This window comes from Roseixanthobacter psychrophilus (genome assembly GCF_043195195.1).
Lineage (GTDB): Bacteria > Pseudomonadota > Alphaproteobacteria > Rhizobiales > Xanthobacteraceae > NCEH01.
Window position 1 is genome coordinate 54561 of record NZ_JBAFWT010000011.1, and the last position, 56723, is coordinate 111283.

Annotated in this window: 51 protein-coding genes (2 of these 51 cut by a window edge); 18 read left to right on the forward strand and 33 right to left on the reverse strand. The window is 65.4% G+C overall.

Annotation, left to right across the window (positions count from 1 at the left end; all coding sequences use genetic code 11):
• On the reverse strand, nucleotides 1-270 hold the 5' end (the start) of the coding sequence (locus V5F77_RS12385; RefSeq protein WP_429005660.1) for a VOC family protein. 615 nt of this gene lie to the left of the window's left edge; 270 of the gene's 885 nt are visible here — the first part of the coding sequence; the start codon lies at nucleotides 268-270; its stop codon lies beyond the left edge, outside the window.
• A gap of 339 nt (nucleotides 271-609) precedes the next feature.
• Between V5F77_RS12385 and V5F77_RS12390 the strand changes: the two genes are divergently transcribed.
• Nucleotides 610-1227, forward strand: a complete 618-nt coding sequence (locus V5F77_RS12390; RefSeq protein ID WP_429005661.1) for a TRAP transporter small permease subunit — start codon at nucleotides 610-612, stop codon at nucleotides 1225-1227.
• Between the two features lie 137 nt (nucleotides 1228-1364).
• The gene (locus V5F77_RS12395) at nucleotides 1365-3173 is read left to right on the forward strand and encodes a TRAP transporter large permease (protein ID WP_429005728.1); all 1809 of its coding nucleotides are present in this window, start codon (nucleotides 1365-1367) and stop codon (nucleotides 3171-3173) included.
• A gap of 84 nt (nucleotides 3174-3257) precedes the next feature.
• Here V5F77_RS12395 and V5F77_RS12400 read toward each other — a convergent pair whose 3' ends face one another.
• Nucleotides 3258-5231 (reverse strand): methylmalonyl-CoA mutase family protein, encoded by a 1974-nt coding sequence (locus V5F77_RS12400; protein WP_429005729.1) that lies wholly within the window; start codon nucleotides 5229-5231, stop codon nucleotides 3258-3260.
• Between the two features lie 114 nt (nucleotides 5232-5345).
• Complete coding sequence (locus V5F77_RS12405; RefSeq protein ID WP_429005662.1) at nucleotides 5346-5585, reverse strand: GlsB/YeaQ/YmgE family stress response membrane protein; 240 nt, start codon at nucleotides 5583-5585, stop codon at nucleotides 5346-5348.
• Between the two features lie 348 nt (nucleotides 5586-5933).
• Here V5F77_RS12405 and ccrA point away from each other — a divergent pair, with 348 nt between their 5' ends.
• Nucleotides 5934-7220, forward strand: a complete 1287-nt coding sequence (gene ccrA / locus V5F77_RS12410; protein ID WP_429005663.1) for a crotonyl-CoA carboxylase/reductase — start codon at nucleotides 5934-5936, stop codon at nucleotides 7218-7220.
• A gap of 82 nt (nucleotides 7221-7302) precedes the next feature.
• Nucleotides 7303-8604 (forward strand): BaiN/RdsA family NAD(P)/FAD-dependent oxidoreductase, encoded by a 1302-nt coding sequence (locus V5F77_RS12415; protein WP_429005664.1) that lies wholly within the window; start codon nucleotides 7303-7305, stop codon nucleotides 8602-8604.
• On the opposite strand, the gene V5F77_RS12420 is transcribed toward V5F77_RS12415, so the two are convergent.
• From V5F77_RS12420 to V5F77_RS12450, 7 genes are all read right to left on the reverse strand, one after another.
• On the reverse strand, nucleotides 8574-9140 hold the full coding sequence (locus tag V5F77_RS12420) for a DUF924 family protein (protein ID WP_429005665.1): 567 nt from the start codon (nucleotides 9138-9140) through the stop codon (nucleotides 8574-8576). The genes V5F77_RS12415 and V5F77_RS12420 overlap by 31 nt on opposite strands.
• Nucleotides 9137-10303 (reverse strand): CobW family GTP-binding protein, encoded by a 1167-nt coding sequence (locus V5F77_RS12425; RefSeq protein WP_429005666.1) that lies wholly within the window; start codon nucleotides 10301-10303, stop codon nucleotides 9137-9139. The genes V5F77_RS12420 and V5F77_RS12425 overlap by 4 nt, the downstream gene beginning before the upstream one ends.
• Before the next feature lie 287 nt (nucleotides 10304-10590).
• A complete protein-coding gene (locus V5F77_RS12430; RefSeq protein WP_429005667.1) occupies nucleotides 10591-12054 on the reverse strand; it encodes a D-alanyl-D-alanine carboxypeptidase family protein in 1464 nt (487 codons plus the stop codon).
• 177 nt (nucleotides 12055-12231) lie between these two features.
• Entirely contained in the window at nucleotides 12232-14016 is a 1785-nt protein-coding gene (locus V5F77_RS12435; RefSeq protein WP_429005668.1) for a glucan ABC transporter ATP-binding protein/ permease, read from the reverse strand.
• Between the two features lie 283 nt (nucleotides 14017-14299).
• On the reverse strand, nucleotides 14300-15913 hold the full coding sequence (locus V5F77_RS12440) for a hydantoinase B/oxoprolinase family protein (protein ID WP_429005669.1): 1614 nt from the start codon (nucleotides 15911-15913) through the stop codon (nucleotides 14300-14302).
• Entirely contained in the window at nucleotides 15910-18000 is a 2091-nt protein-coding gene (locus V5F77_RS12445; RefSeq protein WP_429005670.1) for a hydantoinase/oxoprolinase family protein, read from the reverse strand. The genes V5F77_RS12440 and V5F77_RS12445 overlap by 4 nt, the downstream gene beginning before the upstream one ends.
• A 13-nt stretch (nucleotides 18001-18013) precedes the next feature.
• Nucleotides 18014-19336 (reverse strand): pyridoxal phosphate-dependent aminotransferase, encoded by a 1323-nt coding sequence (locus V5F77_RS12450; protein WP_429005671.1) that lies wholly within the window; start codon nucleotides 19334-19336, stop codon nucleotides 18014-18016.
• Between the two features lie 260 nt (nucleotides 19337-19596).
• On the opposite strand from V5F77_RS12450, the gene V5F77_RS12455 reads away from it, so the two are divergent.
• The gene (locus V5F77_RS12455; protein ID WP_429005672.1) at nucleotides 19597-20055 is read left to right on the forward strand and encodes a GFA family protein; all 459 of its coding nucleotides are present in this window, start codon (nucleotides 19597-19599) and stop codon (nucleotides 20053-20055) included.
• A gap of 51 nt (nucleotides 20056-20106) precedes the next feature.
• Here the strand turns inward: V5F77_RS12455 and V5F77_RS12460 are convergent, their stop codons facing one another.
• The 9 genes from V5F77_RS12460 to V5F77_RS12500 form a co-directional block, all read right to left on the reverse strand.
• The gene (locus V5F77_RS12460) at nucleotides 20107-21474 is read right to left on the reverse strand and encodes an aminotransferase-like domain-containing protein (protein ID WP_429005673.1); all 1368 of its coding nucleotides are present in this window, start codon (nucleotides 21472-21474) and stop codon (nucleotides 20107-20109) included.
• Nucleotides 21475-21588: 114 nt separating this feature from the next.
• The gene (locus V5F77_RS12465; RefSeq protein WP_429005674.1) at nucleotides 21589-22281 is read right to left on the reverse strand and encodes a maleate cis-trans isomerase family protein; all 693 of its coding nucleotides are present in this window, start codon (nucleotides 22279-22281) and stop codon (nucleotides 21589-21591) included.
• A gap of 67 nt (nucleotides 22282-22348) precedes the next feature.
• Nucleotides 22349-22816, reverse strand: coding sequence for a MaoC family dehydratase (locus tag V5F77_RS12470; protein WP_429005675.1), 468 nt, complete (start codon nucleotides 22814-22816; stop codon nucleotides 22349-22351).
• A 5-nt stretch (nucleotides 22817-22821) separates the two neighbouring features.
• Nucleotides 22822-23640 carry an enoyl-CoA hydratase-related protein gene (locus V5F77_RS12475; RefSeq protein ID WP_429005676.1) on the reverse strand — a complete coding sequence of 273 codons (819 nt, stop codon included), beginning with the start codon at nucleotides 23638-23640 and terminating at the stop codon, nucleotides 22822-22824.
• An 8-nt stretch (nucleotides 23641-23648) separates the two neighbouring features.
• Nucleotides 23649-24419, reverse strand: a complete 771-nt coding sequence (locus tag V5F77_RS12480; protein ID WP_429005677.1) for a CoA-transferase subunit beta — start codon at nucleotides 24417-24419, stop codon at nucleotides 23649-23651.
• Nucleotides 24412-25377 (reverse strand): CoA transferase subunit A, encoded by a 966-nt coding sequence (locus tag V5F77_RS12485; RefSeq protein WP_429005678.1) that lies wholly within the window; start codon nucleotides 25375-25377, stop codon nucleotides 24412-24414. The genes V5F77_RS12480 and V5F77_RS12485 overlap by 8 nt, the downstream gene beginning before the upstream one ends.
• Before the next feature lie 79 nt (nucleotides 25378-25456).
• Nucleotides 25457-26653 (reverse strand): amidohydrolase family protein, encoded by a 1197-nt coding sequence (locus tag V5F77_RS12490; RefSeq protein WP_429005679.1) that lies wholly within the window; start codon nucleotides 26651-26653, stop codon nucleotides 25457-25459.
• Complete coding sequence (locus V5F77_RS12495) at nucleotides 26650-27249, reverse strand: amino acid synthesis family protein (RefSeq protein ID WP_429005680.1); 600 nt, start codon at nucleotides 27247-27249, stop codon at nucleotides 26650-26652. The genes V5F77_RS12490 and V5F77_RS12495 overlap by 4 nt, the downstream gene beginning before the upstream one ends.
• A 141-nt stretch (nucleotides 27250-27390) precedes the next feature.
• Nucleotides 27391-27546 (reverse strand): hypothetical protein, encoded by a 156-nt coding sequence (locus V5F77_RS12500; protein WP_429005734.1) that lies wholly within the window; start codon nucleotides 27544-27546, stop codon nucleotides 27391-27393.
• Between V5F77_RS12500 and V5F77_RS12505 the strand changes: the two genes are divergently transcribed.
• From V5F77_RS12505 to V5F77_RS12540, 8 genes are all read left to right on the forward strand, one after another.
• A complete protein-coding gene (locus V5F77_RS12505) occupies nucleotides 27545-28606 on the forward strand; it encodes an ABC transporter substrate-binding protein (RefSeq protein WP_429005730.1) in 1062 nt (353 codons plus the stop codon). The two genes, V5F77_RS12500 and V5F77_RS12505, sit on opposite strands and share 2 nt — an antisense overlap.
• 48 nt (nucleotides 28607-28654) lie before the next feature.
• Entirely contained in the window at nucleotides 28655-29539 is an 885-nt protein-coding gene (locus V5F77_RS12510; RefSeq protein ID WP_429005681.1) for a branched-chain amino acid ABC transporter permease, read from the forward strand.
• 3 nt (nucleotides 29540-29542) lie between these two features.
• On the forward strand, nucleotides 29543-30535 hold the full coding sequence (locus tag V5F77_RS12515; protein WP_429005682.1) for a branched-chain amino acid ABC transporter permease: 993 nt from the start codon (nucleotides 29543-29545) through the stop codon (nucleotides 30533-30535).
• Nucleotides 30532-31296 (forward strand): ABC transporter ATP-binding protein, encoded by a 765-nt coding sequence (locus V5F77_RS12520; RefSeq protein WP_429005683.1) that lies wholly within the window; start codon nucleotides 30532-30534, stop codon nucleotides 31294-31296. The genes V5F77_RS12515 and V5F77_RS12520 overlap by 4 nt, the downstream gene beginning before the upstream one ends.
• Nucleotides 31283-31987 (forward strand): ATP-binding cassette domain-containing protein, encoded by a 705-nt coding sequence (locus V5F77_RS12525; protein WP_429005684.1) that lies wholly within the window; start codon nucleotides 31283-31285, stop codon nucleotides 31985-31987. Before V5F77_RS12520 ends, V5F77_RS12525 begins: the two co-directional genes overlap by 14 nt.
• 42 nt (nucleotides 31988-32029) lie before the next feature.
• Nucleotides 32030-32749, forward strand: a complete 720-nt coding sequence (locus V5F77_RS12530; RefSeq protein ID WP_429005685.1) for a GntR family transcriptional regulator — start codon at nucleotides 32030-32032, stop codon at nucleotides 32747-32749.
• Between the two features lie 66 nt (nucleotides 32750-32815).
• Nucleotides 32816-34120 (forward strand): adenylosuccinate synthase, encoded by a 1305-nt coding sequence (locus tag V5F77_RS12535; protein ID WP_429005686.1) that lies wholly within the window; start codon nucleotides 32816-32818, stop codon nucleotides 34118-34120.
• A gap of 176 nt (nucleotides 34121-34296) precedes the next feature.
• Nucleotides 34297-34827 carry a type II 3-dehydroquinate dehydratase gene (locus tag V5F77_RS12540; protein ID WP_429005687.1) on the forward strand — a complete coding sequence of 177 codons (531 nt, stop codon included), beginning with the start codon at nucleotides 34297-34299 and terminating at the stop codon, nucleotides 34825-34827.
• 100 nt (nucleotides 34828-34927) lie between these two features.
• Here the strand turns inward: V5F77_RS12540 and gyrB are convergent, their stop codons facing one another.
• The 9 genes from gyrB to V5F77_RS12585 all read right to left on the reverse strand — a co-directional run bounded on the left by gyrB (nucleotide 34928) and on the right by V5F77_RS12585 (nucleotide 45807).
• Complete coding sequence (gene gyrB / locus V5F77_RS12545) at nucleotides 34928-37351, reverse strand: DNA topoisomerase (ATP-hydrolyzing) subunit B (RefSeq protein ID WP_429005688.1); 2424 nt, start codon at nucleotides 37349-37351, stop codon at nucleotides 34928-34930.
• Nucleotides 37352-37714: 363 nt separating this feature from the next.
• A complete protein-coding gene (locus V5F77_RS12550) occupies nucleotides 37715-38368 on the reverse strand; it encodes a L,D-transpeptidase (RefSeq protein WP_429005689.1) in 654 nt (217 codons plus the stop codon).
• A 136-nt stretch (nucleotides 38369-38504) separates the two neighbouring features.
• On the reverse strand, nucleotides 38505-39695 hold the full coding sequence (recF, locus tag V5F77_RS12555; RefSeq protein ID WP_429005690.1) for a DNA replication/repair protein RecF: 1191 nt from the start codon (nucleotides 39693-39695) through the stop codon (nucleotides 38505-38507).
• Nucleotides 39696-39803: 108 nt separating this feature from the next.
• Nucleotides 39804-40925 (reverse strand): DNA polymerase III subunit beta, encoded by a 1122-nt coding sequence (gene dnaN / locus V5F77_RS12560; RefSeq protein WP_429005691.1) that lies wholly within the window; start codon nucleotides 40923-40925, stop codon nucleotides 39804-39806.
• A gap of 220 nt (nucleotides 40926-41145) precedes the next feature.
• On the reverse strand, nucleotides 41146-41958 hold the full coding sequence (locus V5F77_RS12565) for a fatty acid desaturase (protein ID WP_429005692.1): 813 nt from the start codon (nucleotides 41956-41958) through the stop codon (nucleotides 41146-41148).
• Complete coding sequence (locus V5F77_RS12570) at nucleotides 41955-42452, reverse strand: sterol desaturase family protein (RefSeq protein ID WP_429005693.1); 498 nt, start codon at nucleotides 42450-42452, stop codon at nucleotides 41955-41957. Before V5F77_RS12570 ends, V5F77_RS12565 begins: the two co-directional genes overlap by 4 nt.
• 204 nt (nucleotides 42453-42656) lie before the next feature.
• Nucleotides 42657-43862, reverse strand: a complete 1206-nt coding sequence (locus V5F77_RS12575) for an ABC transporter permease (protein ID WP_429005694.1) — start codon at nucleotides 43860-43862, stop codon at nucleotides 42657-42659.
• The gene (locus V5F77_RS12580) at nucleotides 43859-44842 is read right to left on the reverse strand and encodes an ABC transporter ATP-binding protein (RefSeq protein ID WP_429005695.1); all 984 of its coding nucleotides are present in this window, start codon (nucleotides 44840-44842) and stop codon (nucleotides 43859-43861) included. The genes V5F77_RS12575 and V5F77_RS12580 overlap by 4 nt, the downstream gene beginning before the upstream one ends.
• Nucleotides 44839-45807: a polyprenyl synthetase family protein gene (locus V5F77_RS12585; protein WP_429005696.1), complete on the reverse strand. Its 969-nt coding sequence runs from the start codon at nucleotides 45805-45807 to the stop codon at nucleotides 44839-44841. The genes V5F77_RS12580 and V5F77_RS12585 overlap by 4 nt, the downstream gene beginning before the upstream one ends.
• Nucleotides 45808-45945: 138 nt before the next feature.
• Between V5F77_RS12585 and fni the strand changes: the two genes are divergently transcribed.
• Nucleotides 45946-46980, forward strand: coding sequence for a type 2 isopentenyl-diphosphate Delta-isomerase (gene fni / locus V5F77_RS12590; RefSeq protein ID WP_429005697.1), 1035 nt, complete (start codon nucleotides 45946-45948; stop codon nucleotides 46978-46980).
• 25 nt (nucleotides 46981-47005) lie between these two features.
• Here fni and V5F77_RS12595 read toward each other — a convergent pair whose 3' ends face one another.
• On the reverse strand, nucleotides 47006-47800 hold the full coding sequence (locus tag V5F77_RS12595) for an SDR family NAD(P)-dependent oxidoreductase (RefSeq protein WP_429005698.1): 795 nt from the start codon (nucleotides 47798-47800) through the stop codon (nucleotides 47006-47008).
• A 419-nt stretch (nucleotides 47801-48219) separates the two neighbouring features.
• On the opposite strand from V5F77_RS12595, the gene V5F77_RS12600 reads away from it, so the two are divergent.
• A complete protein-coding gene (locus V5F77_RS12600) occupies nucleotides 48220-48570 on the forward strand; it encodes a cupin domain-containing protein (protein ID WP_429005699.1) in 351 nt (116 codons plus the stop codon).
• A 3-nt stretch (nucleotides 48571-48573) separates the two neighbouring features.
• On the opposite strand, the gene V5F77_RS12605 is transcribed toward V5F77_RS12600, so the two are convergent.
• The 3 genes from V5F77_RS12605 to V5F77_RS12615 all read right to left on the reverse strand — a co-directional run bounded on the left by V5F77_RS12605 (nucleotide 48574) and on the right by V5F77_RS12615 (nucleotide 49625).
• Nucleotides 48574-48888 (reverse strand): DUF167 family protein, encoded by a 315-nt coding sequence (locus V5F77_RS12605; protein ID WP_429005700.1) that lies wholly within the window; start codon nucleotides 48886-48888, stop codon nucleotides 48574-48576.
• A gap of 5 nt (nucleotides 48889-48893) precedes the next feature.
• On the reverse strand, nucleotides 48894-49184 hold the full coding sequence (locus V5F77_RS12610) for a YggT family protein (protein WP_429005701.1): 291 nt from the start codon (nucleotides 49182-49184) through the stop codon (nucleotides 48894-48896).
• Nucleotides 49185-49391: 207 nt separating this feature from the next.
• Complete coding sequence (locus V5F77_RS12615; protein WP_429005702.1) at nucleotides 49392-49625, reverse strand: hypothetical protein; 234 nt, start codon at nucleotides 49623-49625, stop codon at nucleotides 49392-49394.
• Between the two features lie 168 nt (nucleotides 49626-49793).
• On the opposite strand from V5F77_RS12615, the gene V5F77_RS12620 reads away from it, so the two are divergent.
• Nucleotides 49794-50744, forward strand: coding sequence for an acetyl-CoA carboxylase carboxyltransferase subunit alpha (locus tag V5F77_RS12620; protein ID WP_429005703.1), 951 nt, complete (start codon nucleotides 49794-49796; stop codon nucleotides 50742-50744).
• Between the two features lie 177 nt (nucleotides 50745-50921).
• Nucleotides 50922-52166, forward strand: coding sequence for a hypothetical protein (locus V5F77_RS12625; protein WP_429005704.1), 1245 nt, complete (start codon nucleotides 50922-50924; stop codon nucleotides 52164-52166).
• A 409-nt stretch (nucleotides 52167-52575) separates the two neighbouring features.
• On the opposite strand, the gene secA is transcribed toward V5F77_RS12625, so the two are convergent.
• Nucleotides 52576-55353, reverse strand: a complete 2778-nt coding sequence (gene secA, locus V5F77_RS12630; RefSeq protein ID WP_429005705.1) for a preprotein translocase subunit SecA — start codon at nucleotides 55351-55353, stop codon at nucleotides 52576-52578.
• A 466-nt stretch (nucleotides 55354-55819) separates the two neighbouring features.
• Between secA and V5F77_RS12635 the strand changes: the two genes are divergently transcribed.
• Nucleotides 55820-56723, forward strand: partial view of an efflux RND transporter periplasmic adaptor subunit gene (locus V5F77_RS12635; RefSeq protein ID WP_429005731.1) — the 5' portion only. It continues 383 nt past the right edge of the window; 904 of the gene's 1287 nt are visible here — the first part of the coding sequence; its start codon is at nucleotides 55820-55822; the stop codon falls past the right edge of the window.

Here is a 56723-nt window from a genome sequence, read left to right on the forward strand (position 1 = left end):
GATCGCGGTATGGAACAGGCCCGGCGCGCGCGCGGGCGGGGCGACGGCATCCGGGGCGCGTTCGAGCACGATGATCGCTTCGTCCCCGGCTCCAAGCGTGATGCGGTCCGCGTCTTCCGAGAGCCGTCTCAGACCGACCACCTGCTCGTAGAAGGTCGCGAGGGGATCGGGCGCGCGGGTACGCAAATGGACCGCACCGAGCCGGAGGGCGGCGGAAAGGCCGGCGCCCGTTTGCTGGGCTGGCGCGGGGGTGGAATAAGACGCGGTCATGGACAAACTCCTGCGCCGCTGCGGCGCGGATCTGCTGGAGCGGAGGCTGGCGGGTTACCGCGTGGCTTGGGTCAAGCCGAGACAGTTCCAGTGGATCGGTTGCGTTTGAATCTATGCGCTGACCATCGATCGCGCCATTGCAACGATGCAAACATCCGCGTGCAAATGGCGCCGCCGCATCTCAAATCTGCTTTTTCCTGGCGAAGCGCGGTGCTCCGGTGGTTGTGACGCTTAGACGATAGTTCAGGCTTGAATGCATTTAGGGCTCCCTTATGGTGCGCGCCCAATGGCGACACCAAAATCAGATCGCCTCATGTGCCAAAGCGGGGACCGTCCCAGATGAACATTCTGCTCGCGCTCAGCCGAGCGATCGATGCCGTGAACATACGCATCGGTAAGACCGTTGCGTGGTTGATCCTGGTGGCCGTGCTGGTCTCTGCCTTGAATGCCATTATCCGCAAGGTCTTCGATCTCAGCTCCAATTCCTGGTTGGAATTGCAATGGGTGCTGTTTGCGGCGGTGTTCCTGCTGTGCGCGTCCTGGACTTTCATCGACAACGAGCACATCCGCATCGACATCATCAGTTCTCGCCTGCCCAAGCGCACGCGCGACGGCATCGATATTTTCGGCCATTTGTTTTTCCTGATGCCGTTCGCGATCGTCCTGCTGGTGACTTCGATCCCGTTCGCGCTCAATTCTTTCAACATCAACGAGCAGTCCTTGAACGCCGGCGGCTTGCCGCAATGGCCGGCCAAGGCGCTGGTGCCCATCGGTTTCTTTTTCCTGCTGCTGCAGGCGATCTCGGAACTGATCAAGCGGGTGGCGATCATCACCGGGCGCATGGAGGACCCGAACGAGAATGTGGGCGGTCATCTCGCGCTCGCGGCCGAGGCGGAGCGCTTGCTCGCCTCCGCGCCGCGCATCGATGCGCCGATCGACCCGGCCCAAAAGTCCTGAGCGGGAGAAAAAGAATGTCCGTATCCCGCACCCTCAAGTTGACTCTTGCCCTGGTCTGCGGCCTGGCGCTACTCGGCCTCTCCAGCGATTTCGCGCTTGCCGCCGAACCCGGCCTGCGGGGCTGGGTGACCCATAATATGGCGCCGATCATGTTCGGCGCCCTCGTGCTGTTCCTGCTGCTCGGCTATCCCGTCGCATTCGCGCTTGCCGCGAATGGGCTGATCTTCGGTCTGCTCGGCATCGAGCTTGGCCTGTTCCGGCCGGACTTCCTGCAAGCGCTGCCGGAGCGCGTCTATGGCACCATGAACAACGAGGTGCTGCTTGCGGTGCCGTTCTTCACCTTCATGGGGCTGGTGCTGGAACGCTCCGGCATGGCCGAGGATCTGCTCGATACCATCGGCCAGGTGTTCGGTTCGATCCGCGGCGGCCTCGCCTATGCGGTGATCTTCGTCGGCGCGCTGCTGGCGGCCACCACCGGCGTCGTCGCCGCCTCGGTGATCTCCATGGGCCTGATCTCGCTGCCGATCATGCTGCGCTACGGCTATGACCGGCGGGTTGCCTCCGGCGTCATCGCCGCGTCTGGCACTTTGGCGCAGATCATCCCGCCGTCGCTGGTGCTGATCGTGATGGCGGACCAGCTCAACCGCTCGGTCGGCGACATGTATACCGGCGCCTTCCTGCCGGGACTGATCCTCTCCTGCCTCTATGCCGGCTATATCTTCCTGGTTTCCACGCTGTTCCCGACCGCGACGCCCGGCCTGCCCCTGGAAGCGCAGAACCTGCGCGATCCCCAGCAGAAGATTGGCCCGTCCCGCATTCTCGGCGTGATTGCGGCGGCGGGCTTCGCGGTGCTGATCGCCACCGGCTCGCTGCCGGGCTTGACGGCTGGCTTTTTGCCCGGCGTAGCCGGTCAAGCGGTGTGGGGCATCGTCTGCTTCGTGCTGCTTTACTTTGTGATGACCGGCACCGCCCGGCTGCTGACGCCCTCGCTGTTCATCGCCCTGGCGATCTCGATTGCGGTCGCGATCTACATCATGCAGCAGGGCAGCGTGAAGTTCGGCGCCGATTATGTGGTGCTGACCATGTCCATGACGGTGGGCCTCGCCTTCGTCGTGGCGGTGATCAACCGCGTGCTGAAGCTCGGCCTTTTGTCCAAGCTTGCCGAGCAGGTCGTGTTCGTGATGGTGCCGCCGCTGGCGCTGATCTTCCTGGTGCTCGGCACCATCTTCATCGGCGTCGCAACCCCGACCGAAGGCGGCGCCATGGGCTCGGTGGGTGCGATCCTGCTGGCCACCGCGCGCGGGCGGTTGAAGTTCGACCTGCTGCGGCAGGCGACCTATTCCACCGCCAAGCTCTCCGCCTTCGTGCTGTTCATCCTGCTCGGTGCGCGCGTGTTCTCGCTCACCTTCTATGGCGTGGACGGGCATCGGTGGGTGGAGGAACTGCTCACCTCGTTGCCCGGCGGCCAGACCGGCTTCCTGATCGTCGTGAACTTGCTGGTGTTCGTGCTGGCCTTCTTCCTCGATTATTTCGAGTTGGCCTTCATCATCATCCCGCTGCTCGGACCCGTGGCGGACAAGCTTGGGATCGACCTGATCTGGTTCGGCGTCATCCTGGCGGTGAACATGCAGACCTCGTTCATGCATCCGCCCTTCGGCTTCGCCCTGTTCTTCCTGCGTTCGGTCGCGCCGAAAGTGCCTTATCTCGACCGCGTCACTGGCAAGCGCATGGAGCCGGTGACCACGGGGCAGATCTATTGGGGCGCGGTGCCGTTTGTGATCATCCAGCTCATCATGGTGTCTCTGGTGATCCTGTTCCCGCAGATGGTGACGCACTACAAATCGGGCGGAGTATCGCTAGATCAGAACCAGATCCAGCAGCAGTTCGACAGCATCTCGCCCAATATCGGCGATCCCCCGCCGCCGGTGCTCGATTTCGGCAAATAGCCGAAGGCGGTTTGCCAAAAGAAAAGAGCGCCAACTTTGGTTGGCGCTCTTTTTTTGTTTGTGGTCGGCTGGAGCCGGTTCGGCTCAGGCCGCCTTCTGCGCCTCGCGATCCACGATGGCGACGATGTCGGCCATGATGCGGTTCAGCTCGAAATTCTTCGGCGTATAGACCGCCGCCACGCCGAATGCCTTCAGCTGGATTTCGTCTTCCAGCGGAATGATGCCGCCGACCACCACGGGAACGTCGGTCAGCCCCTCCGCCCGCAGGCGGTCCATCACGTCGCGCACCAGCGGCACATGGGAGCCGGAGAGGATGGAGAGGCCGATGACATGGACACTCTCCTCCAGCGCCGCGTTCACGATCTCGGCCGGAGTCAGGCGAATGCCCTCATAGACCACTTCCATGCCGGCATCGCGGGCGCGCACCGCGATCTGTTCGGCGCCGTTGGAATGCCCATCGAGGCCGGGCTTGCCCACCAGGAACTTGATGCGGCGCCCGAGCTTGGCGGAAACCGCCTCGACGCTCTGGCGCACCTCGTCCAGGCCCTGGGTATCCACACGGGCGGCGCGGCCGACGCCGGTGGGCGCGCGATATTCGCCGAACACCTCGCGCAGGCAGGTGCCCCACTCGCCGGTGGTGATGCCGGCCTTGGCGCAGACGATGGACGGCTCCATGATGTTGCGGCCTTCCTGGGCGGCGCTGCGCAGGCCGGCGAGGGCCGCTTCCACCGCTGCGGGGTCGCGCGCCGCGCGCCAAGCCACGAGGCGCGCGATCTGCTCGGGCTCCACATGCTCCAGCACCGTGAGGATCGAGCCTTCGCCGGTGGTGAGGGGCGAAGGCTCGGTCTCGGTCCAGCGATTGACGCCGACCACAACCTGTTCGCCGCGCTCGATATTCTCCAGGCGGCGGGTGTTGGATTCCACCAGGGCCTGCTTCATGTAGCTGTTCTCGACCGCCGCGACGGCGCCGCCCATGGCCTCGATGCGCGCCAGTTCTTCCCGCGCCTCGTCCTTCAGGGCCTCCACCTTCTTGGCGATCTCGGTGGAACCGTCGAAGATATCGCCATAGTCCAGAAGGTCGGTTTCATAGGCGACCACCTGCTGCATGCGCAGCGACCATTGCTGATCGAACGAACGGGGCAGGCCCAGCGCCTCGTTCCAGGCCGGCAATTGCACCGCGCGGGCGCGCGCCTTCTTGGAGAGGGTGACCGCCAGCATTTCCAGCAGAATGCGGTAGACGTTGTTTTCGGGCTGCTGCTCGGTGAGCCCGAGGGAATTCACCTGCACGCCATAGCGGAACAGCTTCTGCTTGGGGTCGGTAATGCCGTAGCGATTGATGCAGATCTCGTCCCACAGATCGACGAACGCCCGCATCTTGCACATCTCGGTGATGAACCGCATGCCGGCATTCACGAAGAAAGAGATGCGCCCGACCACTTCGCCGAACACCGCGCCCTGCGCCTCGCCCGAATTCTTCACCGTATCGAGAATGGCGATCGCATTGGCGAGGGCGAAGGCCAGCTCCTGCACCGGCGTCGCCCCGGCTTCCTGCAGATGATAGGAGCACACATTCATGGGGTTCCAGCGCGGCAGGTGCTCGGTCGTGAAGACGATCACGTCCTTGGTGAGCCGCATGGAGGGCGCGGGCGGGAACACATAAGTGCCGCGCGAGAGATATTCCTTGATGATGTCGTTCTGCGTCGTGCCCTGGAGCAGCTTTCTGTCCGCGCCCTGCTCGTCGGCTGCGGCGATATAGAGCGCCAGCAGCCAGGGGGCGCAGGCGTTGATGGTCATGGAGGTGTTCATCTCGGCGAGCGGAATGTCCTGGAACAGGGTCCGCATGTCGCCGAGATGGGAGATCGGCACGCCCACTTTTCCCACTTCGCCGCGGGCGAGGGGATGGTCGCTGTCGTAGCCGGTCTGGGTCGGCAGGTCGAAGGCAACCGAAAGCCCGGTCTGGCCCTTGGCGAGGTTCGAGCGATAGAGCCGGTTTGAATCCGCAGCCGTGGAATGGCCCGCATAGGTCCGGAACAACCAAGGTTTATCGCGGCTGACCATGGTCACGTCCTTCTTCTCTACCCGGGAATTGCAATAATGTGCGCTGCAACGCGGCTGTCGTCGATTGGAAAATGCGCACCGCGGCAGGGAGGATGACGCCGCGGGATCGCGCGTTCAGCGCTTCACGAGGCTGATGATGAACAGGAGGATCACCGCGCCGATGGTCGCGCTGATGATCTGGCCGAGCAGGCCGCCGACGATGAACACGTTTCCGAACAGGAAACCGCCGATCAACGCGCCGACGATGCCGACGGCGATATTGCCGAGCAGGCCGAAGCCGACGCCGCGGAACAACTGGCCGGCGAGCCAGCCGGCAATTGCGCCGATGAGGAGCATTCCAATAAGGCCGATCATGGGGATCCTCGTAGCTTGCCGTTGGGTGCCGGCTCGCGCCGGACAGGGCGTTTCTGCATCAAAGGAGCCGGCCGGTCGAGTATGCGAAAGTCATTCGGGCTTGGAAACGACGGATTTGCGTGCGCTCCCCGACCAAAGTTGGGGGCGCGCCTGGCCGGGCCGACATGCAAGCTGATCGCGCGGCTCCGCCGGGGCCTTTTCAGGCCCTGCACCCGCCCGGTTGCAATCCGACCGGGGGAAAGCATAGACGCGTTATAAACGGGGCTCGCCAGGGGCATTTTCTCTGCTACGCTGCAACGCGAAACAAATGCGGGCGAAACGGCCCCGGAGGAAGGAAGGACGGGAGCTATGGGTCACACAGCAGTCGCCAGCACGCCACAGGGCGCCGCTCTGAAAGATCTGTACGAACTGGGTGAGATCCCGCCCCTGGGCCATGTGCCCGCCAATATGTATGCCTGGGCGATCCGCCGTGATCGCCACGGTCCGCCGGAGGACTCGTTCCAGGTCGAGGTTGTGCCCACCTGGACCCTCGGCGAGACCGATGTGCTCGTGCTCGTGATGGCGGCCGGCGTCAATTACAACGGCATCTGGGCCGGCCTCGGCGAGCCCATTTCCGTGTTCGACGTGCACAAGCAGCCCTATCATATCGCCGGCTCCGATGCCTCGGGCGTCGTCTGGGCCGTGGGCTCGAAGGTGAAGCGCTGGAAGGTCGGCGACGAAGTCGTGGTTCATTGCAACCAGGACGATGGGGACGACGAGGAATGCAACGGCGGCGATCCGATGTTCTCGCCCTCGCAGCGCATCTGGGGCTATGAGACGCCGGACGGCTCCTTCGCCCAATTCTGTCGCGTGCAGGCGCGCCAGCTCATGCCGCGGCCGCTTCACCTGACCTGGGAAGAATCCGCCTGCTATACGCTGACCATGGCGACCGCCTATCGCATGCTGTTCGGTCACCCCCCGCATGCCGTGAAGCCGGGCGATTATGTGCTGGTGTGGGGCGCCTCGGGCGGCCTCGGCGTGTTCGGCGTCCAGCTTGCCGCCGCCTCCGGGGCCCATGTCATCGGTGTCATCTCGGACGAGACCAAGCGGGACTATGTGCTCGGCCTCGGCGCCAAGGGCGTGCTGAACCGCAAGGATTTCAAGTGCTGGGGGCAGCTGCCCAAGGTCAATTCGCCCGAATACACGGAATGGACCAAGGAAGCCCGCAAGTTCGGCAAGGCGATCTGGGACATCACCGGCAAGCGCGACGTGGACATCGTGTTCGAGCATCCGGGCGAGCAGACCTTCCCGGTCTCCACCTTGGTGGCGAAGCGCGGTGGCATGATCGTGTTCTGCGCCGGCACCACCGGCTTCAACATCACCTTCGACGCGCGCTATGTGTGGATGCGCCAGAAGCGCATCCAGGGCTCGCATTTCGCCCATCTCAAGCAGGCGTCCGCCGCCAACCAGTTCATCATCGACCGGCGCGTCGATCCCTGCATGTCGGAAGTCTTCCCCTGGGATCGCATTCCCATGGCGCACACCAAGATGTGGAAGAACCAGCACGCGCCCGGCAACATGGCGGTGCTGGTGAACGCCCCGCGCACCGGCCTGCGCAGCTTCGAGGACGTGCTGGAGGCGACCTCCGCCGGTTGAGCTTCAAGGACGCGGGTCGCTTTGGCGGGCCCGCGTCCAAGCTTTTGCTTCCGTGCCGGGCAGCGGACCTCTACACCAGCGCATGATCCCCACACCTGAAACGCCTCCGTTCGTCGTCGAAAGGCCGCCCGTCCAGGCGCCCGCCGCTCATATCGCCGTAATCGGCGCCGGTCCGGCCGGGCTGATGGCCGCCGACCGCCTCGCCGGCCTCGGCTTCCGCGTGACCCTGTTCGAGAAGATGCCTTCGCCGGCGCGCAAATTCCTCATGGCGGGGCGCGGCGGGCTGAACCTCACCCATAGCGAGCCGCTGGAACATTTCCTTTCCCGCTACGGTCGCGCGGCGCCGCTGCTCGACGCGGCGATCCGCGCCTTTCCCCCCGAGGCGCTTCGGGCGTTCGCGCTCGAATTGGGGGAACCCACCTTCATCGGCAGCAGCGGCCGTGTGTTTCCCGAAAGCTTCAAGACCTCCCCCCTGCTGCGGGCCTGGCTGCGGCGGCTTGGTGTGCTCGGCGTGGAATTGCGCACGCGGCACGAATGGCGCGGCTGGGCGGCGTCGGGCGCTTTGACATTCGAGACGCCGGAGGGGCCGAGGGAGGTTGCCGCCGATGCGACACTGCTGGCGCTCGGCGGGGCCTCCTGGCCGCGCCTTGGCGGCAATGGAGACTGGGCGGGGCTGCTCGCCGGGCGGGGAACGCAGATCATTCCCTTTGCACCCGCCAACATGGGCCTTGAGATCGCCTGGTCTGCCCCGTTCCGCGACCGCTTCGCCGGCGAGCCACTGAAGCGCATCGCGCTCTCCTGTGCCGGCGCGGGCCCGGTGCGCGGCGAGGCCGTGGTCACGATGCGCGGGTTGGAGGGCGGCGCGGTCTATGCCTTGTCCGGCGCCGTGCGCGAGCGCATCGCCGCCGAGGGCACGGCCCATTTGCGGCTCGACCTGCGCCCGGATTTCGATCAGGAGCTGATCGCCCGCCGGCTCGCGACCGGCCCGGTCAAGCAGTCGCTCTCCAATCGCCTGCGCAAGGCGGTGGGGTTGCCGCCGGTGGCGGTGGGCCTGCTGCGCGAGGCTGCGGGCGTTGCCCTGCCGACCGATCCGGCGGCCCTGGCCCGGCTGATCAAGGCCGCGCCCATCAAGGTGCACGCGGTGGCGGGGCTCGATCGCGCGATCTCCAGCGCCGGCGGCGTGCCGTTCGAGGCGCTGGACGCGCATTTCATGCTGCGCGCCTCTCCGGGCACGTTCGCCTGTGGGGAAATGCTGGATTGGGAAGCGCCGACCGGCGGTTATCTTCTGCAAGCCAGCTTTGCCACCGGACGGGCGGCGGCGGATGGAATCGCGGCTTATCTCGCCGAACAGGCTCAGCCGGTAAAACCGCCCGCGGCCAGATAGGCCTGCTCCTGCGGTGTCATGTCCCGGCCCAGGATGGGATTGCGGTGGGGAAAGCGGCCGAATCTTTCGATGATGTCGCGATGGAGGAGGGCGTATTTCAGCTCCGCCTCCGCGCCGAGCTTTTCATAAAGCGCCACGCACCGCTGTTGCACGCGCAGGTCTTCCGCGTGCATGAGGGGCAGGTAGAAGAAGCCCCGCAGCTTGGGTTCGAAATGCGCATCGAACCCGTGCCCCAGTGCACGGTTTGCCACGGCCAAGGCGGCTGGATCGGTGGCGAAGGCGCGCGGCGTGCCCCGGAATATGTTGCGCGGCACCTGGTCCAGCAACAAGATGAGCGCGAGCGTCCCCTCCGGCGTGGTCTCATAATCGGGCAGCACCGTCGCCCCCGCACCGCGTGCGACCGCATCCTCATGGGCCGGCAGGAGGCGCGCGCGCACATCGGCGTCGAATGCGGGATCGGCGGCAAACCAGCGCTCGTATCCGGCCGCCCGCCAGAAGGTGACGATGTCGGAGGGCGTGGGGATCGATGCCGTCATGCGCTTCTCATCCCGGCCGGGGCGAGCGGATTGTCGGTGAGGGCGGCGCGGTCGGGTGTATCCACCTGCGGCACGCCGAGGAAGGCCGAAAACAGGCGCTGCACCACCGCCGGGTCGAGATCGCGCACGATCATCACCAGACGCGTGCGATGGTCGTCGTCGGGCCAGGCGGGCAGGCGGGTCGGCGGATGCATCACGTGCTGCACGCCATGCAGCACGATGGGCGCATCCGGATCTTCCGCCAGCTTCACGATGCCTTTCAGGCGCAGCAGGTTGGAGCCGTGGGTCGCGCGCAGCAATTCCAGGAACAGGTCGAGCGTCGAGGCCGAGATGGCGGCGTCCGTCGCTAAGGTGAAGGCCTTGATGCGCGCGTCGTGCCGGTTCGGATCGTGCAGCGCGCCCGGTGTGTCCTGCGCGGCAGCGATGCGCTCCTCGGCCAGCCAGCGTGCGACATCGGGTGTTTTGCGGCCGGGATCGTAGAGCCCAGCCCGCAGCAAGGCGTCTCCGGTGGCCTCGCCCTTTGCCGCATCGAGGATTGGCGCACCCGGCGCCAGCCGATGCAGCCGCGCAGAGAGCCGCGCCAGCGCCGCCTGCTGGGTATCGCTCATCATGAGGTCGGTCTTGGTGAGCACCAGACGATCGGCCACCGCCACCTGCTTCACCGATTCGGCCTGCGCATCGAGCGTGTCATTGCCGTTGACGGCATCCACCACCGTCACCACCCCGTCGAGGCGGTAGCGCAGCACGAGATAGGGGTGGGTCATCAGCGTAAACAGGATCGGCGCGGGATCGGCGAGGCCGGTGGTTTCGATCAGCACCCGGGAAAAGGGCGGCAGGCGATTGTTGTCGCGCCCGCGCAGAAGGTCCTCAAGCGCGGTCACGAGGTCGCCGCGCACGGTGCAGCACACGCAGCCGCTGGCCAGCAGCACCACGCCTTCGGAGACCTCGCGCACGAACAGATGATCGAGCCCGATCTCGCCGAATTCATTGATCAGGACTGCGGTGTCCGCGAGCGCGGGATCGGCCAGCAGGGCATTGAGCAAGGTGGTCTTGCCCGCGCCGAGGAAGCCGGTGAGGACGGTGACCGGGATCGGCTCCGGTGGGCCGGCGCGCTTGGCGGCGGGGAACGCGGCCGGATCCGCATCGGTGGGCGAGGACGTCATGTGATTGATCCGCGAAAGAGCGGCAGAGACGGCCCTGCCGCGTCCTGCCTATAGGGCAGAGCCAGAGCAGCGCCAAGCAGCCGCATGTTCGAAGGTGCCGCGCGCGTCGGGTGGCCGGCTCCCGCGTGCCACAAGCCTCAACCGGCCGACACCGGGCAGACCGTCCTCGCCAAGGCGACAGTGCCTGACGAGGCGTCCCGCATCCGATGGCCCGCCAGATTTCCTATGTCTTAAGTGGGTGCGAGATGCGCTGGCGCAAGGAGTGGTGCGCCGTGCCGGTGGCCGCCTCAAGCTCCGGGCTTGGAAGGCGCCGCTGGCGCGGGCCCGAAGGTGAGGGGATCGCCGCCGTCGTCCTTCGCGGGCTTGGCCGGCTTGGGCTTTGGCTTGGGAGCGGGCTCGGTGGACGCCGAGGCGCTAGCGGCGGGCTTCTTGGCGGGCGTCGGCGAAGGGGACGCAGCGTTCGTGTTCGCTTCCTTGTTCCCCTGCGACTTCGACTTGGGCTTGGCAGCCTCCGCGTTCGAGGCGTCGGGCTTCGCCGCGGCATTCCTGGGCTTGGCGGCGGGCGCCTGCGGGTCCGCATTGGCGGTGGCGGCCGGCTTCTTCTTCTTCGGAGCCGGCTTTTCGTCCGGCGCCATGGCGGATTCAGGGGACATCGGCGCGTTGCGCGGGCCGACGAAAACCGGGAGCGGCGGCATGGAAGGCGGCAGGTTTTGCAGCAACGCTGCGCCCTCGCCCTTGCTGAATCCGGCGGCGACCGCCGCCGAAACGGCATAGGAATTCGCGCCCTCGCCCTGGCCGGCGAACAGGTTGTCGTCCTCGTTCTCGGCCGCGGCCACGGCGCGCTTGCGGCCGCAGATCTGGGGCGACATGTCGGTGGGGGCGCCGCCCGTGTCTGCGACGGTATCGAGCGTGGGAGCGGCCGAGCCGAAGATCGACCACGACGGCTGGAAGCCCTTTTCGAACAGAAGCGCCGCCTGCTCGGTGCGCACGACGGCGGAAGGCGCGCCGAGAATGACCGCGATCAGGCGCTTGTTGCCGCGCGTGGCGGTGGCCACCAGATTGAACCCCGAGGCGCAGATGAAGCCTGTCTTCATGCCGTCGGCGCCGGGATAGCGGTCGATCAGGCGATTGTAATTGCGCAGCACCCGCTTGCCGATCTTGATGGCGGGGATGCGGAACAGCATTTCGTGTTCGGGAAAATGATAGATCAGCGCGCGCGCCAGCACCGCGAGGTCGCGCGCGGTGGTGAACTGGTCGCTATTGGGCAGGCCGTTGGGATTCTCGAAATGGCTGCCAGCCATCCCAAGGCGGGCGGCGGTGTCGTTCATTTCGGCAACGAAGGACGGCACGCTGCCGCCGACCCCTTCGGCGATCACCACGGCCATGTCATTGGCCGATTTGACCAGAAGCATCTTCAGCGCATTGTCGAGCGTCACCTGCGTGCCCGGCGCAAATCCCATCTTGGTGGGCTGCATGGATGCCGCGTAAGGCGAGACGGTCATCAGCGTGTCGGGGGTGATCCTCCCCTCGCGCATGGCATTGAGGGCCACATACACCGTCATCAGCTTGGTGACCGAGGCGGGATACCAGGGCTTGCCGGCTTCCTGCTGTTCCAGAACCTTGCCCGTGTCCGCTTCCACCAGAAGGATCGGGGTGGCGTGGCCTGCGGTCGCGAGCGCGCCGAGCGCGGCGATCGCGAGGGTCAGGCGGCGCAGAGCGCCGCACGCGGACAGACAGGACAAGCCCGGCAAAGTTGGCTCCGTAGCTGGAAAGACCCCCGTGGCCTTGCTTTCCTTAGCTGTTTTCGCGCCGGCCGGAAAGACGAAACCGGCACGCGCGGCCCAGCCATGCAAGCTTGAGCCTGGATATTGGTCATCGAACCCTTGCACGCCGTGCAGAAGCGTTGCGGCGCCGCGCCGCCGTTCCGCTCACGTTTCCGCGAGCGGTCGTGTCACATGGGTTCCGTCATCCAGGTATTGAGCGCGGGCCAACTCGGCGAACCGCCCCCCGAGGCGCATCAATTGCTCGAACGTCCCGGCCTCGATGATCCGGCCATCGGCAAACACCAGGATGCGGTCGGCATTGCGCACCGTGGCGAGGCGGTGGGCGATGACGAATGTGGTTCGTCCCCGCATGACCTCGTCCAGCGCCGCCTGGACCTTGGCCTCGGTCGTGGCGTCGAGGGCGCTGGTGGCCTCGTCGAGAATCAGGATCGGCGGGTCCTTCAACAATGCGCGGGCGATCGAGAGGCGTTGGCGTTCGCCGCCGGACAGGCCGCGGCCCCGCTCGCCCACCAGTGCGCGCAATCCCTCGGGATTGCGCTCCACCAATTCCAGCGCCTGGGCGCGGGACAAGGCGAGGCGCATCTCCTCCGCCGTCGCGTTGGGCTTGCCGACCCGCAGATTGTCCTCGATGGAACGGTTGAACAGCATGGCCTCTTGAAACACCACGCCGATCTGCCGCCGCAGGGAGGGGAGTGTGACGTCGCGGATGTCGGTTCCGTCCACCAGGATCCGGCCGGACTGGGGATCGAACACCCGGTGCAGGAGCGCGAGGGCGGTGGACTTGCCGGCGCCGGTCGCGCCGACCAGAGCGACGGTCTCACCCGGCGCGGCATGCAGGCTCACGTCGCGCAGGGCGGTGCGCTTGCCGTCATAGGAGAACGACACGTCCTCAAACCGGACGTCGCCCTTCACCGCCGCGAGATCCTGCGCGCCCGGGCGGTCGTGCACCGCGCCCACCGTGTCGAGCACCTCGAAGAACTGGCTGAGGCCCGGCGCGCTCATGACCAGGTGGTTCACGAAGCTCACCGTATGGTCGAGTCGGCCGATGAGCATGGTGGCGAAGCCAACAAAGGTCACGATGTCGCCGATTTCGGCCAGCCCGTGGGTGTAGAGCCAGGTGCCGATGAGCAATATGGCGAGAATGGTGAGGGTGGTTGCGGCCTTGGTGGCCATGGAGACCAACGCCCACCAGGAGAGCACGGGCATCTGCGCCGCCAGCAACTGGCTCGCCGTGGCCCGCAGGCCGCTCACCTCCGCCTCGATGCGGGTGTAGCTTTGCACCACCGCCACATTGCCGAGCGCGTCTGTGGCGAGCTCGGCGAGACTGGAATTATGCTCTTCCACCTCCTGCTGCATCGCCTGGGTGCGGTTCAGCACATAGGTGGTGACAAGGCCGAAAACGACGATCAGGACGATCAGAACCAGGCCGAGGCGCCAGTTGATGTAGATGCCCACCGGCACCAGCACCAGCAGGGAGACGATCGCCGCGCAATCCTCGCGGAAGAAGGAAAGCCACGTGCTCCAGAGCGAGTCCGTGCCCTGGAGCATCACCTTCAGCAGCCGCCCGGAATGGGTCTCCCCATGGAACGACAGGGGCAGTTGAAGGACGTGCTCGAAATATTCCGTCAACACGCCCAGCCGGCGGCGATGGGCGAGGCGGTCGGCATGGAGCGAGATCAGCACGCCGGCGACAATGTTGAAGAGGCCAAAGGCCACCCAGGCAGCGAGCAGGGGCGTGAGCGTGGTCGTGAGCGGCGCCTGCCCCTCGCGCTGCGAGCCGGCGAGCGCCTCGATGATTCGACCGAACAGGATTGGTTCAGCAAACTGGGCCATGGCGAGGGCGACGTTGCCGATGGCGAGGGCAACGCCCACCTTCGCCAGCGGGCCCAGCATTCCGAGGGCCCTCGCATAGATGCGCAGCAATTGCATGTGTCCCTCCCGGATCGCGCCGCAGCAAAGCGGAGATCAAGGATGACGGCAAGGCAAAGCACTGACTGCCACCCCTCTCCAACTGCGCCTTAGCGCCGCGATCGCTCGCTCTCGGCCGCGATCTCATCCGCGTCGGAGCCTTCAACCCTGGAGAGCACTCACGCCTTCGGGAGTTTGTAGAACTTCTGCGGAACACCCGGTTTCATGCCCCGAAAACCCGCGTCAAACACCAATGAATCCACTGTTCTTCCACGCGGGCGGGATGTTTCACATGAAACATTCTTCAACCCTGCGGGCGCTTGCCCCAGCCGCCCCCGCCGGCGGTCACCATCTCGATCTGGTCCCCCGCGGCGAGACGATGGGGCCCGCTTTTGGCCGGCAGCTTTCGGCTGGTGCCGTCGCGCGCGTGCAGGGTAAAGCGAGCGAGTTGCCCCGCTTCTCCTCCCCCCACACCATGGGCCGGGCTATGCGTGCGCTCGCCCAGGATCGAGGCCTCCACGCCGTCGGTCAGCATTTCCAACGCCTTACGCACGCCCGCGCCGCCCTGCCGCAGCCCCCGTCCGCCGCTGTCCGCCACCAGTTCGTAGGCGAGGAAGCGGATCGGCATCGCCATCTCGGCCGCCTCGATGGGCAGGTTCATGGTGTTGCCCATGTGCACCCGAATCCCGCTTGCTCCATCGCCCGCCTTGCTCGCGCCGGAGCCGCCGCCCACCGTCTCGTAATGGACGAAGCGGCCGGATGTGCGCGGATCCACGCCGCCGAGGGTGTAGACACACGCCGAGCCGTAACTGCCCGCAGGGACCCGCTCGGGATAGGCCTTCGCCAGAGCGGCGAGCAGGACGTCGACGATCCGATTGGAGGTCTCGGTGTTGGCGGCAACCACAGAGGCGGGGTAGGCCGCATTCACGATGGAGCCCGTCGGAGCCACGATATGGGCCACGTCGTACACGCCCTGATTGGGCGGGACGTCGCCGCCCACGAGTGCGAGCAGCGTGTAATAGACTGAGGAGGCCGTGACGGCGAACGGCGCGTTGACCGGTCCCCTGACGCACGGGGAAGAGCCGGTAAAATCCACCGTGATACCCTCGCCCTGCTTAACGATGCGCGCGCGGATAAGCGGTCTGACTTCGGTATCGATGCCATCGCCGTCCAGTGCTTCCTCATGCGTCACGTCGGCATCCGGCAGGTTCGCGAGCCGCGAGCGGACCAGCCGACGTGTATAGGCCTGCGCATCGGCCATGATTGCGGCGAGCACGTCCGCGCCATAGGTCCGCGCGAGCTCGACCACGCGCTGCTCGGCGCGCCGGGCGCCGGCGATCTGGGCGCGGAAGTCGCCGTAGCGGTCCTCCGGCACGCGCACGTTGGCGAGGATGAGGTTGAGAAGGTCCTGCCGGGGCTGGCCGTTCTCGATGATCCGCAGGGGCGGGATGCGTAGCCCCTCCTTGGTGATCTCGTCGCACACGCCGGAGCTTCCCGCCGCAATGCCGCCGATGTCCGGCCAATGCACGCGGCTGAGCGAGAAGCCGCACAGCGTCTCGCCGTGGAAGATTGGCATGATCAGCGAGACGTCGGGGAGATGAGTCCCGCCGGCATAGGGATCGTTGACGATGACCCCGTCGCCGGAGCGCCAACCCGCGATGGGGAAGGCCTCGAACACCGCGCGCACCGTGAACGGCACGGCGCCGAGGTGAACGGGAATGTCGCGGCCCTGGCCGACCACGCGGCCGGTCGCGTCGAGCAGTGCGCAGGAGAGGTCGGCCGACAGGCTGAGGAGCGGCGAGAAGGAGGTGCGCATGATGACGTGCTTCATGTCCGCGCAGATGGCGTAGAGCGCGCTGCGCACGACCTCGAACGTCACCGGGTCATGGTCGATGATCCTTTCCGGGACAGTATTCACCGACGTCCTCCAGACAATGCGATGTTCACCTGGCCGTGGGCGCCGATCCTGGCCGTCTGCCCCTCATGGACCCACACGGTCGCGCCAGAATGCTCGATGACGAGCGGGCCGGCGAGCGTTGCGCCGTGGGCGTCAGCGGCCCTGTAGACCGGCACCCGGCATGTTTCGCCGGTACGCGTCAGCATATCGATGTGGCGCGCCGGTTGCGCGCCGCACGCGACCGCTTCTGGATCGGCGAACAGAAGGTCGCCGCTATGGCCCATGTCGCCGGTCGCTATCAGCCGCGCATTCACCGCCTGCACGCGGGCATCGGGAAGGTCAAAGCCGTATTCTGCGCGATAGATGTCGCGGAAATGCCGCGAGATTTCGCCGATTGCCGGCAGCGGCGCGTTGACCGGCCCGAGCGGGACGGGCAGTTCGAACAACTGGCCGGAGAACCGTGCCTCCAGCACCCGCAGGGGGGGCGGCCGGGTGATCCCCTCGGGTTCTGCCGCCATCAGCACGTCCGCCCGAGTCGCGAGCTGATCGAAGGCAGATGCGAGCGCTGTGTCGTCGATCTCGTCGAGGTGGCGCAGCAGAGTGGTCGTCACCTCATGACGCACGTTCCCGAGCGTGGCGCCGAGCGCGCTGAACATGCCGGGATACGGGGGGACGATGACTTCGGCCGAGCCGATTTCTTCGCCCACCGCGGCTGCATGGAGGGGACCCGCGCCACCCGAGGCGAGCAGGGCGAAGTCGCGCGGATCGAGCCCGCGCCGCGTGGTAGTGAGGCGCACCATCTCCGCCATGTTGGCGACCGCAATGTCGATGATGGCATACGCCGCGCGGGCAATGGGCCAGCCGAACGGTTCCGCCACATGCTGGCGGATTGCCGCGACCGCGGCCTCGCGATGGAAGGCAATGCCGCTGGCTTCGAACAATTCTGCCGAAAGCGTGCCGATCACCGCATGGGCGTCGGTCACTGTCGGGCGCGTGCCGCCACGCCCGTAACAGGCGGGGCCTGGACTTGCCCCGGCGCTGGTCGGGCCGACCTTCAGCACCCGCGCCTCGTCGATCCAGGCGATCGAGCCACCGCCTGCGCCGATCTCCACCAGATCGAGCACGGAGCTGCGGATGGCGTAGCCGCCAACCTCGCGTCCGTCCACCAGGCGGTCGGCATAGAATTCCGTGGTCATCTCCGGCTCTCCGGCACGGATCACGCCGGCTTTCGCCGTCGTGCCGCCCATGTCGAAGGCGACCATGTCCGGGCAACGCTTCGCGCGGGCGAAGGACGCCGAGGCGGTGAGCTGCGCGGCAGGACCGGATTCGATCAGGTGAACAGGATAGCGTGCCGCATTCTCGGGTGAGGTTAACCCGCCGTTGGACTTGACGATCATCAGCCGGCCGACGCCCTGCGCCCGCAAGGCGTCACTCAGCACGCCAACGTAGCGCCCGACCGCCGGGCCGATATAAGCGTTAACCACGGTCGTGCTGGTGCGCTCATACTCGCGAAACTCAGGGCATACGTCGCTTGAGCGAGTCACATAGACTCCGGGCAGCGCGTCGCGCACTGCGGCTTCCATCTGCTGCTCGTGGTCGGCATTTGCATAAGCGTGCAGGAAGCTGATGGCCACGGACTGAACGCCCGCCGCCTGCAGCCGTGCGAGCGCGGCGGTGTGATCTTCCAGCACCAGCGGGCGCACGATGCTGCCGTCCGCCGCCGTGCGCTCAGCCACCCCGATGCGCCGGGCGGCCGGAACCAAAGGCTCGGAGATGCGTACGTCGAAATCATAGAGACTGGGTCTGTCCTGCCGTCGCAACGCGACGACGTCCGAGAAGCCCTCGGTGGCAAGCAGCGCCGAGCGGGCGCCGAGGCGCTCGATCAGCGTGTTGGTGCCGACCGTGGTGCCGTGGCACACGACGGAGCCACGAACGTCGAACGCACGGGCGATCCGCGCGATGACGCAAAGTACCGCCTCGGCGGGATCGGCCGGCGTCGAGGGCACCTTGAACGCGTCGAGCAAGGTGCCCGTTTCGCGGTCGAGCACGACGGCATCGGTGAAGGTGCCACCGACGTCGACGCCTATGACGAGATCGCGTGTCGTCATGTCCCGGACGCCGTCAGGAGGTCGCCTGCTGTTCGATCTCTTTCAGGGCCCAGACCAGCCGGTCCATGTGCTTCTTCAAGCTGACGTCGCTGCGCAGATAGCGCTTGCCGAGACCGCGGAACGAGACTGAACCATCCTTGACAATCACGCCGCGCGCCAGCAGTTCATCGAATACTCTGGTTGAATCGAGCTGGGAATCGACGATCTCGATCAGAAAGAAGTTGCTGCGCGAGTTCGGCACCATGCGAAACCGGTTTAGCCCCGCGAACTGCTGGGTGACGTAATCGCGCATCTCGACAATCATGGAGACGGTGCGATCCACATGCGCATCGTCGTCCAGAGCAGCGATCCCGCCTTCCACCTGCATCGGCCCGAGGTTCCAGGTGGGCTTGATGTTGAGCAGCGGCGTGATCAGGTCCTTGTTGGACGCGATGCCGAAGCCGAGGCGCAGACCGGCGAGGCCGTAGGCCTTGGAGAAGGTTCGCAGCACGATGAGGTTCGTGTACTCGCGGGTGAGATACACGAAGCCGGGCGTCTGGGAGAAGTGGATATAGGCCTCGTCGAGCACGACCAGCGTATCGTCACCCGCCGCCTCGCAGACCGCGCGCACTTCCTCTTCCGTCAGCAGATGGCCGCTGGGGCTGTGCGGATTGGTGAGGAAAGCAATCTTCGGCTTAATTTCCTTGAGCTTGGTAATATAGCTGTCGATCGCCGGGTCGAAATCCTCGCCGGTGGGAACGCCGACGATGACCCGCCCCTCGTTCTCCGCGAACAAGTGGTAGATCGGAAAGCACGGCTCCTGCGTCAGAATGGTCTCGCCCGCGGCGGCGAAGGCTCGCATGATGAAGCTGATCACTTCTGTTTCGCCAGAGCCGCAGACCACACAGTCGGCATCGAAGCCATATTTCTTGCCGATCGCGGCGCGAAGAGTCTTGGAGGTCCACTCCGGATAGAGGTCGAGCTTTGCCCGCCCGGTCTCGACGGCAGCGACGGCCTTGGGCGAGGGGCCGAACGGATTCTCGGCGGATCCGAGCTTCGCCACGTCATCAAGAGGGATGCCGAATTCACTCGCGACGTACTCGCGTGAAAGGCCGGGTGTGTAGGGTTCATTCTCGATGAGAGCGGGGATGACGGCGGTGATCATAGCTGGCCTTCCAGTTTGCCCTTCAATGAAATAAGGCGACTGGTCGATTTGATATACTATGGTGTCTCTCATAACAACTAGTACAATATCTTTATCATCAAAATTATCCTGCTCTATCGCGCCTCGACCTTGGTCCCCCCAGAGGCCTTGGAGGGCGAGTGGGCGAGGCTGGTTAGCCTTGTAATGGCTCATCTCGTTACTCCTTATCCTGTCCAGAGTGGGTGAGGCAAATGCGGAAGGTCGGGGTAGGATAACTCATCTGAAGTGGGTCCGATCCTGTTCCCGTCTCTACCGAACCCCCTCGAAAAATCAATTTTGCCGTTGTGATAAGATAGTACGATTAACGCTATTATGAGCGGTGTGTTAGTGCAGTTTCATGCCTGTCACAGAACATGGCAAGCCTGATCTTTAGGCGGCGGCGCCGCCAAACAGCCCAGTCGAAGGAGCGAGCGATGAAAGTGGAAGGTCGATGCCATTGCGGCGCCATAAGCTTCGAGGCGACGGTCGATGCTGCGCGCACCAGCCTGTGCCATTGCACGGACTGCCAGACCTTATCCGGCACGGCGTTCCGGGTTTCCGCCGCGGCGGCCGCCGAAACCTTCCGCCTGCTGTCGGGGACGCCAAAGGAGTACATTAAGATCGCGGCGAGCGGCGCCAGACGCATCCAGGCCTTCTGCTCCGATTGCGGCACGGCGCTCTATGCGAAGGCAGCCGATGTGCCTGGACCGGTCAATATCCGCGCCGGAACATTGCGGCAGCGCCACCAATTGCCCCCCGTACGCCAGATCTGGTGCTGCTCGGCTCTGGAATGGATGCCGGCGATCGAAAATCTGGAAAGCTGGGAGGGCGAAGTCGGCAGCCGGCCCCATTCGGCCGGTGCGATGGGAATGAAGGGGGACGGCGGCGACTGAACGCGGCAGGGAAGGGCTCCATGCGCCCGCTCGCCTCGTCGTCCTTGTCCGTCAGGTGATCGTGGCCGTGATGTCCGTGCCGCCGCTCAACACCGTGCGGAAGCGCCTGAGTTGCTCCTTGAGCAATTCGATGTCGTCTCCGCCGCCGAGGCAGAGACGGATGAACTGCCCCGCCTGTTCGAACGGAGGGGAAACGGCAAAGTGCTGTGCGGGGGACACCCGGATTCCCGCCGTCAGCAGCCCAGCCATGAAGCCGTCGACGCTCCAGCTCTCGGGAATGCGCAGCCAAGTATGATAGCTCGGCAGCGTCGTCGAGGCGGGAATCCCCACCACGTCGCGAAATAGCGCGAGCCGGTGCAGGGCCTCCTTCTGCTGGGCCGCGATGCAACGCTCGACCGTGCCGGCTTCCAGCATATGGCCGAACAATTCCGCCCACAGGGTCGGCCCGGTCCAATGCAAGGACATGAGGGCGTTCTGCAGGGCCGGGATCAGATCGTCCGGCGCCACCAGCGCGCCGAGCCGCGCCCCAGGCGCGAGGCATTTCGAGACACTGCTGACATAGATCACGCGATCCCCGGCAAGCGCGGCCAGCGGCGGCAGGGCAACACCTGCCAGAGCGCCGTAGATGTCGTCTTCCACCAGCAGCACGTTCGCGGCGGCGCAGGCGGCGACGATCTTGCGACGTCGCTCGAGCGACATTGTCGCTGTGGTCGGATTTTGCAGGGTCGCGCTGCAGATGACGAAGCGCGGCGACGTCTTACGCAACTTGGCGGCGAGGTCGTCGGGATCGAGCCCCTCCTCGTCCATCGCCACGCCTTCGATCCGGACGTGACACAGCTCCGCCAGGCGGCGAATGCCGGTATAGGCCCATTGTTCGCACAGGATCACGTCTCCCGGGCGGGTCAGGGCATGAAAACAGGCCGCAAGGGCGTGCTGCCCGCCGTGGGTCAAAAGAAGCGAGTCCGGGGTGGGGGCGAAGTCGTTCTGGCTCAGCCATTTCGCCATCATGGCGCGATGCGCCTCGCTCCCTGCGGCGGGCTCATAGCCGAACAGCGTCTCGGAATCGCGGCGGCGCGCGATGGCCTCGAGCGCCGCGTCGATGAACGGCTTGCTGGGGGCGGAGGGAACCGTGTTCAGGCTGAGGTCGAACACCTGACGGTTGGCCGCAGGCGTCTCGTCGGCACCGCGCACGAAGGTGCCGCTGCCGGTCTTGGCTGTCACCAGCCCGCGCCGCGCCGCTTCCTGGATGGCCTTCGTGAGCGTGGCGATGGTGATGTCGAGGCCAGCGGCGATTTCCCGTTGGGGTGGCAGCCGCTCGCCGTCCCGCAGCACGCCAGAGCGAATATCGCGCTCGAGCGCATCCACGAGCGCGAGATACTTCGGCTTTTTCGAACCGGAAATGTTCGGCTGCCACGTCATCCGCTGCACATCCCCACAAGCGCCGCTCGGCGCGTCACGTCCGGTGCTTTAAGACCAGCGGCGCGTGCTTCACAAGGATTCCTCGATCCCGAGGCGCGCGGGTGTTCCGCCGGTTCAGTCGAATGCTGCGGTAATGCTGTCGAGCACCGCGCTGGTGGCGGTGATGACAGTCACGCCCGCGAAAGCTTGCTCCAGCATCGCCTTGGCTTCCAGCGCCCGGAAATTGGTGCACGAGACAAACAGCGTGTCGAATGTCTGGCCCGCGAGCTTTTCCTTGGCGAAGGCGACGATCTGCGTGGGCGTGGGATCGCACAGCTCGACATTGACGGTGATGCCCATGCCGTGTGCGCTCACGATCTCGCGGCCCTCGCCTTCCAGCGCCTCGGCGACCGAGCGCGTCAGATCCTCGTTATAGGGCGTGATCAGCGCCACCTTCTTCGCGCCGGCGCGTCCGAGGGCCTGCGAGGCGGAGCTGATGACGCCCATGCCCCGGCAGCCCGCCAGCGCGCCGAGCTCGTCGCACAGCTTCTTGTCGTATTCGACGCCGAACAGCGCGCCTGCCGAGGTGCAACCGAACACCAGAAGGTCCGGGCCGACGGTGCCGAGATCTTTCGCTGCCGCGCCCGCCAGCTCGATCATGGCAATCTCGGCTTCCCGCGTGGTCTCGATGAGATACATGCGGTCCGTATGCACCGTGAAGCGGTCTTTGGGCAGCGCGCGATGGAAATCGTTCTCCATCACCGTGTTCGACGACGGCACGATGAGGGCGATGCGAATCTGGCGATCCGAGGCGGTGGAACGGGTCATGGTTCAAATCCCCTGAGGTTGGAAGGTTGGCCGCATCGTTGGCGGTCTTGAAGTGAGGCTCGGCGCGTCACGCTCCTGCAGCGGCCGGGCGGGCGAGAATGAACATCGTCACCTCGCCGATTGCGACTGGCTCCGCATGCTGGTTCAGCACGTCGTAGCGGCGGGTGATGATGCCCTGGCCCGGCTGGGACCTGGATGGCCGTCGCGACAGCAAGGTGAGCGCCACGTGAATGGCGTCGCCCGGGCGTACCGCCTTGGTGAGGCGCCAGTTGGTGGCGAGGATCGCGTGCGAGGCCACCTCGTCCAGCCCGAGTTGGAACACCAGCCCCGCCGCGAGCGCGATGGTGAGATAGCCGTGAACGATGGTGCCGCCGAAGCTGCTGCGCGCGGCATAAGCATGATCGATGTGGATGGGGTTCGTATCGCCGGTCGCCTGCGCGAACTGGTCCACTTCCGCCTGGGTGAGGGTGCGCGGCGGCGTGCGCCACGTGTGACCGATCTCCAGCGCCTCGTAATCCTGGAAGAACAGTGCCATCGCGGTCAGGCCCCTGCAACTGGTTTGGAGGCGGCCGCGCCGCTCCAGCACGGCGGTCGCTTCTCGGCGAAGGCGCGCGGACCCTCGATGAAATCGTCCGACGCATACATGGCCTTCATGGCCGGGAAATTTTCCTGGTCCCCGATGGCGCGGGCGAGCGTCCTGTCCAATCCGGCGAGGACGGCTTCCTTAGACGCGCGAATGGAGGCGGGGCTGCAGCGGCAGATCTCCTGCGCCCAGCGCATCGCCGCCGCCATCTCCTCGCCCGCCGGCACGACCTCGTTCAGGAAGCCGAGCTTGAGCCCCTCCTGGGCGTCGACGCGCCGCCCAGTGAGGATCATGCCCATGGCGTGCTTCAGGCCGATCTGGCGGGGCAGGCGATGCAGCCCGCCGGACACCGCCGCGAGGCCGAATTTCGGCTCGGGCAAGGCAAAGCTCGCCCGCTCGCTTGCCACCGCGATGTCGCAGGCGAGCACCATCTCGAACCCGCCGCCGAAGGCGATGCCATTCACCGCCGCGATGATGGGCTTGGCACAGTCGAAGCGGCGCGCGAGGCCGCCGAAGCCGGTCGCCGCCCAGCCTTCCTTGCCCCCGCCCGTCAGCGATTTCAGATCGTATCCGGCGCAGAACGCGCGCTCCCCGGCGCCGGTGAGGATAGCGACCCACTGGCTCTCATCGGCCGCGAACGCGTCGAATACGGTGTGCAATTCGCGATGTGCCGCTTCGTGCAGGGCATTCATCACTTCCGGCCGGTTCAGGCGGATGACGGTGACCGGGCCGAAGCGGGTGATCTCGCAATAATGAAGGGGATCGGGCAGGTCCATGGCGCCGGTCACGCTGTGAAGATGCGCTGCGGGTCGAGCTTGCGCAGGACGGCGAGTTCCTGTGCCGTCACCGGCGGGGTGCTCGCCAGTTGATCGGCCACCAGAAGATCGAAGCCGGTATTGTCGCGCACCTGCTCCAGCGTGGCGCCCGGGCTCAGGGCCAGGAGCTTCATGCGGCGCGACATCTCGTCGAAGCCGAACACGCCGAGGTCGGTCACCACGCGGCGGCAACCGCCGCGCAGCAGACCGCCGGAGCGGCGCGATGTGCCGCCGGCCACGTGTCCGGGCGAGGTGATGAAATCCACCTTCTCCACGAACCGGCGCTTCTCGTGGCGGATCGAGACGATGAAATCGGTGAGGCTGGAGATATCGTTCGCGCCGCCGGAGCCGGGCAGGCGTGTCTTCGGTGCGTGCCAATCGCCGATGAAGGAGGAGTTGAGATTGCCGTAGGCATCGATCTGCGCGCCGCCGAGAAATCCGATGTCCACATAGCCGCGCTGCATCAGCAGCATGACCTCGGAACTGCCCAGCACCGCATTGGCAAGCTTGGCGCAGCGCTGGTCATTGGCGGAAGGGGGCAGGCGCCCGTCCTCGATATAGGCGCCGATGACCCCGCCTTCGAACAGGATGGTGATCTCCGGGCAGCCGAGGCGCTGGGCGAGGGTGGCGGCGAGCAGCGGCGTGCCGACGCCGGCGAAAATCACCTGGCCGTTCTTCAATTCGCGGGCGCTGAGCACGGCGAGCAGCTCTGTCGCGGTGTAGGACAGCGGCTCAGACATTGTGGATGCTCCGTCCCTTGGCGGTGGCGGCGGACAGCTCCTTGAGGCCGATGAGGTCGAGGAAGTCGAGCCAGGTTTCGGGCGCGTGGATATGGCTGTCGATGTAGGCCTTCATGCCCTCGACCGGCGCCGCATTGACCTTTGCGACATAAGCCGAGATGTGGTCGAACATGGGTTCGTAGAGGCCGTAGCATTCGTGGGGGGCACTGCCGTAGGGCACTTCCACCACCGCCTCGATGCACAGGAACGGGATCTTGGTCTGATCCGGCGCCCGGCGGATCTGATCGTTCGAGACGATGCGTTCGGTGGTGATGATCACGCGGTCGGCGGCGAGCGCGAGGTCCACATCGAGATAGGTGAGCCCGTCGATCTGCGCGTTGCCGAACGGATCGCATTGCTGCACGTGGATGATCGCAATGTCCGGATTGAGGGCGGGCACCAGGGCGAGTTGCTCGCCGGTGAAGGGGCAGGCGAGCGTGTGGATCTGGCCGCTCTGGAGCGCATACATGTCCGAGTTCAGGACCGAGCGCATGGGCATGAGCGGCAGGCCCATGGCCCCGGCGCGATAGCGCATGCCCATGGCCAAGTGGCTCCACTCCTCATAGGTGGCGCGCCCGCTCTCGAAATGGTGCCGCACCACCTTGGACAGGCCCCACATGATGCCCTGCGCGCACCAGCTGGTGACGATGTGGCGCGAGAGGCCGGACGCCAGGATCAGGTCGCAGTCCGTGGACATCATGCTGCGGGAGCAGACGAGGTCCTTCTTGCCGGATTTGATGAGCTGCCAGATCATCGCCATCGGCGTGCGCGAGATGACGGAGCCGCCGATGCCGAGGGCCTGCCCGTCCTGCACCAGGGCGGCCGCCTCGGCGAGCGACATCACCTTGTCGCGCAGCGTGCGGTCGCGCTGCTGCATGCGGTCGCGCAGCGCATCGTAGGGCGTGACTTTCTCCACCATGAAACCCTCTGGAATGCCCGGCTCACCTTGCGGATGCCGGTTTCTGGTTGATCGCTCGAAACGCGGTGCCGCTGCGCGGCTAGTGGCCCGCCGCGCTGAAATCCTGGACGATGGTCGAACGCGCGACGCGGACCTTCTTGGTGGTCGGCGGGGTGTTGCGACTCTTGCCGACGAAGCGCGGCACCCCGGCCGTGATCACCGCGCCGACGGCGGCGATGTCGCCGTTTCCGAGCGCGGAAAGCGCGTCGTTCTGCGAGGAGCCCTCGCAGGCGTCGAGCAGCACCACGTCGGCATCGCGGCCGGGGGCGAGCAGGCCCGAATTCAGGCGGAACACCCGCGCATTGTTGCCGGTCGCCGCGGCGATCGCCCGCTCGGGCGCGATACCGCCGAGGCTGACGAGCTGCGAGATGGTGTAGAGCATTCCCAGCGGCATGATCCCGCTGCCGGTGGGTGTATCGGTGGCGATCAGCAGGCGCTCGAAGGCACCGGCTTCCTCGGCGAGGCGCGTCACCAGGAGAGCGGTTCGCAAGTTGCCCGCCGTGCACACCTGAAGCGCCACCCCGGATTCCTGCACCAGACGGGGAAAATCCGCATCCGGCATGGCGGCCGGGCCGCCGTTCACATGAAACGAGACGTCGGGGTCCACCGCGAGCACGTGGTCCGCCCAGATTCCGGAGGAGCCGGGGATCGAGGCCGCCCCGGTGTGCATCATGGTGACCATGCCGGCCGCCTTCGCCGCGGCGACCAGCGGCTTGTAATCATAAGGCGTGGCGAACGCGCCGAAGCCCGCCTTGGCGAGCCACACGCCCTGCGCCGCCAATTGCGCGAAATCGGCCGCGGTAAGGCCCGGCTCCAGGATGACCGAGCCGGCGTGGACGCGCATGCCGCCGGGCCGATACTCCGCGAAGCTCTTGCAGGCGGCGACGGCGAGCGCCTTTACCCCTTCCGGGTCGCGCGGCCGCCCCGGCACATGCACTTCCGAGGCGCTGATCGCGGTGGTCACGCCGCCGTGGGTGTAGCTCTCCAGAAAACCGACCGTCTTCTGGCGCGGCGTGTAATCACCGAAAGTAATGTGGACGTGGGAATCGATGAGCCCGGGAATGGCGATGGTGCCGCCGGCGTCGATCACCACGTCGCAGGCCTCGACCTCGGCTGCGGAGGCGGTGCCGACCTGGGTCAGGAGGCCGTCGCGCATCAAGATCGTGTCGGCGTCGCTCCTCGGGTGTTCGAGGGTGCCGGTGATCACCCCGGCGAGGTTGGTGATCGCGACCCTCATTTCGCGACTTCCGCCGCCGCTGCCATCAGCGCACGACGCCGCGCCTCTTCGTGGGTCATTCCACCGACCCGCGCGTCGATACGACCCCGCGTCATCAGGCAGAAGATCACGGCGATCTCGTCCGGCATGGGGACGCCGGCGATGGCGAACGACATGGAATCGTAGTGCGAGCGCACATAGACATCGAGCACGTTGTTGACGGGGATATCGATGGACGTGCCCGGGGCGGCGATCTTCGTGACCGAGGAGATCCAGGCCGGCGCATCGCCGATCATCTCCCGGAAAGGGGTCGCAAAGGCGGTCGTCAACAGCGCGTTCGCATGCTCCTGCTCGCCGTTGATACCAACGAGACCGGCTTTGCCGTAGCTCTGGATTTCTTCTCCTGCGAGCGCTTTCGCCCCCGCCTTTGCCATCGCGCGGCCGAGGTCCACGCTCGCCTCGATGAGCGGCGACAGGTCCTGCTCGTACCGGTCGATGAAGGGATTCTCGACCACGCTGACGATGGCCACCTTGCAGAGCGGCGGGTCCGCAACATGGCCTTTCACCTCCCGGATCTCGTCCCGAACGATGATGTTGCGGCGAACGGTCAGCTTCATTTTTCCCTCCTGAGGCGGACTTATCCGTAAGAGATTGTCAGACATTATGTCAATAATAACTTTTTAATGGACAACATAAAAACATTCTGGCAAATCGGAAAAAGTCAGCCTGCGAATTGGGCACACCCAATCATTTACGGCTCACAACCAGAGGATCAGCGTGATGAAAAAGCTTTTGCGGTTCACCACCGCGACTTTCCTATTGGCATGCGCGTCGACGACGCTGCCCGCTGCCGCCCAGACGACGCCGATAAAGATCGGGTTTGCCAATTCGTTCAGCCCGCCGGGCAATGTCATCGGCGGCCGGGAGTCCAAAGTGGGCGGCGAGATCGCCCTGGACATGTTCAAGGCCCAGTTCGGCCCCAAGGTCGACGGTCGTGACATCGAGATCATCTACGAGGACACCCGGGGTGATCCGGAAGCCTCCCGTTCGGCCATGGAGAAGCTGGTCAACCGCGACAAGGTGGACGTGGTGGTCGGCTGCAACCATTCCTCGGAAGGCTTCGTTCTCTCGCGTATCGCGCATGAAAACAAAGTCGGCTTTGTTGCGATGAATTGTTGGGCGGACGATATCCGGCAGCAAAAATTTCCTGAAGTCTTCGCCGTTTCGAATTACACCTCACGCACCAGCTATGCAGTCACCAATTTCGTGAAGCAGCAGGGCGTCAAAAATTTCCTGATGGTCGCCGAGAACACCGATTATGGTCTCGCCCAGATCAAGATGATCGAGGCGGACCTGAAGCGCGATGCGCCCGATGTGAAGGTCTCGACCAAGATCATCAACAAGACCTCGCGCGATATGCGCGACGAAATCCTCTCTATTCGGCAGAATCCTCCTGATCTCATCGGCGTCGCCATGGTTGCGCCCCAGGGTTTCCTCTTCACCGCCCAGCTCGACGAACTCGGCATGCCGCCGAGCGAACAGAAGGTCATCGACATCGGCGGCTACGTCGATCAGGCCGGCTTCTGGGACAATGTGAAGGGCGCCGGCGTCGGCCTCTATGCCTATGTGCTCGACCACAAGAGCAATCCGGTGACCGAGCTCGGTGCCAAGGTTCAGGCGGAATACCGCAAGCGCGCTAACCAGGAGCCCACGCGCTTCATCCTTCAGGGTTTCGACACCACCTGGGTGGCGCTGATGGCGATCAAGGAAAGCGGCGGCAAGAGCCGCGAGGCGATCATCCAGGCCCTGCGCAAAATTCGCGTGGTCGGCAGCCGCGGCGAAATCTTCTTCACGGACGAGCCGCTGTTCCAGCAATGGCCCGACATTCCCTTTGTGATTGGCCAGATGGAGAAAGTTGGACAGCCCCCGTCCGAATCCAAAGTCGTGTTCCCGCCCCCGTCTTCCAAGAAATGATCAAGCCTGGAGGCGGTCTGCCGCCTCCAGTCCCTCAAGGAGCGTGGAATGCAGCATTACATTGAAATACTGCTCAACGGCCTCGTGTCTGGCGGATATTACGCGGCGATGGCAGCGGCTCTCTCGCTCGTATTCGGAATCAACAAGGTGGTGAATTTCGCGCACGGCGAATTCATCATGGTCGGCGGGTTTGCTTATTTCACGGCCGCGACGTTCATCGGCGCGTTTCCCGCCTATATCGCCGCCTTCGTCTGCGCCCTGATCATCGGCTACGTCTTCCATCTGTTGGTTTTCCGCCGGCGCTCGCTCGACGCGAGCCAGGGATTCTCGTCGGGCGAGTATCAGATCATCACCACCTTCGCACTCGGTATGCTGCTGCTGAATGGCGCCCTGATGGTATATGGCCCGGACATTCATTCGGTGGCACCCGCGATCGAGCTGCCGCGCGTCCGGTCCTCGGTCCTCTTCATTTCCGGGCCGCGCCTGTTCGGGCTCATTCAATGCCTTCTGTACCTTGCGCTGCTCTATCTGTTTCTCACGCGCACCTCGATCGGCCGCCTTCTGCGCGCCGCTTCCCAAAATCCCGCCGCCATGTCGACGCTGGGCGTCGATGCGGAGCGGTTCGACCGTAATGTCTTCGCCGCGTGCTGCGGCCTCGCGGGTCTTACGGGTGCGTTCATCGCGCCGGTGTTCGCCGTCTATCCCGAGGCCGGCGCGGCGTTTGCGCTGAAATCCTTCGTGGTCGTGGTTCTCGGCGGGTTCGGATCGTTCACCGGAACCATCGTCGGCGGGCTGCTCTTCGGGGTCATCGAATCCTTTGGCGGCGCGCTCATCTCGAGTGCGTACAAGGATGTGTTCGGCTTCGTCCTTCTGCTGGTGGTGCTGCTGGTGTCGCCCAACGGGCTGCTCGGCGAGCGGGTGAGGGGAGTCTGAACGATGCTGGCAGCACCAAAATGGATCTCCCGGCGTCGGCATCAGGCCCTGCGGGCCGACTTCTACATGGGCGTCGTGATCGTCGTGGTGGCGGTTGCCTGCAGCCTTGCGGGCATTGGCGGCCCTTATGGCATCAGCCTCGTCGCCGCCGGCCTGTTCTATGCCACCGCGACCATGGGCTGGTGCCTCCAGTCAGGCTATGGCGGCATGTTCTCCCTGGCGCCAGCGGCGATCATCATGATCGCCGCTTATGTCTCCGCGTTCGCCTCGAATGCCGGCTGGCCGATGGGGGTGGCCGTGCTCGCGGGCACGCTCTCGGGGGCACTCGCGGGCTTCATCGTGGCGCTGGCGACCAGCCGTCTGAAAGGCCATTACTTCGCGCTGGCGACCCTCGTCGCTGCAGAAATCGTGCGCCTCGCGGTGACCAACGAATACGATCTCACCGGCGGCGAGGCCGGGCTGCGGACGGGACCTTTGTTCGACGGGGCGACCGGAGTCCACATCTCCCTGGTGTTTGCGGGCGTGCTGATCCTGCTGCTGGTGGCTCTTCTGGCCGCGTTGCGCGGTATGCCCGGCATCGCCATGCAGGCGATCCGCGACGATGAGGGCATCGCCGCCATCCGCGGGCTGAACGTGCCTCTGGTCAAGACCCTGATCGTCGTCGCCGGATCCTCGATCACCGCCTTCGCCGGCGCCGTCTATGTCCATTACATCCAGCTCGCGACGCCGCAGATGGGGTCGCTGTTCCAGACCACCTTCATCATGTCGATTGGCATCATCGGCGGCGTGCGCTCCATGAGCGGCGCCATCGTCGGCGCGGCGCTGATCGTCGGCCTTCAGGAAGTGCTGCGGGACTATCCCTTCACTCACATGGGGCTGACGGCGCTCGCCATATTGTTGGTGTGCCAGTTCGCGCCCGCGGGCTTTGCCGGCCTGCTGCTGGGGCGGGCCCGCCGGATCCAGCAGCGCTTTGCGGTTTCGGAGCACGCCAAATGAGCGAAATCAGCCAAGCACCAGAACGGAACGAGCCGCGCGGCGTGATGAACTTGGAATGCCGGAACGTATCCCTGCGCTTCGGCGGCGTGACGGCCCTCGCCGATGTCTCCTTGTCCATCCAGAGCGGGGGCATCACCGCGATCATGGGGCCGAACGGAGCGGGCAAGACCACCCTCCTGAACTGCATGACCGGCATGATGTCACGCTATGAGGGAACGATCCGGCTGGACGACATGACGATCGATGGTCTGGCGCCCCGGCAGCGCACGCAGGCCGGTCTCGTGCGCACATTCCAGATGACCCGCGTCTTCGCTTCCCTTTCCATCGAGGAGAACATCTTCCTCGCGGGATCGGCGGTGCGCCAGGCGCTGACCCAGGAGCGCTGCTCGGAGCTGATCGAGCTGATCCGCCTGCAGCACATGCGGCATCGTTCTGCCTCTGAACTCTCCGGCGGGCAGCGCCGGTTGCTGGAGATCGGCATGTGCATCGCCCAGGCGCCGCGCTTCCTGATGATGGACGAGCCGTTCGCCGGTTTAAATCCGATGATGGTGACCACGGTTTGCGAGATCATGGCCGACTTCGCGAGATCCGGAGCCGGGGTCGTGCTCGTCAGCCACGAGATCCCCTTGGTGCGCCGCCATGCCGATCGTGTGATTGTGATGGCACAGGGCGCGGTGCTGGCCGACGGATCGCCCGAGCAGGTCCTTTCCGATCCCCGGGTGGCGGAGATCTATCTGGGAGGCAGCGTTGCTCATCACTAACGAAATCGTCTGCGCCTATCTGCGCGACATCGAGATCGTGCGCGGCGTGAGCCTAACGGTTCGTCCCGGCCTGATCACCGCGATCATCGGTCCCAACGGGGTCGGGAAATCGACTTTGCTGAAGGGTATTTACGGTGCGATCCGGGCGCAGAGCGGCCGCATCTGCGTCGAGGATGTCGATATCACGAATGTCCCCATGGCCGGGCGCTTCGCGGCTGGCATCCGCTATATGCCTCAGGAATCCTCGATCTTTCCGTATATGACGGTGCAGGAGAACGTGCGCTTGTTCGCGTGGGCGGACGGTGTTCCCTTCGAGCCGCTCTGGAGGCGGGCAATCGAAACCTTCCCTATCCTCGACGAGAAACGCTCGATTCGCGCCGGCGATCTTTCCGGCGGGCAGCAGAAGCAGCTTGAATTCAGTCGCTTCCTGTGTGGAAAGACTAAATATGCCCTCGTTGACGAACCCAGTGTGGGACTGTCGCCGGCCATGTCGCGGTTGATCTATGCATTTCTCACGCGGATGCGGGACGACGGGGTCGGAATCCTTCTGGTGGACCAGCAGGTGGCCGATGCCATCGCTGTCGCCGATCACGTGTATGTCGTCGATGGCGGCAAGGTTATCGAGGAAGGTACGGGGGAGAGCTTCCGGGAAAATCTCGGAGCAACAGTGTCCAAGTGGCTGACCCACTGAGTAATCTCAAACGTAGGGAGGCGGTCGCTCGCAGCGTGCGGAGTGGCCGGCGGATTGATGGCGGCGAATGAACCGAAACTGACCGGGGCGGATCTCTCCCACTTGCGGGTCTCTCCCAAGACCCTCGTGGAAGAGGTGATCCAGAAACTGCGCATGGCGATTTTTTCGGGCCTCCTCAAACCCGGCGACCGCCTGATCGAATCGGAGCTGTGCGTATCCCTGGGCGTCAGCAGACCGGCGCTGCGGGAGGCGATCCGCTGCCTTCAGGCGGAGCGCCTGTGCGACATCACTCCGCATCGCGGCGCTCAGATTCCGGTCCTCTCCTGGCAGGACGCTCAGGACATTTATCACGTGCGCGAACTGCTCGAAGGAGAGGCCGCGGCCCTGTGCGCCGTCAACATCAGCGAGGAGGGCATCCTCAGCATGCAGAATGCCCTGAAGCAATTCAGCGATGCGGTCAATTCGTTCGAAGCTTATGTCCGCGTCGAAGCCACATCGTTATTCTATTCTATTCTTCTCAAGAACGCGAAAAACCGTGTGATCGAGGAGATAATTCTGGGGCTCCTGGCGCGGATAAATTTCCTTCGCTCGCGTTCGATGTCCCTTCCGGAGCGGGCCAGGCACAGCCTGCGCGAGATGGAGGCGATCTACCTGGCGATCAAAGACCGCAATCCCGAAGCCGCTCGCGCCGCCGCCATCGCCCATGTCGCTCAAGCGAGAGAAGCGGCGCGCAACGCCTATATTCTCGCGAACCTCACGTGATCCGCGCAAGCATTCGCCGGGCATTTCATTCGAATTTCCACGACAGGTGGAGGAGTGTTCAAGTCCATGTCAAGTATCGTGGTGGTGGGGTCGCAATGGGGCGATGAAGGCAAGGGCAAGATCGTTGACTGGCTCGCCGAGCGCGCCGACGTGGTCGTGCGCTTCAACGGCGGCCACAATGCCGGCCACACGCTGGTCATCGACGGTGTCAGCTATAAGCTGGCTCTCCTGCCTTCCGGCCTGGTTCGCGGGCGCTTGTCCGTCATCGGGAACGGCGTGGTGATCGATCCCGTCCATTTTGCAGGGGAGATCGAGCGCCTGAGGCAGCAGGGCGTCAGCGTGACCCCCGACCTGCTGCGGATCGCGCCCAATGCCGCGCTTATCCTCTCGGTGCATCGCGAGCTCGATTCCACGCGCGAGCAGGACAGCTCCGGATTGAAGATCGGCACCACTCAGCGCGGGATCGGCCCGGCCTATGAGGACAAGGTCGGGCGGCGTGCGATCCGCGTGGCGGATCTCACCGAGCCGGACACGCTGTTGGCCAAGGCCGAGAGGCTTCTGCGCCACCACAATCCCCTGCGCACGGGGCTTGGCTTGACGGCGGTGACGGCGGAGGCGATCCGCGACGAACTCCTGCGGGCCGCGGATCGCGTCCTGCCCTTCATGGACGATGTGTCGAGCCTCCTCGCGTCTCATCGGAGCGCCGGCAAGCATATCCTCTTCGAAGGGGCGCAAGGCGTGCTCCTCGATAATGACCACGGCACCTATCCGTTCGTCACCTCGTCCAGCACGGTGGCGGCGGGTGCTGCAAGCGGTTCCGGTGTAGGCCCTTCCTCGATCGACTATGTCCTCGGCATCACCAAGGCCTATTCCACGCGGGTCGGCGAAGGTCCGCTTCCGACCGAGCAAGGCGGCGTGGTCGCGGATCACCTGGTCCAGCGCGGGCATGAGTTCGGCGTGAATACCGGGCGCCAGCGACGCTGCGGATGGTTCGATGCGGTGGCCGTGCGCCAGAGCGTGCGCACCGCCGGCATTCAGGGGATGGCCCTCACCAAGCTCGACGTTCTGGACGGCCTTCCCGAGGTCAAGGTCTGCGTCGGATACAGGCTCGACGGACGTCCCGTCGATCAATTGCCACCGACCATGGCGGCGCAGGAGCGGGTGGAGCCGGTCTATGAGACGTTCGAGGGCTGGACGGAATCGTCGGTAGGCACGCGCACACTCGCCGGCTTGCCGCCCCAGGCGCTGCGCTATGTGCGGTTCCTGGAGGAAGCGACGGGCATTCCCGTCGCCGTGCTGTCGACGAGCCCGGAACGGACCGACACGATCTTGGTGCACGACCCGTTCTTGCAGGGGTCGGCACCGGGATGAGCTGACACACCAGACCCGAGGGGAAAACGACACCCTGTCACGCGGCGGGGAACGGCGGAGCTTTGCCAAAAAAAACAAAGCGAAACTATTTCAATGGGTGCGCCCTGTGTCTCCCGGAAGCTTAGAGACAAAGGGCGTGCGCGGGCCGGTCTTCAAGTGCAGAAGGAGATAATACCATGGACGTTACTTTATTCCGGTCGGGTAATCGGCGGTGGCGCGTCGGGCTTATCAATGGACCCAACATGCCAAACCTTCATAACCGCAGCCCGGATGTCTATGGCCCGCCGCAGACCATCCAGCAGCTCGAAGATCGCAATGTAAAGCTCGGCGACGCATTAGGCGTGGAGGTCATCCCCTTCCACACCAATTTCGACGGCGAAGTTCTCGAATGGCTGCATCAACATGCCTTCGCGGATGCGGTCGACGGCAAGCGACTAAACGCGGTCATCATCAACCCCGCCGGGTTGAACATCTATGGCGAGAACGTGCGCCATTGCCTGGAAGACAGCGGGCTACCTTATGTGGAAGTCCACTTTTCCAACATCGTGGTGCGCGAGTTGAAGTCCGTTTTCACGCGCACCGCAGTCGGCATCTGCCATGGCCTGCGCAAGCATTCCTACACCGCCGCGCTCGTTGCGGTCGTGGGCATGCTTGACGATGGCGACTTCGTGCGCCCGGCCAATTATGCGGAGCCGGCCGCCGAATGAGCGCTCGGGCCCCGGCCGTGCGGCCGGGGGCTCAAATTTGAATGGATCGGCGGTGGCGGCGAGGGATCGTCGCCTCGCTTGTCCCGAAACGGATCAACGATCAGACGTCGACGCTGGCCTTCAGCGCGTTCTCCTGAATGAACTCGCGGCGCGGCTCCACCACATCGCCCATCAAGCGATTGAAGAGGTCGCCCGCGGCATCCACTTCCTTCACCTTCACCTGCAACAGGGAGCGGGCGTTGATGTCGAGCGTGGTTTCCCAGAGCTGGCTGGGGTTCATCTCGCCGAGGCCTTTGTAGCGCTGCAAGGAGAGGCCCTTGCGGCCGGAGTCGGTAACCGCGTCGAACAGATCGACGGCGCCCAGTAGCACGGTCTCCTCGCTCTTGCGCTTGAGGCGGGCTTCGCCCGCGAACACCCCGTCGAGGCCGGAGGCCAGCGTGTCGAGGCGGCGGGCGTCGGGCGAAACCAGGAAGGTCGTGTCCAGCAAGTTGGTTTCCAACACGCCGCGCACGGTGCGCGAAAAGCGGAAGCCGGTCTCGTCGGCGGTCCCGGTCCAGCCGCGCTCGGTCTCTTCCGCCAGCATGTTGAGCCGGCGGGTCACCTCGGCCATTTCGGCCTGGGCATCGCGCTCGCGCAGCAGATGCGGCTTCAGCGCGCCCGCCAGCGCCGCCTGTTCGACGATCGCCTTATTGTAGCGCGGGTGGAGGGCGTTCAGCGCCGAGCGGAACTGGCGCGCGGTCTCGACCACGGCGGCGAGATCGGCGCCGGTACGCACCTCGCCCGAGGCGAGATGGAGTGCGGCGTCGTCGAGCCCGACGTTGATGAGGTAGTCCTCAAGGCCGCGCTCGTCCTTGATGTAGGTCTCGGACTTGCCGCGCGCGACTTTGTAGAGCGGCGGCTGGGCGATGTAGAGATGCCCATTCTCCAAGATTTCCGGCATCTGCCGGAAGAAGAAGGTGAGCAGCAGCGTGCGAATGTGGGAGCCGTCCACGTCCGCGTCGGTCATGATGATGATCTTGTGGTAGCGCAACTTGGCGATGTCGAAGTCATCGCGGCCAATGCCGGTGCCGAGCGCAGTGATCAGCGTGCCGATCTGCTCGGAGGACAGCATCTTGTCGAAGCGCGCGCGCTCCACATTCAGGATCTTGCCGCGCAGGGGCAGCACGGCCTGGAAGGCACGGTCGCGGCCCTGCTTGGCGGAGCCGCCGGCCGAGTCACCCTCGACGATGAAGATTTCCGACTTGGCGGGGTCGCGCTCCTGGCAGTCGGCGAGCTTGCCGGGCAAAGAGGCGATGTCGAGCGGGTTCTTGCGGCGCGTGAGCTCGCGGGCGCGGCGGGCGGCCTCGCGTGCGGCGGCGGCTTCCGCCACCTTGCCGACCACGGCCTTGGCCTCGGCCGGGTTTTCCTCAAGCCAGGAATGGAGCGCCTCGCCCACCAGCGCCTCGACCACCGGGCGCACTTCGGAGGAGACCAGCTTGTCCTTGGTCTGGGAGGAGAATTTCGGGTCCGGCACCTTCACGGAGAGCACGGCGGTGAGGCCCTCGCGGCAATCCTCGCCGGAGAGCGTGACCTTCTCCTTCTTGGTGATGCCGGAGCTTTCCGCATAGCCCATCACCTGGCGCGTCAGCGCGGCGGCAAAGCCCGTGAAATGGGTGCCACGATCGCGCTGCGGGATGTTGTTCGTGAAGCACAGAATGGTTTCGTGATAGCTGTCGTTCCAGGACAGCGCCGCTTCCACCTGGATGCCGTCGCGCTCCGAGCGGATCACGATGGGCTTGGCGATCACCGCCGTCTTGGAACGGTCGAGATAGCGCACGAAGGCTTCCACGCCGCCTTCATACATCAGGTCCTCGACCCGCACGTCCGGCGTGCGGGCGTCGGTCAGGCGGATGCGCACGCCGGAATTCAGGAACGCCAGCTCACGCAGGCGATGTTCCAGGGTGGCGAATTCGAACTGGATATGGGTGAAGGTTTCCGGGCTTGGCGTGAATGTCACCATGGTGCCGCGCTTGCCCGCCGGAGCATCGCCCACCACCACCAGTGGCGCTTCCGCATCGCCGTGGCGGAAGCGGATGAAATGCTCCTTGCCATTGCGCCAGATGGTCAGGTCCAACACGGTGGACAGCGCGTTCACGACCGAAACGCCGACGCCGTGCAGGCCGCCGGAGACCTTGTAGGAATTCTGGTTGAACTTTCCGCCGGCGTGCAGCTGGGTCATGATGACCTCGGCAGCGGACACGCCTTCTTCGTGGTGGAGGTCCGTGGGGATGCCGCGCCCGTCGTCGGTCACGGTCACCGAGCCGTCGGCGTTGAGCGTGACGGTGACTTCATTGGCATAGCCGGCCAGCGCCTCGTCGATGGCGTTGTCCACAACCTCGTAGACCATGTGGTGCAGGCCGGAGCCGTCATCCGTGTCGCCAATATACATGCCGGGCCGTTTGCGGACGGCATCGAGCCCCTTCAGCACCTGGATGGATTGTGCCCCATAGTCGTCGGGGGATGCCGCGGGCGCGGGTTCGGCCATGGTCAATCTCGAATCGTTGGAACGCTTGATTATCTTTTACCGCAAAGCCGCGGTTATTTGGTGGCAAAGCCTTGGGTGGCGGCAAGATCGGCCGCATCCGCGTGCCGAGAGCCATCCGCGCGCGAAGGTTCGTGCTGCCTGCGCACGCACCACGCGGCCGGGTGAGGCGACGGCAAGGACGAGAAGAGCGGAAAAGAGGGCAACCCTGCCAGATCCATCCCGCACGTGTGCGCCCGCGCGCGTCGCACGTCAAGTTTCTGCCGCTGGGGAAGGCTCGCAAGGTCCGAGCGCGGGCTTCGCCATGAAGCGCCGGCCCCGTGAAGCGCCGAACCTAAGCCGGCGTTTCAGTCACGCTGGGCGTGCTCAGCGCTGGACATAGACCCGCGTGCCGAGTGGAACGCGGGAATAGAGATCGATGATGTCCTGGTTGAGCAGGCGGATGCAGCCGCTCGACACCTGCTTGCCGATGCTGTCCGGCTCGATGGTGCCGTGCAGGCGGAACATGGTGTCGCGGTCGCCGTCATAGAGGTAGAGCGCACGCGGGCCGAGCGGATTGGTTTCACCGCCCGGCAGGCCCGAGGCATAGGGACCGTAGCGCTCCGGCTGGCGGGCGATCATGTTGGCGGTCGGGGTCCAGTGCGGCCACTTTTCCTTGCGCTTGATGGTGGCCCAGCCGCTATAGCTGTAGCCCTGCTTGCCGACCCCGACGCCGTAGCGGATCGCCTTGCCGCCCTTCTCCACGAAATAGAGGAACTTGTTGTCGATATCGACGACGATGGTGCCGGGCGGGTATTTGGTGGGATAATCCACCACATGCCGCAGATAGATCGGGTCGATCTCCGACACATCCACCGCATCCACCTCGAACGGCTCGCCGGGGATCGGGCCATACATGGTCAGCGCAGCCGTGGAGGGGGCGCCGGAATTGTCGGTGACGCAAGCCGCCAGGAACAGCGGTGTGCCGAGAACGAAGAGCCGCCGGCTCAGTACGGCGGTGGAAAGGCTTTCGCTGGGCATGGGTCCCCGAAGCAGCTGCGAATCATGTCTACCTGGGTAGCATGAGCAGATTCTGCGCGGGTGGCGGTCGCGCCACACAGAGGGAAAAAGCAGCACAAACCAGCAATAAACCGCTGCACCGGCGGGCGACGCAGGCTCAAGCTTCCGCTACGATAGAACCGGGTCGGACGCTCAATCGCTCCGCTTGGTCGAGGGCTGAAAAGACCGTGGCATCGGCGCCTGTCAACCAGACCTGCGCACCAAGGCGGGCCAGCGCCGCGAACAGACCGAGCCGCCGCTCGGCATCGAGATAGGCCGCCACATCATCGAGAAGCACAATCGGCGCAAGGCCTTGCATGGAGGCGACCAGGCGCGCATGGGACAGCGCCAGGCCGATCAGCAGGGATTTCTGCTCCCCGGTAGAGCAACGCGCCGCCGGTAGCGCCTTTTCAGCATGGACCACCGTCAGGTCGCACAGATGTGGACCTTCCAGCGTGCGCCCGGCTGCCCGGTCGCGGGGACGGCTGTCACGCAAAAGTGCGCGATAACGATCTTCCACCTCCAGCGCCGGCGCGTCCGAGAGCATGCGCTCCACGGTGCCTTCCAGCGCGATCGAAGCGTGCGGAAACGGGGAGGTGGGGTCCCGGTCGGCGGCGATTTCGGCGGCAAGGCGGCCCACTGTCTCCAGGCGGGCGGCGGAAACCGCGACGGCCAGTTCCGCCACTTCGCGTTCCACCGCATCCAGGAACCGCGCGCTCCCACCTTCCTCCAGCAACCTGTTGCGCGCGCGCAGGGCGCGTTCCAGCGCGTTGACGCGGGTGCCGTGTTCCGCATCGACAGCCAACACCAGCCGGTCGAGGAACCGCCTGCGGTCGGAAGGTGGGCCGATGAACAGGCCGTCCATGTCCGGGGTCAGCCAGACCACCTTGAGATGATCGAGGAAGGCATTTGCGGACGAGACGGTCTCGCGCTCGATCCGGCAACGGCGTGGCCCCGCGCTGCCGCCGGAAGCGGGTTCCATGCCGGTGCCGAGATGCACCGCCCCGAAGATCCCCTCAATCTCCGCCGCCACCGCCCAGGAGCCGTCTCCCTGGTGTTGCGCCACCGTGTCGAGCGCGGCCCTCCGCAGCCCCCGGCCGGGGGAGAGCAGGGAGATCGCTTCCAGAAGATTGGTCTTGCCGGCACCGTTCGGGCCGGTGAGCACGACCGGGCCGTCGCCGACGCTTATCTGAGCGGCCTCGTAGGATCGGAAGCGCGTGAGGATCAGTCTGCGGATCCGGGCGCGGGGCGCTGCTCTTGGCGGTAAAGCCGTGGCTGCGCCCGATGCGGCATCAGGCGCGCGGGTCATGGAATTTCAGGTCCGGTAATAAACGACGGCGGCAGCCTGAAGATGGCCTTCGCCGCGCCGCGCGCAAGGGTGTGGCCCTGGCGCGCGCGATCTCGCCGCCTTCCTGCCTCACACCCGCATCGGCATCAGCACGTAGAGCGCATCGGTCTTCGTGCTGTCGCGCACCAGGGTGGGAGAGCCGGAATCCGCAAGCTTCAGTTCCGCCGTGTCGCCTTCCAACTGGGCCGTGATATCCAGCAAATATCGGCTGTTGAAGCCGATATCGAGGGGCTCGGCGGCATAGTCCACCTCAAGCTCCTCGGTGGCGCTGCCGGAATCCGGATTGGTGACCGAGAGCACCAGTTTGCCGTCCGTCAGGGAGAGCTTCACTGCCCGCCCGCGCTCGCTGGAGACGGTGGAGACGCGATCGACGGCCGCGGCAAAATCCGTCTTGTCGACCATCAGCACCTTGTCGTTGCCGGCGGGGATGACGCGATTGTAGTCGGGGAAGGTGCCGTCGATCAGCTTGGAGGTCAGCACGATCGCGCCCACAGCCACCCGGATCTTGGTGGTGGAGAGCGAGACGGTGACTTCCGCGTCCTTGTCCTCAAGCAGCTTCTGCACTTCGGCGACGGTCTTGCGCGGTACGATGATGCCAGGCATGCCGGCCGCGCCCTCGGGGGCATCAAGCTCGGCCTGGGCAAGGCGGTGGCCGTCGGTGGCGACGGCCCGCAGGGTTGCCTTGCTGCCGGTGGTGTCGGCGACATGCAGGAAGATGCCATTCAGATAATAGCGCGTCTCCTCGGTGGAGATGGCGAATTGGGTCTTGTCCACCAGGCGCCGGAACTCAGCCCCCTTCAGCTTGAAGGAATGGGTGAATTCGCCGGTCGCGAGATCGGGGAAATCCTCTTGCGGCAGGGTTTGCAGGGTGAAGCGGGCGCGTCCCGCGCGGACCAGCAGGGTGCCGCGATCGCCGCTCGATTCCAACTGCACCTGCGCACCTTCGGGGAGCTTGCGCACGATGTCGTAGATCACATGGGCCGGTACGGTGGTGGCACCATCCTGGTCCACCTGGGCCGGTATCGCTTCAACGACCTCTAGGTCGAGGTCGGTGGCCTTCAACTCCAGCCCCGCGGTGCCTGTGCGGATCAGCACATTGGCCAGAATCGGAATGGTGTTGCGACGTTCGACGACGCGATGGACATGGCTGAGCGACTTGAGTAGCTCGGCGCGTTCGACGGTGACCTTCATTGGCCCGGACCCGTTACTCTACGTGCGGGGAAACTAAGCACGCTCAGGCTGGCGCCCGAACGGCCCGCGACCGGATCGTTCACAACGAACCCGTGGGCCGCAGACATTGCCGCTCGCGCTGCACCAAAGCAAGGGCATCCGTGCGCTTTTCCCCGCAACTGATGTGAAGGGATACAAATTCCCGCAACACGCGCAAGGATCAAGGGCCGCTCAATGCCCGTTATCGCGGCCTTACCGTCTCTCGCCGGTATTTCGGTAGCCGCCACCACGGCACGAACGGCGCCTCGTGGTGCTCGTGGTGATAGCCGAAATGAAAGCAGGTCAGGAGCGACCAGAGATAGCCGTACTCATTGCTGCGCGCGTTATGCTTATCGGCAAAGCCCGGCTCGCCGTGGCGGTGGGGCAGATAAGTGCCGAAATAGAACAATTGCAGCGCTGAGAGCAGCGCCGGAAGGGCCCAGAACAGCAGCACGTTCAAAACCGGCGCGCCGATCACCAGGATGTAGACCGCCAGCACGGCGGTCAGGATGCCGAATTCCCGCCAGCCGAAATAGGTGCGCATGAAGCGCAGGAACCACGGCCAGAAGCGGTCGGGATGGTCGGCGTCGAAATCCGGATCGCCTTCGGTACCGGAATGGCGATGGTGGTCGTGGTGCTTCGGCAACAGGCGATCATAGCTGAAGGCCGCATAGAGGCCGAGCGCGACGCGGCCCACCCAGAGGTTGATCTTCGGCCGGAACGGCGCCAGCGAGCCGTGCATGCAATCGTGGGCGATGATGAACAGCCCGACGTCGAGCCAGGTCTGGAGCGCGATCACCAAAGGCGCGGCATAGAGGTCCGGCGGCGCGAGGCGCAGGAAGAACACGCCGAAGATATGCCCCGCCAGCCAGCCGCCGATCACCAAAGCGGCAAGGCCGAGGCCGATGGCGCCCTGACGGGCATAGGCCCGTCTCATCTCGACCGCCGCCGCGCTGGGCGCGCGGGTGCGGCCGGCTTTTTCTCCCGTGCCGCGCCCCGAGGTGGAAACGCTCACGAGCGGGTGTCCACGTTCTTCAGGGAGCCGCCGTGGGTTTCCCGCAACTGGTCGCGCAGCTTTTGCACCGGCTGGGCATAGAGGAAGCCGAAGGAGACACAGCCCTCCTTGCCGTCCACCGCATGGTGCAGGCGGTGCGCCTGGACAAGGCGCTTGAGATAGCCGTTGCGCGGCACATAGCGGAACGGCCAGCGCTGGTGGGTCAGCCCGTCATGGACAAAGAAATACAGGAACCCGTACACCGTCATGCCGACGCCGACCCAATAGAGCGGGCCAAAGCCACCCGACCCGTAGATGATGAGGCCGATGGCGAGCAAGGCGAACACGACGGCATAGAGATCGTTCTGCTCGAAGACATCGTCATGGGGCTCATGGTGCGAGCGATGCCAGCCCCACCCCCAGCCGTGCATGATGTATTTATGCGCAGCCCAGGCGACGCCTTCCATGACGGCGACGGTGACGAGAACGATCAGCGTGTTCAAAGCGAATGTCATGGTTCAAAGCTCAGGTTCGGGGCGCCTGCCCTCGCTGCCGGATAACCGGATGCGGAAGGGCGCCGGGCCGTGGCGGCGTGCCCCGGTCGGGGCAATGCGAGCGCAATGCGGGTCCGCCCGCCTTGTCCTGCCTCAATATTCGGCATCAGCTTGCGCTCCGCGGCCCGTGGACCAGAAACGGCAGGCATCCGATCATGCGGCCTCTCAGCCAAGTCGGACATGGCGCTGGGCAAGCACCAAGCTCGCGAGAAGTCCGAGTCCAGCATAGCAAATAAGAACGAAAAGCGCAGGCGCCAGCTCGGCGAATGCGGCGCCGCGCCACAGGCTGGCCTGATAGGCGTCGATCACCCAGGCATTGGGCGTGATCCAGCCGAGGTTTTGCAGCCACTCCGGCATGAGGAAGCGGGGCACCATGCTGCCGCCGATGGCGGAGAGCATCAACACCGCGAAGGTGGAGAGGGTCTGCGCCTGCTGCCGGCTCTGTGCCGCCGATGCCAGCGCCAGTGCCAGGCTCGCGGTGGCCGCCGCCGCGGCGAAGGTGGTTGCGATCCAGGTGCCGAAATGGGGCAGCACGGCCACCCCGTAGACCAGCGAGGCGACCGCAAACAGCAGCGACACCTGCAGCACGCCCTGCAAGGTAATGAACGCGAACTTTCCCAGCACCATCACGCCCGTGCCCCCCGGCATCATCAGGATGCGGTCGAAAATGCCCGAGCGGCGCTCCTCCACCAAGCTCGCGGCCCCTTGCACCGAGGAAAACAGAAGGAACAGGACGGCGATCGCGCCAGCATAATAAGTGACGGTGGGCAGGGCCTTGAGGGAATCGACGGTCTGGCGGGCGAAAAAGTCCCCGCCACGCGGCGCTTCACCTTTGGCGATGCTCTCCGCGCTTGCCTGCAGGGCGAGATCGAACTGTTCTTTTTGTTCCGCGGTGAAAGCTCCGACGATGGACTCCATCTGAGCGCCGAGCCGCTTGAGCCCGATCTGCGGCAAGCGTTCGGCGATGAGCGTCTGCACATGGGCCATCAGCAGACCCGCGGCCGCGGCGCGCCCGGGATCGGCCAGGACGAGCAGTGGCGGCTGAGCGCCGCCGGTCGTCGGATCCGAGGCGATGACCAGCCCGGCGTCGGCGGTGCCGGAGCGCACGGCCGCGCGCACGGCGGTTTCGTCCGCGAGCGGGACGGCCTTCACCAGCGGGGCATTGTGAAGCGCGAGGAACAGTTCATGGCCGGCGGCGCTGCCCGAGGCATCGGTCACCGCCGCCTTGACCGGGGCGTCGTCGCCGCTGATGCCGGTGAAGACCGCCGCGAACACCAGGAACATCAAGGGCGGCAGCACGAAGGTCATCACCAGCGCGCCCCTATCGCGCAGCAGAGTGAGACCCATGGCCTTCATGATGGCGCGGATCATCGCATCGTCTCGGCGATCACGTCGGCATAGAGCGCGGCAAGGTCCGGCTCGCGTACCGACATTTCGCGCGGCAACACCCGGCGCTGTTCCAGCGTGAGCAGCAGGTCTGCGAGCGCGCCCGCGCCGGACGCGAGCTTGCCGGCATAGGCCGTTCCAGCCGCGTCGGGTTTGAGGCCGAGCGTGACGAGATGGGCATGGGTATCGGCGTCCGGCGGCTGCGACCAGCGCAGTTCCACGCGTCGCGCGCCGCCGAAGCGCTGGAGCACCAGCGCGTGCGTCGGTCCTTCCAGCACCACCTGGCCGTCCACCAGGATTGCGATGCGGTCCGCCACCGTCGCCGCCTGCTCAAGGTCATGGGTCACGATCAGCACGGCGAGGCCTGCGGCGGCAAGGGAACGCACAAGCTCGGCAAAGCCGGCGAGGGCATCGCGGTCCACGCCCACGGTCGGCTCGTCCAGGATCAGCAGCGCCGGATCGCCCACCAGAGCGGCCGCAACATTGGCGCGGCGCTTCCAGCCGCCGGAAAGGCGGTCAATGCGTTCGTTGGCGCGTGTGATGACACCCGCGGCATCCATGACGGAGGACAGGCGGCCGGCAATACCGGACCGGGGCATGCCGGCGAGACGCGCGAAAATGTCGAGATTTTCCCGCACGGTCAGGCTGGGGTAGAGAGCCAATTCCTGTGGCACGAGGCCGATGTGCCGCCGCGCCTGCTTCGAATGGGCGACGTCGCCTTTCACCAGCACATTGCCATCGGAGGGATGTACGCGGCCGCAGATGGCGCGGATCAAGGTGGTCTTGCCCGCGCCGTTGGGGCCGAGCAATGCGGTGATCTCTCCCGCCGCGACGGCGAGGGAAGCATCGCGCAGCACCGGCCGCGCCCCATAATCGGCGCTTAGCCCGGCGACCTCAAGCACCAATGCCCCGCGCTGGGACGCAGCAGGGTCTTCGGCCGCGCGCAAGACGGGTGCTAAAGTCACGGCACCGCAACGCCCGGAAGCCCGCCGAAGGCGTGGCGCAGGAAATCCCGCAGGGGATCTGTGCCGTCGAGGCGGCGGGAAATGCGGTCGGATGCCTCGAGCGCGCCGCGCAGATGGCTGTCGAGCAGGCTGGCTGCCCGTGAAGCCCCGAGGGAAGCAATGACCGTCGCTTTGCCTTCGTCCTTGCCCACATCCTTGCCGAGCGTGGCGGCGGAGGATTGGACATCCAGCAGATCGTCGAGAATCTGGTAGGCGCGGCCGACGTGGTTGGCAAAATCGCGCAGCGCCTCCATGTCGCCGGCGCTAGCGTCATGTACCAGGCCGGCGGCCTCGACCGCGGCGATGAACAGCAGGCCGGTTTTGCGCCGATTGACATCCTCAGTTGCGGAAAGGCTGCGTCCCGGCACCGGTCGCAGGTCGTCGAACTGCCCGCCGCATAAGCCGAGCGATCCCACCGCGCCGGTGAATACGGCGAGAATCTCAACCCGGGCCGGCGGCGGGACCGAGGGTGCCGTCGCCACCACCCCATAAGCGCGGGTGAGCAGCGAGATGGCGGCCAGCACCGCCACGTCCTCGCCAAACTGCACATGGGTCGCCGGCTGGTTCCGCCGCAGCGTTGCGTCGTCCATGCACGGCAGGTCGTCGATGATCAGGGAGGCGGCGTGAATCATTTCCAGCGCGCAGCCGCAATCCAGCACTTGGTGCTCGTCCGCGCCGAGCCGCAGCGCCGCCGACATGGCGAGCAGGGGCCGCAAGCGCTTGCCCGGCGCCAGCAGAATATGGCGCATGGCGGCATGCAGGGTTGCGGGATTGGAGGCCGTGGTCGGCAGAAGCAGGCCGAGACGCCGATCCACCACCGAACGCAGATAGCTCAGGTCCGGGGAACGCAGGCTTGCGTTCTCCATCACCGGGCCGCCCTCGACGGCATGCAGTGCTTCGCCGTCTCGGGATTTGCCGTGGGTCATCGGGCCGGCCCTTCCTCGCTCTTCCGCCCGCGAGGCCCCTGAAGGCCGATCCGGCAGATTGCATGTGCTTGCATGATCTTAGATCAGACTCTAGAACCCTTGAAGGTGGCTTGCTGTCAAGCAGAAGAGATTGACGCGATGAACGCGGAAAGCGAGATCCAGCGCCGCAAGCAAGATCATATCGATGTCGTGATGGCCGACGAGCGCACTTTGTCTCGTGCAAAAACCGGCTTCGAGAGCGTGTTTTTTGAACATCGCGCCCTGCCTGAACTGCATTTGGACGCTGTGGATCTCACTACGACGTTCCTTGGACGCGCGCTCGCGGCGCCTTTGTTGATTTCTTCCATGACCGGTGGACCCGCGGCTGCGGGCCTGATCAACCGCCATCTGGCCGAAGCGGCCCAGCATCTGGGCATTGCATTGGGCGTGGGCTCGCAGCGCGTTGCCCTGGAGGGCGGGGAAGCGGCTGGCCTTGATCCAGGCCTGCGCCGGCTCGCACCGGGAATTCCCTTGTTCGCCAATCTCGGCGCGGCCCAATTGGCCCGCGGCTATGGGCTCGACGAGGCTAGGCGGGCCGTGGACATGATCGAGGCAGATGCCTTGATCCTGCACCTCAATCCGCTTCAGGAAGCGGTTCAGGCGGGTGGCGATCGCGACTGGCGCGGCCTGCTGGATGCTATCGGAAGCTTGGCCCGGGCGCTTCCTGCTCCCATGATTGTGAAGGAAGTCGGCTTCGGTATCGCCGCCGATCTGGCCCGCCAGCTTGTGGATAACGGCGTTGCGGCCATCGACGTCGCGGGAGCCGGGGGCACCAATTGGGCGCTGGTGGAGGGTGAGCGCGGCAGCGGGCGGCAGCGCGCCATCGCTGCGGCATTTGCCGATTGGGGCATTCCCACCGCGCAGGCGGTCCAGGCGGTGCGTGAGGCCTGCCCCAAGGTGCCGCTGATCGCCTCCGGCGGTCTCAAGGACGGGGTGGATGTCGCCAAGGCGATCCGCCTGGGCGCGGATCTGGCGGGCCAGGCGGCCGGGGTGCTCTCCGCCGCCGTCTTGTCCAGCGAGGCGGTGGTGGCGCATTTCGAGGGGATCATCACGCAATTGCGCATCGCCTGCTTCTGTACCGGGTCGACCGACCTCGCCGCCCTGCGTACCGCCCGGCTGCTGCCGGCGGCATGAGGGCGGCAAGGCCGCGTGAAGGTCTTCAGGGCATGTATTGCCCGCCGTTGACCTCGATCACCTGCCCCGTCACATAGCCGCTCGCCGCTTCCGAGGCGAGATAAAGGAAGGTGCCGACGCATTCGTCCGGCACCCCGAGCCGTCCCATGGGAATCGTCGCCTGCATGACGGTCAACTGAGCCGGTGTGGAATAGCGGTCGTGGAACGGGGTCTCGATCACGCCGGGGGAAACGGCGTTCACGCGAATGCCGGTCTGCGCCAGTTCCTTTGCCCAGCCGTGGGTGGCGGTCGAGATGAAGCCCTTGGCGGCCGCATAGAGCACGGACCCGCCGGCGCCGCCGTGCCGTGCGGCAATGGACGATACATTGATGATGGAAGCCGGCCGGCTCTGCGCGAGCATCACCGGCACCGCGTGGGTCATGAAATTCACGACGTGACGCACGTTCAAGTCCAGCACCGCGTCGTAGAATTCGTCGCTATAGTCGGTGATCGGCAGGCGCTTCACCAGCCCGCCCGCGTTGTTCACCAGGATATCGAGGCCGCCAAAGGCCTCCAGCGTTGCGGCGAGGATGGCGGCGGGCGCTTCGCGCCGGGTCAGGTCGCCGCCGATGATCACGGCCTCGCCGCCTGCCGCGCGCACCCGCTCGGCCACCTGCTCGGCTTTGTCGCGGCTGGCGTTGTAATGCACCGCCACTCGTGCGCCGCTGCGGGCAAAGCCTTCGGCGGCCGCGGCGCCGAGCCCGGTGCTGGCGCCGGTGATGAGCACGGCCTTGCCCTTGAGATCGGGAAATACCGGCATTTGGACCTGGGATACGGTCATGTTTGGCTCCTTGGGAAAAGCGGCCGGCGCGAACCGGCGAAGGGGGCTTTTAGCGGACGCAGACTCGGGCTCTTTTTTTGAGAGGTAACCTGCCAGAGGCGGAGGGTCGGTAATAGGGAGGCAGAGCGCCGGGCGATCACGCCCTGGTAAGCTGGCGACGCAAGCGGCTCCGCCCTCGCGGGACGAATCCTCGACTGCGTTCGCAACCCTGCCGGTGAGCCGCCTGTCGAGGTCAGGATAAGGCCGCACGGCTTGGATTTTGCCGGGCTCGCCGCGCGTTTGGCTCGATCTCCTCTGTGGTGGGTGCTGCCGGGCCTTGGCCGCCGGCTTGCAAGCTAAAACGTTTTAATCCATTGGCACAACATGAACCGGACGACGCCCGCCGCGCGTCGTGCTCACGGTCCGATAGGAGCAATTCGATGTCGCAGGAAAAGGGTGCGGTATTTGCTTTCGCCGCCACGGTGCCGGTCGAAGTGGTGGACGATATCGTCCAGCGCCAGATCCTCACCTATAACGACGAGATCATGATGGTTCGGGTGATCTTCACCAAGGCGGGTCCCGGCGGCGTGCCGCACAGTCACCCCCATGTGCAGGTGACGAGTGTCGAAAGCGGCGTGTTTGACATCACCATCGACGGGCGCACCGAACGTCTGACCGCCGGGGATAGCTTCTATGTACCGTCCGGCGTGCACCATTGCGCGCTCTGCATCGAACCCGGCATCCTGGTCGACGTGTTTACCCCCATGCGGGCGGACTTCGTCGCGGGGTGACGCTTAGGCTTGCGCAACGGCGCGTTCCAGCGCCGCCTGCAGGCGCGCCGGGTCGCCGGCGATGCGGAACACCTTCAGCCGTGCCGTCGCGCCCGACAAAAGCACGACCCGCGAGGGGGCGACGTCGGCAGCCTTGGCGAGCACGCGCGCCACGGCATCCGTTGCGGCGCCATCTTCGGGCGCCACGCGGACCCGGATTTTCAGCACGTCACGCCCATCCGACAGCGTCGTGATGCCATCGAGAGCGTCGCGCCCGCCCTTGGGCGTGGCGCGTACGCTGACGTCGAGCCCGTCCGCATGGGCCCGGAAGAACGCCACGGCGGTCAGAAAACGTAAGGATAGATATAGAGCCCGATCACCCGCTCGATGAAGATGATGAGGAGGATCAGCACCATCGGGGAAAGATCGAGGCCGCCGAGCTGGGGCAGAATGGCGCGCAGCGGCGCGAGCAGCGGCTCGGTGATGCGATAGATGAACTCGCCGATGGTCCGGACCACGGGATTGTAGGCATTGACCACATTGAAGGCGAGCAGCCACGACAGCACCGCGGCGATGATGAGCACCCAGGTGTAGAGTTGCAGAACAATGAGGATGACGTCGAGAAGGGCGCGCATCTTGGGACAATTCCTCGCGGCGGCAGGTGTCAGGGAGCAATAGCCAAGCCGGCGCCGATTGAACAGGGCGTTCGTGCCTGTGAGCGCTCAAGAGCGCGTTGGGTTCGTCCGCGGCTCGCCCGCGCCCTGCGTCAAAAGGGCCCGTATGCCACGCGTACGCGGCATAGCTCTGAGTGGCGCCGGCCACGGGCTGCAGATCCTCCGGGCTCAGCCCAAGGTCGCATCCTCATTGGGTTTGTCGGGATCGGGCAGGGCGCCGGTCCCGGGGGTCTTGGCGGCATCGGTCAAGTCCGGCCTCGCGTGCGGCCCCGCGGCAGGCTTGCCGGTGTCGTTCTTGCCGGTGTCGTTGGCCGGCGCCGATGGGCGCAGAGGCGCGCGCTGCGGTGCCCCCTCGGTGCCTTTTGCGGGCTCAGCGGCGGGATGACGCGGTTTTGAGGACATGTGGTGTCTCCTCTGCAATCCATTGAGGGACAACGCGCGGCGGCTGATCGGGTTGCCTCGTCGGGCAGTGACACCTTGACTTAGAGCGCCCCGAAGAGCAGCTTCCGGCCGCGCCATGAGGTGCCCGGACGCCAGCGTCCATCATTTCCCAAAACCCCACGGACAGGCATGCGCAGCTATTTGGACTTCGAGAAGCCGGTGGCCGAGCTCGAGGCGAAGGTGGAAGAACTGCGGGCACTTTCGAGCGGGGACGGCGTCGCGATCGCCGACGACGTGACGCGCCTTGAAGCCAAGGCGGCCGATGCTCTGGCCCAGCTCTATTCCACCCTCACGCCCTGGCAGAAGACGCTGGTGGCGCGCCACCCCGCGCGGCCGCACTTCGGAGATTTCGCCAGGGGCCTGTTCGATGAGTTCACGCCGCTGGCCGGCGACCGTAAATATGGCGAGGACGAAGCCATCATCGGCGGCTTTGCGCGCTTCCGCGGCGAGCCGGTCTGCGTCATCGGCCATGAGAAGGGCTCCACCACCGAGACCCGCATCCGGCACAATTTCGGCATGGCGCGCCCCGAGGGCTACCGCAAGGCCGCGCGCCTCATGGAACTGGCCGACCGTTTCGCGGTGCCCATGATCGCGCTTGTGGATACCGCCGGCGCCTATCCCGGCATCGGCGCGGAAGAGCGCGGGCAGGCGGAGGCCATCGCTCGCTCCACCGACGCCTGCCTCGCGCTCGGCGCGCCCAATGTGGCGGTCGTCATCGGCGAGGGCGGATCGGGCGGTGCCATCGCCATCGCCACCGCCAACAAGGTGCTGATGCTCGAGCACGCCATTTACAGCGTGATTTCTCCCGAAGGCGCGGCCTCGATCCTCTGGCGCGATACCGCCAAGGCGCAGGAGGCGGCGACCAATATGAAGATTACCGCTCAGGATCTGGTGCGATTCGGCGTGGTGGATTCGATCATCAAGGAGCCCACCGGCGGCGCCCATCGCGACCCCAAGGCCGCCATCGCGGCGACCGGGGATGCGATCGCGGAAGCCCTGGCCGCCATGGCGGGGCTCGATGCGAGCGAAGTGCGCAAGGCGCGGCGGGCCAAGTTCCTGGCGATCGGCCGCACGCTCTAGAGCTGGACGCCGGCCATTTTGTCTGGAACCATCTCATATCGGCCGCAATTCGCCAGTCTTGTGCGGCTAACAAGCGCTGATTTATCGCTTTTTCGCCATCATATGGTAACGCGCCGTCAAGGGTGGACCTTGCATCATGACTCTTAGTGCGCCCGAAACGGACCTTGGAGTTCTGCGTTGAGCCGTCCGCTTCCCCTCTTTTCCCGTCTCCGGCTCGCGGCGCTTGCCGCCACGGCGGCGGTGGTGCTCGCCGGCTGCAACGGCCAGGGCGATCTGTCCCGGCGCTCCCAGCAGCCCCTGTCGCCGCAGATGGTCACCATGATCCAGGAGAAGGGCATGACGCCCTCCAGCCCGATCCTGGTGCGCCTGTTCAAGCAGGAATCCGAGCTCGAGGTCTGGAAGGAAAAGACCGACGGCACCTATGCGCTGCTGAAGACCTATCCGATCTGCCGCTGGTCGGGCGAGCTCGGCCCCAAGGTGAAGATGGGCGACCGCCAGGCGCCGGAAGGCTTCTATGCCATCACTCCGGCGCTGATGAATCCCAATTCCAGCTATTATCTCGCGATCAACACGGGCTTTCCGAACGCGTTCGACAAGTCCTACGGCCGCACCGGCGAGTTCCTGATGATCCACGGGGACTGCTCCTCGTCGGGCTGCTACGCCATGACCGACCAGCAGATCGCCGAGATTTTCGCCCTGGCGCGCGAGAGCTTCGCCGGCGGCCAGCGCTCGTTCCAGCTCCAGGCCATGCCGTTCCGCATGACGCCGAAGAATCTCGCCCGCCATCGCACCAACCCGAACATGGCCTTCTGGCGCAACCTGAAGGAAGGCTACGACAGCTTCGAGGTGACGAAGCAGGAGCCGAAGGTCAACGTGTGCGACCGACACTATGTGTTCAACGCGCAGGTTGAGGGGGGACGCGGCTTCGACGCCTCCGCCGCCTGCCCGAACTATACCGTGCCCGCCGAGATCGCCCAGGCGGTTAATGCCAAGCGTATCGCCGACGACCAGCAGGTAGCGGCGCTGTCCAATTCGCTGCCCGTGGCGCCGGTGAAGACCGGCACCGACGGGGGCATGCACCCCGTGTTCCTGGCCAAGTTCCGCCCCGTCGGCGCCGAGGCGAATGATTACACGGTGGACGTGAACGGGGCGCCGCCCGGCACCATGCCCGAAACCACGCGCCCGCCGGGCATTTCCCCGGACAGCCAGGTGGTCGAAGTCGGAGCCCCCGTGCGTCCGGGCGTGGATGCGACCTCCGCCTCCGCGCCCACGAGCAGCGGGCCGCGTGTCGCTTCCGTCCTGCCGCCCGGATCGGTGCAGCAGACCGCCAGCCTGAACGGGCAGGGTACTGCATCCGCGACGGTCCTGCAGGGCTCCACAACCATCGTGACGCCGGGTACGTTCTCATCCAGCACGCGCTAGCGCGCGATCCGATCCTATGGAGCCGGTGACGTCTCTGCGGGATCGAGACAGATCCGGCTCTGGCGCCAAACGGCATTCCGGCCCGAGATCAGGCCTGCCGGAATGGCGGCGCGGCCTCCGGATTTTCGAAAATTCTTCACGTGAAACAATGACTTAGCGCGGACGAACATCGGTTTTCTGGTGCTTCGCGGCGGGTCTTCGGCGCACAGAACCGGCATTTCGGGCGAACGTTCGGCGAAGATGAATCCGGAGGATTCTCCGATTCGGTTCGGCCTCGTACAGCCGGCGGCTCGGCCCTCTCGCCCGTTTCGTATCCGCATCCGCCGCTGCCCGCCCGCGCGGCCGACCCCAAAACGCAAAAACGCCCGGCTCGACACCGGGCGTTTCGTTCAAGGGGGAAAAGCCAGCCTCAGGCGAAGCGGCCGTGGCAGTGCTTGTATTTCTTGCCGGAGCCGCAGGGGCAATTCTCGTTGCGGCCCACCTTGCCCCAGGTGGAGGGATCCTTCGGATCGCGCTCGGCCACCGCGATGTCGCCCGAAATCGCAGGCTGGGGACGCGCGCCGATGGCGGCGGCCGAGCCGGAGAATTCGTCCTCGCCGGTGGTGGCATCGATATGGTGCGCTTCCATGGCCGGGAGCGCGTCTTCCGGCGGCGGGGAGGAAACGATCTCCACCCGCATGAGCTGAGAGGTGACGATCTCGCGCAGGCGGCCGAGCATGGCGGAGAACAGCTGGAAGGCTTCGGACTTGTACTCGTTCAGCGGGTCGCGCTGGGCATAGCCGCGCAGGCCCACCACCTGGCGCAGATGGTCCAGCATGGCGATGTGCTCGCGCCAGAGATGGTCCAGCGTCTGCAGCAGGATCGACTTCTCAATATAGCGCATGAGGTCCGGGCCGTACTGGCCGGCCTTGCCCGCCATCCATTCGTCGGCGCGGCGGATGATGCGCTCGGTGACTTCCGGCCCGGCGATGCCTTCCTCCTGCGCCCAGGCCTCCACCGGCAGGTCGAGGGTGAGCACGTCGCGCACGGCGAAGTCGAGGCCCTTCACATCCCATTGCTCGGGATACGAATTCTCCGGAATGTACTTGGCCACGAGGTCGGTGATGACCGAGTGGCGCATGTCCTCCACGGTCTCGGCGATATCGGCGTCGTTCATCAGGTCGAGCCGCTGCTCGAACACCACCTTGCGCTGGTCGTTGAGAACGTCGTCATATTTCAGGACGTTCTTGCGCATGTCGTAATTGCGCGCCTCGACCTTCTGCTGGGCCTTCTCCAACGCCTTGTTGATCCAGGAGTGGATGATGGCCTCGCCTTCCTTGAGGCCAAGCTTCTGCAGCATGCCATCCAGGCGGTCGGACCCGAAGATGCGCATCAGGTCGTCGTCGAGGGATAGGAAAAACTTGGACCGGCCGGGATCGCCCTGGCGGCCCGAGCGGCCGCGCAGCTGGTTGTCGATGCGCCGGCTCTCGTGCCGCTCCGTGCCGAGGACACACAGGCCGCCTGCGGCCAGCGCCGTCTGCTTCATCTCGGCGACTTCACCGCGAATGCGCGCTTCCGCCTCGGCCCGCTCAGGTCCATCGGGCAGATGCTGGAGTTCCTGCGCGATGCGCATATCCACATTGCCGCCGAGCTGGATGTCGGTGCCGCGGCCGGCCATGTTGGTCGCGATGGTGACCGCGCCGGGCACGCCGGCCTGGGAGACGATATAGGCTTCCTGCTCGTGGTAGCGCGCGTTCAGCACCGCGAAGGCGTGGTCGTTGCCGTGGCCGCTAAAGGCGGCGGGATCGGAAAAATCCTTCTGCCGCAGCCCTGCCTGCTTGAGCAGATCTGCCAGCAGCTCCGATTTCTCGATCGAGGTGGTGCCCACCAGGACCGGTTGCCCGCGCTCCGAGCAATCCTTGATCACCTCGATGATCGCCGCGTATTTCTCGGTGGCGGTGCGATAGACCTCGTCGTCGTCGTCGATGCGGGCGATGGGCACATTGGTCGGCACCTCGATCACGTCGAGCTTGTAGATGTCGCCGAATTCCGCCGCCTCAGTATTGGCGGTGCCGGTCATGCCGCCGAGCTTCTCGTAGAGGCGGAAATAATTCTGGAAAGTGATGGAGGCCAGCGTCTGGTTCTCGGGCTGGACCTGGACATGCTCCTTGGCTTCCAGCGCCTGATGCAGCCCTTCCGAATAGCGCCGCCCCGGCATCATGCGGCCGGTGAATTCGTCGATGATCACCACTTCGCCGTTGCGGACGATATAGTCCTTGTCGCGCTGGAACAGGGTGTGCGCCCGCAGCGCCTGGTTGACGTGATGGACCACCGACACGTTTTCAATGTCGTAGAGCGAGGTCGACTTCAGCAGATCGGCGGCGGTGAGCATCTGCTCCATCTTTTCCATGCCGGCTTCGGTCATGGAGACGGAGCGCTGCTTCTCGTCCACCTCATAATCTTCCTTGCTGAGGCGCGGAATGTATTCGTTGATGGTGTTGTAGAAATCCGAGCGGTCGTCGAGCGGGCCGGAAATGATGAGCGGGGTGCGGGCCTCGTCGATGAGGATCGAATCCACTTCGTCGACGATGGCGTAGAAATGACCGCGCTGCACCATGTGCGCGCGGTCGTATTTCATATTGTCGCGCAGATAGTCGAAGCCCAATTCGTTGTTGGTGGCGTAGGTCACGTCGCTCGCGTACGCGGCGCGGCGCTGGTCATCGTCGAGGCCATGGACGATGATGCCGGTGGTGAGGCCGAGGAAGTTATAGACCCGCGCCATCCACTCGGCGTCGCGCTTGGCGAGGTAGTCGTTGACCGTCACCACGTGCACGCCCTTGCCGGCGAGCGCGTTGAGATAGACCGGCAGGGTTGCGACGAGGGTCTTGCCCTCGCCGGTCTTCATCTCGGCGATATCGCCGTTATGCAGCACCATGCCGCCGATCAGCTGGACGTCGAACGGGCGCAGGCCGAGCACGCGCTTGGCTGCCTCGCGCACGGTCGCGAATGCGGGCACCAGGAGATCGTCGAGCTTTTTCCCGGCCGCCAGCTGGGCGCGGAATTCCGCCGTGCGCGCCCGAAGCTGATCGTCCGAGAGCGCGGAGAGTTCCGGTTCGAGCGCGTTGATCGCCGCCACCATGGGGCGAAAGCCGCGGACCATGCGGTCGTTCGCGGAGCCGAAGATCTTGCGGGCAAGTCCACCTAGCATCGTGACGTCTCTATCCGTCCCGTCTCTTGTCAGGGGAGGGCGGAGACGGGCCGCCGGACCCTCCGGTCCATGAAATCGCTTATCGACACGCCCAATGCGGCGCCAGCAAGTCCACGCTTGAATCTCGATTCCCAGGGCGCAACGGCGCGCCCGCCGCCGGCCGAAAGGTCCATGCGGCACACGCGTGCGTCCAGGATACGACGGGAGACTTATGAACGGGTCGCAGGCTTGTCAATGAGAGTGGTCCGTATGATGCGGGTTCGTTGGGGCATATTCCCCGCCGCAGGGGCCCGGTTACGAATTTCCCCCAGGATGCAGCTTCGCTAACCATGAGCTGTCATGGACTTGTCGGGGCCCGCTCATTAGTATCCCCGGCGGAAGAGGTCCCGGGGGATTTGCGATGATGGGGCGGGTAGCGCGTGTTTGCCGCGTCGGCTTGAATGTCGGCTTGTCGGCCGGCTTAGTCATGGGCGCGATGCGGCCTCGGTGGGTGGTTGGAATTCCCGTGCTGGCCCTTGCGCTGGCCGGATGCGAGGAAAAAAACACCTACGTCGCACCGCCGCCGCCGACCGTTACCGTCGCTGAAGCGACCGCCGTGCCGGTGACGCGCTACCTCGAGCTGACCGGCAACACGGCCTCCATCAACACGGTGGACCTCAACGCCCGCGTCCAGGGATTCCTCACCGACATCAAATACAAGGACGGTGCCTTCGTGAAGAAGGGCACGGTTCTGTTCGTGATCGAGCAGGACCAATATATTGCCGACGTGGCCCAGGCCAAGGCGACGCTCGCCGCCAAGCAGGCCGCGCAGGTGCAGGCGGAAGCCGAGTTCAATCGCCAGAGCCAGCTCGCCAAGCAGGATTTCGCCTCGCAGGCGACCCTGGATCAGGCCCGTGCCAAGCGCGACGGGGCAGTGGCCGACGTGCAGAACGCCCAGGCCAGCCTCGACATTGCGAATATCAATCTCGGCTACACGCAGGTCACCGCGCCGTTCGATGGCGTGGTCACGGCCCATCTCCAGGATATCGGCGCGCTGGTCGGCTACAGCAGCCCCACGAAGCTCGCGACCATCGTCGAGATCAATCCGATCTATGTGTGGTTCTCACTGTCCGAGACCCAGGTCCTGAACATCAAGGAGGCCCTGGCCAAGCAAGGCAGGACCCTCCAGTCGGTGTCGCAGGATCTCGCCAACATTCCGGTCGAGATCGGCCTGCAGACAGAGCAGGGCTACCCCCACGCCGGACGGCTCGATTATGTTGCGCCGCAGGTCGATCCCAATACCGGCACGCTGACGGTGCGCGGCATTTTCGAGAACAAGAACATGGCGTTGATTCCCGGACTGTTCGCCCGGGTGCGCCTGCCGCTTGGCG

Excerpts from the sequence above, each read along its gene's own strand:
- V5F77_RS12575 (WP_429005694.1), bottom strand. The coding sequence starts at position 43,862 with ATGATCCGCGCCATCATGAAGGCCATGGGTCTCACTCTGCTGCGCGAT.
- V5F77_RS12480 (WP_429005677.1), bottom strand. The coding sequence starts at position 24,419 with ATGTCTGAGCCGCTGTCCTACACCGCGACAGAGCTGCTCGCCGTGCTC.
- gyrB (WP_429005688.1), bottom strand. The coding sequence starts at position 37,351 with ATGGCCGAACCCGCGCCCGCGGCATCCCCCGACGACTATGGGGCACAA.
- V5F77_RS12435 (WP_429005668.1), bottom strand. The coding sequence starts at position 14,016 with ATGCAATTGCTGCGCATCTATGCGAGGGCCCTCGGAATGCTGGGCCCG.
- V5F77_RS12475 (WP_429005676.1), bottom strand. The coding sequence starts at position 23,640 with ATGGACCTGCCCGATCCCCTTCATTATTGCGAGATCACCCGCTTCGGC.
- V5F77_RS12570 (WP_429005693.1), bottom strand. The coding sequence starts at position 42,452 with ATGACATTCGCTTTGAACACGCTGATCGTTCTCGTCACCGTCGCCGTC.
- V5F77_RS12600 (WP_429005699.1), top strand. The coding sequence starts at position 48,220 with ATGTCGCAGGAAAAGGGTGCGGTATTTGCTTTCGCCGCCACGGTGCCG.
- V5F77_RS12420 (WP_429005665.1), bottom strand. The coding sequence starts at position 9,140 with ATGACGGCATCGATCCCCACGCCCTCCGACATCGTCACCTTCTGGCGG.
- fni (WP_429005697.1), top strand. The coding sequence starts at position 45,946 with ATGAACGCGGAAAGCGAGATCCAGCGCCGCAAGCAAGATCATATCGAT.
- dnaN (WP_429005691.1), bottom strand. The coding sequence starts at position 40,925 with ATGAAGGTCACCGTCGAACGCGCCGAGCTACTCAAGTCGCTCAGCCAT.
- V5F77_RS12515 (WP_429005682.1), top strand. The coding sequence starts at position 29,543 with ATGCTGGCAGCACCAAAATGGATCTCCCGGCGTCGGCATCAGGCCCTG.
- V5F77_RS12405 (WP_429005662.1), bottom strand. The coding sequence starts at position 5,585 with ATGATCGGCCTTATTGGAATGCTCCTCATCGGCGCAATTGCCGGCTGG.
- V5F77_RS12395 (WP_429005728.1), top strand. The coding sequence starts at position 1,365 with ATGGCGCCGATCATGTTCGGCGCCCTCGTGCTGTTCCTGCTGCTCGGC.
- V5F77_RS12490 (WP_429005679.1), bottom strand. The coding sequence starts at position 26,653 with ATGAGGGTCGCGATCACCAACCTCGCCGGGGTGATCACCGGCACCCTC.
- V5F77_RS12400 (WP_429005729.1), bottom strand. The coding sequence starts at position 5,231 with ATGGTCAGCCGCGATAAACCTTGGTTGTTCCGGACCTATGCGGGCCAT.
- V5F77_RS12425 (WP_429005666.1), bottom strand. The coding sequence starts at position 10,303 with ATGACGTCCTCGCCCACCGATGCGGATCCGGCCGCGTTCCCCGCCGCC.
- secA (WP_429005705.1), bottom strand. The coding sequence starts at position 55,353 with ATGCTAGGTGGACTTGCCCGCAAGATCTTCGGCTCCGCGAACGACCGC.
- V5F77_RS12520 (WP_429005683.1), top strand. The coding sequence starts at position 30,532 with ATGAGCGAAATCAGCCAAGCACCAGAACGGAACGAGCCGCGCGGCGTG.
- V5F77_RS12450 (WP_429005671.1), bottom strand. The coding sequence starts at position 19,336 with ATGAGCCATTACAAGGCTAACCAGCCTCGCCCACTCGCCCTCCAAGGC.
- V5F77_RS12460 (WP_429005673.1), bottom strand. The coding sequence starts at position 21,474 with ATGACGTGGCAGCCGAACATTTCCGGTTCGAAAAAGCCGAAGTATCTC.
- V5F77_RS12500 (WP_429005734.1), bottom strand. The coding sequence starts at position 27,546 with ATGACATTGCCCGGCGGGCTGAACGAATTGGCAAACCCGATCTTTATC.
- V5F77_RS12585 (WP_429005696.1), bottom strand. The coding sequence starts at position 45,807 with ATGACCCACGGCAAATCCCGAGACGGCGAAGCACTGCATGCCGTCGAG.
- V5F77_RS12485 (WP_429005678.1), bottom strand. The coding sequence starts at position 25,377 with ATGGTGGAGAAAGTCACGCCCTACGATGCGCTGCGCGACCGCATGCAG.
- V5F77_RS12540 (WP_429005687.1), top strand. The coding sequence starts at position 34,297 with ATGGACGTTACTTTATTCCGGTCGGGTAATCGGCGGTGGCGCGTCGGG.
- V5F77_RS12615 (WP_429005702.1), bottom strand. The coding sequence starts at position 49,625 with ATGTCCTCAAAACCGCGTCATCCCGCCGCTGAGCCCGCAAAAGGCACC.
- V5F77_RS12535 (WP_429005686.1), top strand. The coding sequence starts at position 32,816 with ATGTCAAGTATCGTGGTGGTGGGGTCGCAATGGGGCGATGAAGGCAAG.
- V5F77_RS12470 (WP_429005675.1), bottom strand. The coding sequence starts at position 22,816 with ATGGCACTGTTCTTCCAGGATTACGAGGCGCTGGAGATCGGTCACACG.
- V5F77_RS12550 (WP_429005689.1), bottom strand. The coding sequence starts at position 38,368 with ATGCCCAGCGAAAGCCTTTCCACCGCCGTACTGAGCCGGCGGCTCTTC.
- V5F77_RS12415 (WP_429005664.1), top strand. The coding sequence starts at position 7,303 with ATGATCCCCACACCTGAAACGCCTCCGTTCGTCGTCGAAAGGCCGCCC.
- V5F77_RS12390 (WP_429005661.1), top strand. The coding sequence starts at position 610 with ATGAACATTCTGCTCGCGCTCAGCCGAGCGATCGATGCCGTGAACATA.
- V5F77_RS12595 (WP_429005698.1), bottom strand. The coding sequence starts at position 47,800 with ATGACCGTATCCCAGGTCCAAATGCCGGTATTTCCCGATCTCAAGGGC.
- recF (WP_429005690.1), bottom strand. The coding sequence starts at position 39,695 with ATGACCCGCGCGCCTGATGCCGCATCGGGCGCAGCCACGGCTTTACCG.
- V5F77_RS12510 (WP_429005681.1), top strand. The coding sequence starts at position 28,655 with ATGCAGCATTACATTGAAATACTGCTCAACGGCCTCGTGTCTGGCGGA.
- ccrA (WP_429005663.1), top strand. The coding sequence starts at position 5,934 with ATGGGTCACACAGCAGTCGCCAGCACGCCACAGGGCGCCGCTCTGAAA.
- V5F77_RS12610 (WP_429005701.1), bottom strand. The coding sequence starts at position 49,184 with ATGCGCGCCCTTCTCGACGTCATCCTCATTGTTCTGCAACTCTACACC.
- V5F77_RS12455 (WP_429005672.1), top strand. The coding sequence starts at position 19,597 with ATGAAAGTGGAAGGTCGATGCCATTGCGGCGCCATAAGCTTCGAGGCG.
- V5F77_RS12495 (WP_429005680.1), bottom strand. The coding sequence starts at position 27,249 with ATGAAGCTGACCGTTCGCCGCAACATCATCGTTCGGGACGAGATCCGG.
- V5F77_RS12445 (WP_429005670.1), bottom strand. The coding sequence starts at position 18,000 with ATGACGACACGCGATCTCGTCATAGGCGTCGACGTCGGTGGCACCTTC.
- V5F77_RS12620 (WP_429005703.1), top strand. The coding sequence starts at position 49,794 with ATGCGCAGCTATTTGGACTTCGAGAAGCCGGTGGCCGAGCTCGAGGCG.
- V5F77_RS12465 (WP_429005674.1), bottom strand. The coding sequence starts at position 22,281 with ATGACCCGTTCCACCGCCTCGGATCGCCAGATTCGCATCGCCCTCATC.